Genomic DNA, 55,278 nt, shown 5'->3' with positions numbered 1-55,278 from the left:
TGCGCGCCAGGTCCGGGACCTCGCAGTCGGCTGCGGCGTAGCCGACGGGGAAGAGGATGTAGGGCCGTTCGTTGCCGGGCCGTTCGCAGATCTCGGTGAGGAAGCCCATCGGGTTGGGCGTGTGGGTCAGGGTGCACAGCCCCATCGCGTGCAACGCGGCGATGAAGAAGCCGCACGCGATGCCGACGCTCTCGTTCACGTAGTAGTTCTTGCGCAGCGAGCCGTCCGGCAGCGCGGTGCTCTTTTCGGCGAAGCAGACGACGATCCACGGCACGACGTCGAGACAGCCCTTGTCCGAGTCCGTTTCGAGGTGTGCCAGGGCAGCGCGCCACTCGGGTGGGATCCGGCCGCCCTCGTAGTTGGTCCGTTCCTCCTCCTCGGCGGCGACCCGGATGCGGTGCTTGGTCTCGGAGTCGCCGATCACGGCGAACTTCCACGGCTGCAGGTGGGCGCCGGAGGGAGCGGTGTTCGCCGCGGCGATGGCAAGGTCGATGCACGCGCGCGGCACCGGCTCGTCGCTGAAGTACCGCACGCTGCGCCGCCCGTCGAGGAACGACAGGAAGTCCTGCCCCCGACGGACCATCTCGGCCTCGCCGTACCGGTCGGGCCGGTAGGGGATGAACGGGTGGGTGTGCTGCCTCACGACGGCTCCTGGTCGACGGGGACCAACAGCGTCGGTCACCGGCAGCCGTATCTGCAACAGACTGACTATCTTCTTGTTAATCTGACAGAAAATGGGGCACAGGGGTGCCTCCGAGGTGGCAGATCGGCAGGTACGGTGGCACGCCAGGGACTGGACACGCTCGACGGCCGGATGCTGCGCCTGCTGCGGGAGCGCCCGCGTGAGGGCCTGTTGGAGATCGCCCGGCAACTCGGCGTCGCGCGCGGCACGTTGCAGGCGCGGCTCGACCGGCTGACCGGCGCCGGCGTGGTGACCGGCTACGGGCCGGACGTGGACGTCGCCGCGCTCGGTCACGTGGTCGAGGCGTTCACCACGTTCGAGGTGGACCAGCCGGCCCGCGAGGACATCACCGCCCGCCTTCGGGCCGTACCGCAGATCCTTGAGGCGCACATCGTGACCGGCCCCGGCGACATCTGGTGCCGTATCGCGGGCACCAGCAACCAGCACGTGCAGCAGGTGATCGACCACGTCCTGGAGGTGCCGGGCGTCCGCCGCAGTACGACGGTCATCGCGCTGAGCGCCGTCATCCCCTTCCGGGTCCAGCCCCTGGTCGACGAGGTGGCCGGGCCGGCGGGCCAGGCAGACGTACGCAGTGGATGAGCGCCGGAGAACTGCTTCGGATTCGGTGGCCGGCCTGCCGTACCCCCACCGGTACCCCCACCGGTACCCCCACCGGTACCCCCACCGGTACCCCCACCGGGCGTCCAGCCCGTAGTCCCGCGGGTGGGGCGGCGCAGTGCCTGGCAGGTCTCGGTCCTGGTTCAACCAACAAGGTGCATCGCGCCCGACCATAGGGCGTAAATTATGGTCAATTCGTGATGGCGTCGGGTATGCCGGGCACTTCTGGCTCGACACCCGAGCCTGCGGCGCCGCACCCACCCCTTCCGGCAGCCCGGACGCCCGCGGCGGGTACGACTTCAGAAGGAGTGACATGCTCACGCACAAGCCCGTTGCCCTGGCCCTCCAGGCACTCACCATGGGCGCCGCCGCCACGATCACCCCGATCGTGCTGGCTTCCCCCGCCTCGGCCGCGACGCTGCCTGTGGCATGCAACGAGACCGCCCTGCGGACCGCCATCAACACCGCCAACAGCACCCCCGGCAGCGACATGCTCAATGTGGCAGCGAACTGCACCTACCGGCTGACCAGCGAGTTGCCCGCCATCACCTCACCGATCGTCATCAACGCCAAGGGCAACACCTTCACCCGGGTGTCCGGCACCTTCCGCATCTTCACGGTCGACGGCGGCAGCCTGACCTTGCGAAACGCCACCCTCACCAACGGTGACGCCACGGGCAGCTCGGTGCAGAACGGCGCCGGCGGGGCCATCGTCGTCACGGGTAATGGCTCCCTGGACCTCAACAACGTCCAGATCCGCAACAACCACGCCAACTTCGGCGGCGGTATCAGCGTCTTCAACGGCTCCCAGGCGCGGGTGAACGCGTCCGTGTTCACCGGCAACACCGCCGCCAACAACGGCGGCGCCATCGTCAGCGACGGCACGACCTCCGTCAACGCCTCGCAGATCAGCGGGAACACGGCCGGCAACGTGGGCGGCGGCATCGCCAGCATCGGAACGCTGGGAGTCAACGCCACCGACATCGTCAACAACACCGCGCCGAACGGCGGTGGCGGCCTGGCCAACGGCGTACCCAGCGCCCCCGGCGGAACGTCCACGGTGAACGCCAGCAACATCAGCAACAACACGGCCAGCGGGGTGAACCCCGGCGGCATCTACAACAACGGCGGCACCGTGAACCTGACCGCCAGCCGGGTACGGGCCAACACCCCGAACAACTGCCTCAACAGCCCGAGTCCGGTTCCCGGCTGCGTCGGCTGATCTCCGGCAGCGCGGGGTTTCCCGGGCGTATGTGCCCGGGAAACCCCCGCAGGTGGGCGGGCGCCCTGTTCCCGCAGTGCCATGAGTTCAACCGGTCCTTCACCATGTCCCGGATCTCCTGCATGGCCCCCGACCCGGATGCGCGTCACGACGGCCGGATCGCGGGGCCACGTCACGTGCTTGGGTGCCGGGACACCGGCCGCTGACACCGTGCGACGGGCACTGGATCCGCCGGTACGGCCCCTCCGGTGCCTGTTCCGTCACGGGACGGCGGTCGGCGCGCTCAGGTTCAGCAGGAGAGGTTGCCTCCCGGATCGACCCCGAGGATCTGGCTGAAGCCCACGTAGGAATCCACCCGGCTCTGCACCTCGGCGGGGTACTTGCCGTCGCACTCCAGGTAGCCGTTGATGGAGCGGATGGTCTGGCCGAAGCCGGCGTCGTTGACCACGGCGTCGTGCGGTGTCATCGAGCCCGGGCCGGTCTGGGTGTTCCAGTACCACAGGCCGGTCTTCCAGGCGACGGAGGAGTCGCTCTCCACCAGACCCGGGTTGTTCAACAGGTCGATGCCGAGCGCGTCACCCGCGGCCTTGTAGTTGTAGTTCCAGCTGAGCTGCATGGGGCCGCGGCCGTAGTAGGCCGCCTGGCCTGCCGGACAACCGAAGGGCTTGCCGGCATCGCAGTAGGTCGGGTAGTTGGCCGTGTTCTGCTCGACGATGTGCGCCAGACCGCCGGTCTCGTGGTTCACGTTGGCGAGGAAGGCGGCGGCTTCCCGCTTCTTCAGCGTGTCGTCGCCGGTGTTGGCGAAGGCGGGGTAGGCGCTCAGTGCCGCCAGCAGCCCGTCATACGTATAGACGGGATTGCGGTTCGGGAACATCTGGTTGAACTGCGCTTCAGTGACGACGAATCCGGACGTGGGCCCATTGTCGACCGGCGGGGCGGGAGCGGGCTTCTGCGTGTCGGGGACTGACGAGGTGCCGCCCGCGGACACGTTCCACTTCTCGTTCGCGGCACCCTGGCAGGGCCAGATCTGGAGGGGGGTGCGGCTGGCGCTGTTGTAAGCGCGCACGTCCAGGCACTTGTTCGCGGCCGGGTTGACGATGTCCTTGGCCTCGGTGATCACCCACTGCTGGCCGGGGGTGCCGTTGCAGTCCCACAGTTGTACGTCCGCCGCGTCGGCGGTGCTGCCGTACCGGACGTCCAGGCACTTGCCGAACGCCCGCAGAGTTCCGTCACCGGGGTTGGACCACTGCTGGGCCGGTGTGCCGTTGCAGTCGTAGAGCTGGACCTGCGTGCCGCTCGTGCTGTTGCCGTCGGCCACGTCGATGCACTTGTCGGCGAAGCCGGTGATCTGACTGCCCACCGCTTCGCCCGCCAGGGACACCTCGGACGGCTGGGAGAGCACGATCCCGGCGCCGACCGTACCCAGCACGAGTCCTAGCGCCACGCCGACGCCGACGTTGCGTCGGGTCAGGTGCGCTCTCAAGCGGGGGATGGTGAACATCATGTATGTCACTCCTTGATGAGCTGTGCTGAGGAGGCGGCTGGAAACCACGGACGCGGGCTGCCGGGTCCCCGCCTCTCACCAACCGTCACGAAGCCCGTCCGCCAGACCTGCGGGCCGCCTCCCCCTGTCCTCTCCCAACGGCACCCCGTCCCGGCACGGCCTCGTACGCGCTTCCGCGAACATCGCAACGGGCTTGGGAGAGGAATGGTTCAAATGAAATGGTGCACATGAAGGGGCGAGGCGATCGGGTGCCCGACTCCGTCACCGGGTCCCGCCGTACCGACCGGACAGGCACCGAAGCCCATCGCCGCACAACAGCAACAGGCCGTCCCCGACGCGCACATCGAGAATGAACGACCCCCCGGTCCGCCAGGGCCGGACGGTCTACGGACGCGTCCCGGGGACGGGACGGTCTACGGACGCGTCCCGGGGACGACGACGGAGAAATCCGAGCAGATCCGGGCTCGGCGCCCCGCACCGTCGCTGTCGGCCCACCGCGGTCCGCACCCATTTCCCAGAGCGGCCGGTGCGCCTCACCGGGTACAGTCGCAACCTTCGGCCGACGGAAGCCGGCCGGAGTCCTCGAAGGCATGGCACCCATGAATCTCGCCGAGCATCCCGCGCGCCGCCGCCTCAGCGCCGCCCTTGACAGCCTCTCCGTCACCTTCGCCGGCATGACCGCGCATCCCGACGAAAGCAACTGCGACTGCCACTGGGGCAGTTCGGAGGAGCTCTCCCTTCTGAAGACGCCGGACGTGGAACTGGAGCCGGACCTCCTGCACCGGACCTGGCAGGCCATCGACTGGACCGATCACGCGGCCGTGCTCCGCCGCATCCTGCCCCAGTTCGCCACGGTCCTGGTCGCCGGTCGCGCGGAGCCTCTGTTCGAGCTGGAGGAGGCCGGGTTCTCCTTCGCCCGCGGCCACTGGCAGCAGTGGCCCGACGAGCACGCCGGTCCGGTACGCGAGTTCCTGCATGCCTGGTGGGTGCAGAGCCTCACCGATCCGGATGCGGCCGTCCCGGCACACCAGGTCTTCGCGATGTGTGCGGAGGCGTCCGGAACGGTCGGCCCCTGGCTCGCCGACTGGGAGAAGCAGACCGGGCACCTCAGCGACCGACGTCTCGCCGAGGCGGTCGCCGAGTGGGAGTACGACCTCCTCGGTGACCGACTGTCGTGGGACGTCAGGTGGTACGAGAACGACGAGGAGGAGATACGCGCCGACCTGGTCGCCTGGCTCCTCGACCACGCTGCGGTGCGGCTCCGCGAGTCGGGCGCACCGACGGATCTGCAGCACCGGATACGGCTGCTCGGACTCACCGACGAGGACCGCTGGACGGACCCGCACTGGCCCGGCCACCGCTACTGATGGCCGGCGCTACGGACAGCGCCGGCGCTATGGAGCGATGGCGACGGCGCAGTCCTGCTCGATCGTGTCCCCTTCGTCTTCGTCGCTGCCCTCGACGCCAGGGTGATCGACAGGAAGCACGGTCATCAAGGTGTGGGGTCGAGGCAGTCGGCCGGTGTCCGTCGGCAGGGGCGCAGTGAGCGACATCGAGGCCACCCGAATGGCGCAACGTGACGTGCCACCCACATGGGTGAGGATCAAGCTGGCTAGTGCCCCAACCGAGGAAATCCGTGAAAGGGGAACCGAATGCGCATTCGACGAATCCTCGCCGCCGTCATCGCCACGGCAGCCCTCGCCGGACTCGGCCTCACAGGAGCCGCCACCGCCACCGCACAGGGTGCCGCATCCTACGTCACCCCTTCTGAGTGCAAGCAGGGCGGCGGAACCCCCGATCTGACGGAAAACCGCTGCAAGGGCGGTACGCACGACGGGCAGCCGGTCGACTAGACCCCACAAGGCGCCCCGCAGCCACGCGCCGCGGGGCGCCACCGCCACCGCGTAGCCGGGAGAGTCGCAGGGACCGTGCCGACCCATCGGGCACCCTAGGTCTAGGTCTAGGTCTAGGTCTGGGTCCGGGTCGGCCCGGAAGCACGCGGCGGGCGGAAGCTCCCGAACACCGTCGCGCACGAGCCCGCGACTGCCAAGCCGCCGGGGACGCCGCCGTGACGGGCGGCGCGGACCGGACGGGCGAAGGCGGCGGGGTCGAAACCGGTCTGTCACGAATCAGTGAACACCGCAGATGATGTGCAGCTGTGGTCAGGCCGGGGACGGCGTTGAGCCGGGAGAGTGGTCTGCGTTCGCTGATGCATCGTCGTGGTGGGCCGGGCCGAACACCTCGTCGGCGCCATGCGGTTCTGTGCGCGGCTGCTGGTTGAGGGTGTGCCGCAGTATGGAGGAGTGCCGATAGACCTCTTTGCGGGCCCGCATGATGCTGCCCAAGGGGGTGTGCTCGGCGGTCACCCGCCACGGTGTGAAGGACAGCGCGTCCATCTTCTCCAGGTTCTCCGGGCCGGAGATGTCCTGTTGCGGCAAGTGCAGCGTGGCCACCGTGACGTACGGGGAGAGTTGCTCGGGCCACTCCATCGTGGTGTCCTCCACCGGCATCCGCTCCAGGTCGGTGCAGAGTTGCACCTGGATGTCGAAGGTGTAGGGCCGCTCCTGCAACTCGGCTTCCAGCGCCGGACGGAAGACCTCCGCTGCGGAGGCCGGGTCGATGGTGCGCCGGACCACCGCTGCGGCGGAGCGCGGGTCGGGCGCGATGCGCACTTTGGCGATGTAGTCCCCGTGCCTGACCGCGCCCATCGTCCAGTAGGTCGACAGCAGTACGTTGGCAGGGGGGATCCTGGACAGACGCAGGAAGGCCAGGAACTCGTCCCATGCCCAGTTGTCCTGGTCCAGGGTTCCTTTTCCGGTCACGAAGTCGGCGAAGAAGCGATGCGCGCCGGTTCGGCCTTGGGAGAAGTAGGCCGGCGCGTTCAGGAACAATTCCTGGATGAACAGGTAGTGCTCGACTGTGTTGCAGAAGAATACGGGTCCGTTGATGTTGGTGTAGTCGAATGTTCCTGTGTCCGGCTCGTCTTCCAACAGGGTCGGGCCGGGGATGCCGAAAATTTTCAGCGCCAGTCCGGTGGCGCTGCCCAGTCGTGCGTCGGCTCCGGCGTGAGGCGAGCCGTTGGAGAAGCGGATGAGCGCGTCGTGGGTTCCCGGAGTGGCGTAGATTCCTTGGGCGTACTCGGGGGGAATTCCGTTCAGGATCTCCACCTGCCCTCGGATCAGTCCGTAGCCCTTGGCATGGGCGTCTCGGAGGGCCCGACCTGCGCCGCCGGCCTTGACGGACTCGGTGATGTAACTCTCGGTCTTCTCGATCACGGTCCGCAGGTTCTGTTCGAAGGCCGGTTCATTGTCTTCGACGTCCGGTGTGTAGCGGACGAACTGTGCTGCCATGGCTTCGGCCTCTCCATGGAGAGCGGGTGGAGACTCAAGGGTGGTACTGCTTTCATCTCTCCAGTTCGGCGAGCCAGCGCAGGGCGCGCAGCCCCGGCAGAAAGCAGTACTCACCGCCGCGGGTGACCACGAAGCTGGGCAGATTCCGCAGGCGACGCCGAACCGGCTTCTCCGGGATGGTGACAGTGCCGGTTCCGCCGTGATGTCCGGCTACCGGGTCCTTTTCGCCGGGGTAGCCGATGAAGTTTCCGTCATTGACCCACTCGGCCTTAATGAATTCAAACTGTCGTTCCAGGTGGGCCCCGATGAAGACACCGACCAGACCCCGGTCCGTGCCGTCGTCCTCCAACATGCTCTCCGGAAGCGGCGGACCATAGGTGGTGCCGCGGCGGATGAGCCGGTGCATCCGCGCGTCACCGATGATGGTGGAATCGCGGGGGTTGGTGCGCCGGATGTGCGCACCTGCGGGGCACCGGAACCCTCGGTCGTCGTTCTCCCGGTACAGGAAGTTGTTGTTGCGCCGCGGATCGGCCGCCAGCTCTGGATCATCGTGCTCCGGCGACAGCGTCAACGGCGCCCCGCTCGGCCAGCGCCCGACCATCTTCGCCGCCAGGAGTGCCTCATCCTCGGCACTGGAGCTGTTCGCGCGCAGGTACCGGCGCCAGGCCGCAACGTTCGTGTGGATCTTGCGGACGGCCACGTAGGTCCCGTTACGCCCCAGCACATCGGGGCTGGGCATGGGCGGCAGGTTGCCCGTCTCGTCGGGGTAGCCAAGGATGAACTCGCCGGCCTTGATGGGGGGTTCCTGCGGGTTGGAGCCGGGCAGTCCAACGCCCTCGATGTTCGGATGGCTGATGCCGTCACGGAATCCGAAGGTGGTCCGCCCGGTCGGGAGCTGGCGGACGTCCTGCTGCCAGATCACCTGGACACCGGGCGTGTCCTGGTAAGCGACACGGGCTTGCTCCAGTTCCTTGTCCAGCTGCGCCGCATCGGAGGACAGGGCACTCAACGCGATATGAACGTCCCCCGTGCCGAATGGCTTCTCCCAATGGGCCGGCGCACTCTCACCGAGGTCACCGATCAGCTCCGCCCGAGCGGCCATGCCCTCGCGAAACGCCCGCGGAAAGCTGTCCAGTGACTCCTGCGGCACTCCCAGTGCCTCCAGCCCCTGATAGGTGAGCGCCACCGCCACCCAGGCATCCCGTCTCGGGTCCACCTCGGGCAGACCAGCCGCGGTCAGCGGGAGCAGCCGCCGCAGCAGGGCGCGTCCGGCGTGGCGGTCATCGACGCGCAGGAAGATGTACTTCCCCTGGTAGGGCGCGGGCCGTGGGCGCAGTGCTCCGCTCTGGATGTCGTCGATCTCGACGCGTACGACGCCCGCGCTGCTGCTTCCCGTCGTGTTCATAGTGGTTTGTGCTCCACATCGGTGTCAGCCTGAGCAGCCCCACATGGGCGGCCCCGCGCCCGCCGACGCGGTCCAGTGATGTCGGGTCGGCCGGGATTTGCGGTCATACGTTCCAGGCCGCCTAGCCTGCGGCTACCTCCAGCAGCTTCTGGAAAGCAGGCGTGGACACCAGCTCTGCATTGGCCGGGTTCTCCAGCGCCGCCCGGAACTCGGCGGTATCCAGCACCTCCTGGAACGCGTCGTCCACGCGCTGGTCCTTGAAGATCTGCTGAACGGTCAGATCGGGATAGGCACTGACGAAGACTCCCGCGGGCTCCTGGTGGGCCAGGAACCATTCCTTCACCCCTGGGTCGTGGATACCGGGGAACCCTTCGCTGTGCGAGAAGACCTTGTCGAAGCGGGCCCCGACCACCGTCTTGGCGAAGTCGTCGATGTAGGTGTCCCAGGAGCCGTCGAAGACACTGGCGAACATGAACCGGGTGTCGTTGTCGAAAATTACATGCCGTGCGTCATGCAGTGTGCCGATCTGGCGCACCGCTGCATGAACCCTCTCGTCATCCGCCGCGTCGGCGAGCGTGGCGAGATCCGCACGCAACGCATCGGCCTCGCCCGGTTTGATTTTCGTGAAAACGGTGAATTCGTTGCAGACGCCATCCGTCCTGCCGGGGTGTTCAGGATGGGCAGGACGGGCCGCGTCCGATGTCGGAGTCATGATCAGGTTCTCCTGCCACGGATCGGTTCGAGAGCCGTCAGGCGCCCCGGTACGAGGTCCCATAGCCCTCACCACCAATCCTGAGCCCGCCTGTGCCGCCTCGCATTCCGGCAACGGCTGGTGTGATGAGCCGATGGCGGATGCGAAACCCGGCCTGATCAGTTCGGGTTCCATCCCGGCACGATCCCGCTACGTACCGTTTACGTGGTGCGCCCGCAGGCAATCGTCAGGCCGAGATCGTCTCCAACCTGAGAAGCTCCTGAGGACAGATCCGTAAAGGCGCAGGAAAATGGAGTCAGACCTGCCGAGCAGGCCGTGTCACTCTCTCGGGCAACCGCCTCCCCCGCCACTCCGTCCAAGAGCCGCGTCGGCTGCCGTAAGCCGGACGGTGCGGCAGGACCCTCGGCTGCCGTCTGGAACTCGACCGGGCTCAAAGGAGACTGCCGAGCCGTTGCGGATAGGCCTCCGACAGGCTGCGACCCGGTCAGGGCTCCTGTTACGCACCCCAGGGCACGCGCACGACGATCCGCTGCTCCACGTCAGGCGGCCGGATCGCCCGCTCCCGCCGAACCTGCTCAACGCGATCGCCACCCTGACCCCACCTGGAGGCAATCATGGGCAAAGTTCTCGGTGACGTGCTGGGGTTTGCGGCCGGCGTCGCGATCAGCCCGCTCCCGATCATCGCAGTCATCCTCATCCTCGCCACGCCTCGGGGACGTCTCAACGGGGTCCTCTTCACCGTCGGCTGGCTACTGGGGCTCTCGGCGCTGGGGGCAGTGATGCTGGCGATCGCTTCCCCTGCAGGCGCCTCCGGCCATCATCACCCGGCCACCTGGGTGGGAGCTCTCAAAATCGCTCTGGGTGTGCTCCTCGTCGCCTTCGGCGCCCGGCAGTGGCATCGGCGCCCCAGGGACCCCTCGCAAGCGCAGCTGCCGAAATGGATGGGCGCGATGGACCGCCTCTCGCCGGGCAAGGTGCTCGGACTCGGAACGGCTCTGGCCGCGCTCAACGCCAAGAACGCACCGCTGACCATTGCCGCAGGCGCCGCTATCGGCTCAGCGGGACTGCCGGTCGGGCAGGAGATCGCGTCGCTGGTGATCTTCGTCGTGATCGCTGCCCTCGGCCTCCTGGCCCCCCTGGGGGTCTACCTGCTTGGAGGAGAGCGAGCCGAAACCACGCTCGGCAATTGGAAGGACTGGGCAGCTCAGCACCATGTCGCTGTGATGGCGGCCCTGTTCTTCGTCCTCGGGCTGAAGCTGCTCGGAGACGGCATCTCCATCCTCACCTCCTGACGGACCTTACCCACGTGCGGCGGTCTGGTCCGATCACAGACGGGCGACAGAGAGCTAGAAGGCGGCGAGGCCGTCGGGACGGCCGATGGGTGGCGGGGAAACTTCACCGAATTCTCCTACCGTATGAGCAGTGCGAAATTCCCACATCACTCACCAATGCATTCCTGGGATGTTCCCATCGAGCACACCAAGGACCCTCCGCGGCGTCAGTGGAGGGTCCATGGAGCCTCTGACCTGATGTTTCTCTGTGCCCCGGCAGGATTCGAACCTGCGACACCCGCTGTAGGAGTTCGATCAGCGGAGGGTGTGGGGCTGCTCGTAGTCGTGTTTGAGGGCGGTTGCTGATCCCTTCATGACTGCCCGGATTCATCGTTGCCCGACGACGTTGATGTCAGCTGCTGATGTCAATCTGTACTGGGAAGTGGCTGTTCACGAGGGGACCGGCAGGCCTCTTGCCCGGCGCGCGCAGGTGAATCTGTGAGCTGTGGGCGCCTGGCAGCCGTGGAACGGTTTGGTGTCCGCCTGCGTCGTCCCTCTCCGGGGCACGGTGGCCGTGTTCCGGAGAGGGGAGACCGGGTGCATACGGGCGGCTTCGCCAAGTGGACAAGGCGGTTCGAGGACGAGCGCGAGCGCAGGCGTGCCCAGGGTGATCCGGACTGGGGACAAAACGCGACGCTGCATCCGGCAGTGTGGGCCAGCATCCAGCGATTCCAGGTCGGCGAGGACGGTGACGGCGCCAACCTCGTCAGCAAGGCGGACCAGGCCGGCGACGCCGACTACGGGCTCGCTGTCCGTCTCTTCATTGCCGAGGAACAGAACCACGCCCGTCTGCTTGCGCGGCTGCTGGCTGCCGGAGGCGTGCCGACGTTGACTGCGCACTGGAGCGACACGGTCTTCGTACGGCTGCGGCGTCTCATGGGCCTGCGCATGGAACTGCTGGTGCTGATGATCGCGGAAGTAGTGGCACTGCGTTATTACCGGGCCCTGCGCGATGGCACCGGCGATGCGCTCACTTCGGATGTGGCGGGGCGGATCCTGTCCGACGAGGAGCGTCACGTGCCGTTCCACTGCGAGCGGCTGCACGCCTCCCTGGCGGAGCTGCCCCGCGCGGTGCGCCGCCCGGTGATGGCCCTGTGGCGACTTCTTCTGTTCGCGGTCTCGCTCGTCGTCGCCGCCGACCACGGTCCGGCATTGCGCCGACTCGACATCGGGCGCCTGCGATTCGTGGGCGATGTCATGGCCTCGTCCCACGCGGTGGTCTCCGCAGTGCTGGTGCCCCGCCCAGATGCATGGACAAGCGCGGGCTGAAAGAGACAACCCACCGCTTCCTACCACCTCTTCAGGAGCGAGATGAGGTGGTCACAAGCCTGACCTGCGGGTTCACTGCCTTGGGCAGATTCGGCGGCGCGTCCCCCTGCGCCCCCTGATTCCCTCTGATCCCCCGCCCGTTCTGGCACGAGAGTGGCACGGGGACCTGCGCTGGTGACCTCCTCGATGCGAACTATGGGCTGCTCGGTCGCTCAGGTTTGCCGGGCTGGTGGCGTCGTTTCTCCTCCCGTTGGGCGGCCACGTCGGGGATGACGGCAATGGCCTCGGTGAGGCGGCCCTGCCGGATCAGCAGTTCGGCCAGGTCGGTCGCGGCCCGTTCGCCGGGCAACGGGCGTAGGAGGGCGATGGCCTCCTCGACACGGCCGTCCTGGGCAAGCAGCCAGGCGATGGTCAGCTCGCGGTCCTCCACCTTGTCGGCCGGCAACGCCTGGATCTCCGCAATTGCCTCCCTGGCGCGTCCCGACTCTCCCATCAGCCACCACCGGTTGGACCGGAGCCAGAACTCATCGTTCTCCGCCAGGAATTCGGGGCTGCGCCCTTCCGTGAGTCCAAGGGCCCTGTCGTGCAGGCCCCGGTCGGCGAGCACGACCAGGGTCGCTTGGAGAAGGTTCCCGTCGTAGAGGTCGTCGAACGTGTGCTCCACCGCCTCGATCGCGTCGTCTACCCGGCCCTGACGGATGAGCAGTCCCATCAGTGTGCTCTCGTGCCAGCCCGGATGCTCGGCGGCGATGAGGTCGCGCAGGTACGCCTCCGCTTCCCCGACTCGGCCCAGGTTCTCCAGGGCCGTCACGTACGGGCTTACGGCGGCGTACCTCTGGGTGTCGGCAAGGTCGCGAAGTTCCTCGACCCGACCGTGTCGGGCCAGCAGCTCGGCATAGAACTTGACGTTGTTCTGCGGCCCGTACCGGCGTGCGGCCATGTCCGCGCCGAGCAGCCGGATTGCCTGGTCCGCCCGGCCGGACCGCTCCAAGACCCGGGCCTGTGCAGGGAGGGCACCCCACAGGTCGTCGCACTGCTTCGGGTCGTGCCGGACCTCCTCGGCGATCGGGGCCAGCAGCTCCAACACCCGCTCGTCGCATCCCTGGCCCTCGGTCATCTCCACCAGGGCCCCCAGCAGGCGCCCGCCGCGCAGGTGCGGGCCGAGTACGCCGATCGCGTCGTCCACCTGCCCGGCCCGGACCAGCGTCTCGGCGTAGTCCCGCCACGCGTCGACCGCGTTTTCCTGCGGCCTCTTGGGATGCGCCAGCTCCAGCGCCTGGTCGACGCGGCCCCACCGCAACAGGACGTCGGCGCCCGCCCGCACCGCCGGCTGCCAGCCGGTAGCCGCGAACGGCTCCACCACCGTCCAGGCCCGTCCGAACTCCTCCACCGCACACAACCCCCGCACCGCACCCGCAGCGCAGAACCAGTCCTCACGCTCCCGTGCCGCCTCCACTAGGGCCTCCAGGCCGCCGCGTTCGAGGATCTCGTCCACGATCCGCGGCAGGACGCCGCCGAGGTTGCTCAACTGCCACTGAAGATCATCCACATTCACGGGGGCACCCTAGGGCCAGCCGCCGACACACCCGCGACGCGGCTTGCCGGTTGGCCCGCCGAGCCTGTCAGTGGGCCACCCGCTTGCTGCTACGCGCGGTGTCGGGCATCTCGGTTAGCGCGTGCGGTCTTCCAATCCCGATCCCTTCGGAGCAGGGATCCGCAGGGTACCGATGAGGTCGGCGGAGCGGGTTTTGGGCGGGAACTGCTTTGGCGCGAGTGATCATGGCCCCGTAAGCTTCCGGCGCGTCGGGCAGTCTGTGGATCTGCCCGGTAAAGCACGGCGTTGGGGCCGTGATCTTCGAGGCTCGCGCCAAAGCGGCTGCCTGAAAGCCGTGGAGGCGACCGCCCCAGCCACGACGTGTTCTGACTTCATGCACTGTGTGCCCGCCCGGAGGAGCGAAGTGACGACGGGTGCTTGACGCGGACCGGTGCGCCGACGGTGGTCAAGGCGTACCAGATCCTGCGGGCGATCCTGAGCACGGCCGTTGATGACGAGTTGATCCGGCGCAACCCGTGCCGCATCAAGGGCGCCGACCGCTACGACGTGCCAGAGCGGCCCGTCCTCACGGTGGCCGAAGTCCTCGCCGTGGCCGACTCGATCGCCCCGCGCTATCGGCTCCTCGTCCTCCTGGCCGCCTTCACGGGCCTGCGGTTCGGGGAGCTGGCATCGCTCCGCCGCCGCGACGTCGACACGGACAATGCGGCGCTCATGGTCCGACGCTCACAGGCGGAAACGCAGACGGGAGCGCTTTTCGACAAGGCGCCGAAGTCAGATGCCGGGGTCCGGCCGGTGGCCTTCCCGACCGAACTCGCGCCGGACGTGAAGCGGCATCTCGACGCCTACGCCGGGCGTGGTCGTGACGGACATGTCTTCCTCGGGCCTCAGGGCGTCCTACTGCGGCGGAGCAACTTCCGAGACGACTGGATCAATGCCAGGAAGGATGCCGAGGTCACGACAGACGCACATTTCCACGATCTTCGGCATACGGGGAACACCCTCGCGGCGTCGGTGCGAGCCTGCGTGAGCTGATGACCCGGATGGGCCACAGCACGCCCCGAGCGGCGCTGATCTATCAGCACATGGTCAACGGCCGTGACCGTGAGATCGCCGATCGGCTCGGCTCGATGATCCGCAAGGAACGGGGTGATGTGGACTCCTAGCGAACCTTGTGGCACGTGTGTGGCACGGCCGTGATCACGCGAAAGGGCCAGTTCGAGAGGATCAAGCCTCTGAACTGGCCCTTGGCCGTGTGCCCCCGGCAGGATTCAAACCTGCGACACCCGCTTTAGGAGTTTTCCCTGGTCAGGTCCCTGACCTGCATGAAGGCTGACCGCAGGACGGCTGACCTGGTCAGATGCCCCTCCGTAGTTCTCGCTTGTTCGCGGGATTTCCCGTTCTCGTGTGTGCTGAATCCGTTCCGGCGGGACGCCACACAGGGCGGCCAGTCGTTCACCGTTACCCATGACGGACACCCGATCGGTCAGCTCGTCCCTCTGCGGCGACGTCGTCGGTTCGTCTCCCGTCAGGAGTTCGCCGCGATGTCGAGGACCGCTCCCGACATCGGCCTCGACACGTTCCATGCGGACCAGGACGCCACGGCCGACACCTACCTGGACGATCCCTGTGCCCGCTGACCGCTCGCCGTACGAGCAGGGGCTCCTCGACACCGACACCATGATTCTGCGCCGGTGGGTGGCTTCCGAGGAAACTGCCGGACGAAATGGCGATCACCGCCATCACCCTGGCCGAGTTGTCCGCCGGTCCGCACGAGGTCCGTCGCGACGAGCAGCACCGGGCGGAGAAATTCTTCGCGATCGCCCCGGGCAGCCAGAACCGCTGGTATCCGCCCAGGGCAGGGCTGGTGGGGATTTCAAAGACGGTGACGCTGGCCTGCTCACTCAGCCGCAGCCCGTGCACACCATGAGGTCGCTGAACGTCGCGTCGCGGGCCGCCCACCGGCCGCGGAACCGGTCCGCGGGCAGTCCGTCAGGGCCGTAGCCGCGAAGCCCCACATCCCGCCAGAGCCGGTAGGTCGCCGACGGCATCCACTCGATGCGCTTCCCGTTCTCGTCATGCGCGTAGGTCGCCGGAACCGTGGAGGGGCCGGTGGGCCGGACGACCGACCCCATCGGCGCGGGGTGGGCGGCGCGATGCGGGATCGGAACCGCCGCGACGTGTCCCTGCCGCACGGCCCACGCGTAGAACTGGTTGACCAGCGCCACTTCGCGATTCCAGGTACTGCCCCCGACGCAAGGTCCCGTCTCGTCCCGGCGGCGCCACTGATGGAACGCCAGATGATCTGCCTCAGTGGCAGCCCTCCACGATTTCCCACCGCGCGCGGTATGCAGAAACGTGAAGAACCGGGCCAGGGCTCTGGCCCGATTGGCGTTGCTGTTCCACGGAGCCGTCAGATTCGCCTGAAGGAAGTATGCGTTGAGCGCGACGTCGTACTCGAACCGCGGCGACAGCAGGAACGGCAAGCCGTCCGGGCGCAGTCGCGGGCACTGGTAAGTCGCGGCTCTCGCTCCTGCCACAGTACGGGCGGGGCGCTCAGCTCTGTCGACGTGCCGCGTCCCGCTGCGTGGGGCTGGCGGCAGGCGGCGCAGTCACGTCGAGCAGAAGCAGCGCATCGTGGTCGGGGCTACCGGGCTCGGCGGTATAGACGCCAATGCGCTGGCCGGGGGTGCCTTCCACGTGCAGGGACTGCGACGTGAGCGTGAGTGTTCCGACCTGGGGGTGGCGGAACGTCTTGGCAGCAGGTTTGCGTCCGGTCACTTCGTAGCGTTCCCACAGACGTGAGAAGTCGGGGCTTTTGAGGAGGAGCTCACCGACGAGGTTGCTCAGGTCGGGGGCGTCAGGTGCGGTGCCGGCCACGGCGCGCAGCCAGGCGACGCAGCCGGTGATCTGACGGTCCCAGTCGCTGAAGAGGTTGCGGGCCGCGGGGTGGAGGAAGAGGTAGCGGGCGAGGTTGCGGTGCTTGGCCGGCCAGTCGTCCAGGCCCGCGTACAGGGCGAGGCCGCCGGGGTTCCAGGCCAGCATGTCCATGCTGCGGCTGATGACGTAGGCCGGGTTCGGGCGCAGCGACTCGAGCAGCAGCTTCAGGTGGGGGCGCACGGTGCGGCTCGGGGCCGGGGGCGGCTCGGGCGCGTAGCGGGCGGCACGGGCGGCGAGCTCACGCAGGTGCTGGTGCTCCTGGTCGTCCATGTGCAGAGCGCGGGCGAGGGAGTCGAGGACGGCGGGGCTGGGGCGAGTCTCCTTGCCGCGTTCCAGGCGTACGTAGTAGTCGATGCTGATGCCTGCGAGGGTGGCCAGCTCCTCGCGGCGCAGGCCGGGGGTGCGGCGGATGCCGGCGCCGACGGTGAGGCCGGCGTGTTCGGGATTGGTCTGGGTGCGGCGGGCGCGCAGGAAGCGGCCCAGCTCGGCGCCCTCGCTGTGCGCGCTCTCGGATGCCATGACTCCAGTCTCACCCGCCGGGCACCCGCTACGCGGGCGGGAGGGGGGCCCTGCCATTACCCCCGAAGAGCCCGCCCTGCCACACCCGAGCGAATCCGGGCGAAGGCGAATGAGGAAGACGCCGGCCCCTCGCGCCGCCCGGGCTTCAACCGGCACGACCTGCCGGGCCGGGCGAAAGTGAGAGACCAGGCGACACCCATGATCGGAAGAGGGCGAGATGCGGTACATCAAGCTGCGTGACCTGGAGGTCTCCCGGATCGGGCTGGGCGCCATGGGCATGTCCCACGGCTACACCGGCTCGGGCACCGACGACGCGGAGTCGATCAGGACCGTGCACCGAGCGCTGGAGCTGGGCGTCACGCTCATCGACACCGCCGAGATCTACGGCCCCTACACCAACGAGGAACTGCTCGGCCGGGCGCTGAAGGGCCGACGGGACAAGGTGGTGCTGGCCACCAAGTTCGGCCTGGTCTCGCACGGCGGCGACGGCGCGTGGAACCTGGACTCCAGCCCGGCCAACATCCGCACCGCGATCGAGGGCTCCCTCAAGCGCCTCGGCACCGACCACATCGACCTGTGCTACCAGCACCGGGTGGACCCGAACACGCCGATCGAGGAGACCGCCGGCGCCGTGAAGGAGATGATCGACGAGGGCAAGGTCCGCGCCTTCGGCCTCTCCGAGGCCGGCCCGGAAACGATCCGCCGCGCCCACGCCGTCCAGCCCGTCACCGCGGTGCAGTCCGAGTACTCCCTGTTCAACCGCGGCATCGAGGACCGTGTCCTGCCCGTCCTGCGGGAGCTGAACATCGGTCTCGTGCCCTTCTCCCCGCTTGGCCGCGGCTTCCTGACCGGCACCGTCCGCTCCACCGACCAGTTCGACGAGAACGACTTCCGCCGCGACAACCCCCGCTTCACCGGTGAGAACTTTCGGCACAACCTGGCGCTCGTCGACGAGGTCAAGGCCCTGGCCGACGAGGCCGGTGCCACGCCCGGTCAGGTAGCGCTGGCCTGGCTGCTCGCTCAGGGCGACGACATCGCCCCCATCCCCGGCACCAAGCGCGTCAGCCGGGTCGAGGAGAACGCCGCCGCCGATGCCCTCGCGTTGACCGCCGAGCAGCTCGACAAGCTCTCCAGCCTGCCGCCCGCCGCCGGCGACACCCACACCGAGGCCCAGGCGCAGATGCTCGAACGCTGACCCCGCCCCGGCCCGCCGCGCTTCGCGTGGCGCCCCCGCCCCTCGTTTGGAGTAACACCTTTCATGCGTGCAGCAGTGATGTACGGAGCCGGCGACGTCCGCGTCGAGGACCGGCCCGACCCAAAGATCGTCCAGCCCGCCGACGCCGTGGTGCGGGTCGTCGCGTCCTGTGTCTGCGGCAGTGACCTGTGGCCTTACGCGTCGATGCCCGCCACCGGCACCGGCCGCCCCATGGGTCATGAGTTCCTCGGCGTCGTCGAGGAGACCGGCGCGGACGTGACCGGTTTGAAGGCCGGTGATCTGGTCGTCGCCTCGTTCACCTACAGCGACAACACCTGCGACTACTGCGCCAAGGGCCTGCACATCTCGTGCCGCAACGGCGGCCGGTACGGGCCGAGTTCATGCGCAACGTCACCCTGACCGGCGGCGCCAGCCCCGCCCGCGCCTACATCCCCGCACTGCTGCCCGACGTCCTGGACGGCACGATCGCCCCCGGCCGCGTCTTCGACCAGGAATTCGCCCTCGACCGGGCACCGGACGCCTACCGGGCCATGGCCGACCGCCAGGTCCTCAAGGCCCTCATCCGCCCCTGACCACCCGCCCTCACCCGCACAGCTAAGGAACATCCCGCTCATGCAGACTGTCACCCTCAATGACGGCGTTGAGATGCCGATCCTCGGCTTCGGCGTCTACCAGATCCCTGCCGAGGACACCGAGCGCGCCGTCGCCGAGGCACTGGCCGCCGGCTACCGACTGCTGGACACCGCCGCCGCCTACGGCAACGAGGAAGCCGTCGGCCGCGCGATCAAGTCCAGCGGCATTCCGCGCGAGGAGCTGTTCGTCACCACCAAGCTGTGGGTCCAGGATGCCCCCGCCGAGGACAACACCCGCCGCGCGTTCGAGACGTCCCTGACCAAGCTGGGCCTGGATCACCTTGACCTGTACCTGATGCACCAGCCCTTCGGCGACGTCTACGGTCAGTGGCGCGCCATGGAGGCCCTCAACCGCGAGGGGGCGGCGAAGGCGATCGGGGTCGCCAACTTCTATCCCGACCGGCTGATCGACCTGATCATCAACAACGACATCACCCCGCAGGTCAACCAGATCGAGACTCACCCCTTCTTCCAGCGCGCCGACTACCAGGACCTCATGCGCGAGCACGGGGTGCAGATCCAGTCCTGGGGCGGCTTCGCCGAAGGCAAGAACGACCTGTTCACCAACCCGCTGCTCGCCGAGATCGGGAAGGCATACGACAAGTCCGTCGCCCAGGTCGTCCTGCGCTGGCTCACCCAGCGCGGCGTCGTCGCCATCCCCAAGTCCGTACGCGCCGAGCGCATGGCCGAGAACATCGACGTCTTCGATTTCGAGCTCACCGACGAGCAGATGGCCCAGATCGCCACCCTCGACACCGGCCGCTCCTTGTTCTTCGACCACCACGACCCCGAGATGGTCGCCTGGCTCGCAGGGCGCCGCCTGGACAGCTGAACGCCTCACCCACTGCCCCTCGCCGGCCGCGGATGCCCTCAAGCGAATGCCCGGGGCACCCGCCCGGCTTCCACGGTTCACCGGGAGCCGCCCACCATGATCAAGCCACAGCAGCACGGCGCCCCGCCGGGCCGGTGCACCGTTCTGCGCGGCGCGCTGCTGACCGCAACCGCCGCTTTGAGCGCGACCTACCTGGCGGAGCTGCTCACCGTCCTCACCGCGGTCCGGCATCCCCACCTCCTCCCAGTCCGCCGCGACGACCGGAAGCAACGTGAAACGAGTCCTGCTGGCCTACTTCTCCCGCCCGGGCGAGAACTACTACTACGGCGGCCGTACCGACCTGAAGGTCGGCAACACCGAGGTGCTGGCCAACAAGATCGGCAGCCGCATCACATGCGACACCTATCGCATCCAGGCCGCCGACCCCTACCCGCACGACTACGACGCCACCGTCCAGCGCAACTTCCGTGAGCAGGACACCGACGCCCACCCTGCCGTCGAAGGCCGCCTGCCCTCCCTCGACGGCTACGACACCATCCTCCTGGCCAGCCCCATCTGGAACGTCCGAGCACCCATGATCATGACGACGTTCACCGAAGCCCTCGACTTCCGCGGCAAGACCATCCTCCCGGTCACCACCTACGCCGTGAGCGGCCTGGGCACCACCGAACGCGACTACGCCGCCTCCTGCCCCGGCGCAACCATCGCCGAGGGTCTCGCGGTACGCGGCGAAGAGGTCAAAGGCGCCGACACCGAAGTCGAGACCTGGCTGCGACGCATCAGGTTGCCCGTCCGGTGACCACCCCGCCGAGCACACCACGGCCCGACCGGATGGCAGGCACATTCGCCGCAGCCTCGGTGGATCTGCCACGTCGCTGGTGAGGTGACTCGGTACACCAACCCAGCCTCGATGTACTGCCCTTCTCGAAACCGGTCACTGACCGCTTATACACAAGGGTGCAAGTGCCTCACGAAGGCTGATGCCGGGGCACCGGGTCTGTGGGAGCGCAAGGACTTCGTGGTGCGAGCGTGGCATGGTCGCGATCACACAGCCGGTTCGGGGACTGGCCGGCTGCCCGGGAAAGGGCGGCTCTGGAAACATCGAGGCCCGTGGTACGAGAAGTAGTGTGGGAGCGGCGAGACGAGTCCCTGATCGCACCGATTCCCGAAGACGGGTGATCCTCATGACCGGCTCCGATGCGCGGCCTGTTTCCCGGCATCTGCCCAGTGGTGTTCACGAGGCCGTGCAGCCGGGGTGTGCGCTGCTTCGGCTGGAGACCACGGAGGCACGTGAGGGTGTCCTCGATGGTGCGTGGTGGCCGCGGTCGCGCGACATCGGTGCCGAGCTGCCCGCGCTGCTGAGCGCCCTCACCGGCCACCTCGGCCCCGTCACGCGCGTCGGGCTGGACGTCGCGGCCTGGGAAGGGCTCCCGACGCGGATCGTCGTCGAGGACCGGGTGGTGCGCATCGACTCTTTTCCGGTGGGCGACGACACCGTCCTGATCACTCGCGGCGATCAGGACATCTTCTCGTTGCTGGTGGTTCCGCCGGACGCGGCACCCGAGGCCGCCCGCGCCGCGATGGCTCAGGCCGTCCGGGCCGACAACGTCACCCGGGCGGAACAGATCCTCATCGACACCGGAAGCGCACAGGTGCCGCCGGACTGAGAGCGAGCCGTGGGCGGCGGAGCGACACCGGACGACACCGGTGAGGTCAGCCGCGCCACTCCACCAGGAGCAGCGTCGCGTCGTCCGTGGTGTGTCCGCCCCGCGCCCGCTTGAGCGCGTGGGACAAGGAGCGCGCCACCGTCCGGATCCCGCGGCCGGTTCTCTCCAACTGGTCCACCCAGCTGATCAGTTGGGTCTCTCCGAACTGATCTTCACCCGTCGCGTGTTCCTCGATCAATCCGTCGGTGAAGCAGAGGAGGCGGTCCCCTGGCTCGAGCTTCATCTCGCACATCTGCGGCTCGGGACCGCCGAAGCCGACAGGGAGGGTCGTCGGACCGGTCAGCCGGAGGGCGACACGATGATCACGGACGACCATCGGTGACGGGTGCCCGGCGTTGACCCACTGAAGATGTCCCGTCGTGGTGTCCAGTTGCAGCATCTGCGCGGTCACGAAGTGCTCGGGGCCGAACTGGTCCGCCACAGCGCGGTCCATGAAGTCGTAGATCTCCGGCAGTCCGGTGCCGGCGCGGCGGGCGTGGCGGTAGGCACCGATGGCCACGGTGGCCATCGTGGCCGCGTCCAGGCCGTGGCCCATCGCGTCGATCATGGCCACGTGCAGGACGTCTCCGTTTAGGGCGTAGTCGAAGCTGTCCCCCGCCACGTTATAGGCGGGTTCCAGGATCCCGGCCACGGCGACCCGAGGCATGATCATCGCCAGCGGTGGCAGCAGGGACCACTGGATCTCCGCGGCGATGCTCATCGGTTCACCGCGTCGGACACCGAAGAAGAGGTCGGAGTAGCCGTGCTTGGTCACCAGCAGGTCGGCCACCAGGCTGGCGAGCCTGCGCAGGATACGGCGGTCGTGGTCATCGACGCCGTCAAACGTCACTGCCATGACCCCGACCTGGTCTCCGCCGTCCAGCAGCGGCAGGTGGACCCGCACGCCGTCGTCTTCGGGCAGCTCGACGGGGTGAGAGTCGAGAAAACAGCGGCCCGCCTCGGAGTCGTCGATCACCTGCGGTTCGCCCTCCGTGAGGCCGTCGCCGGGCAGGGGTACCAGCAGCAGTTGTCCGTAGTCCTGCAGCAGCACCTGCGGTCGGCGGCCCCCGAGCCGCTCCATTACGTCGGCGACCAAAGGCCCGATGAGATGGGGCGGCAGTTCGTGCGCGCGATCGAGGACCTCGCCCAGCAGAGCTTCCCCGAAGCTCTCGGAGCGGTCCGGGCGCCGTCCGGTCGTCATCCACTCACCCGCCACGGGCCGGGCCGGCCAGGGGGCGGGCTGGGACGACGCAGGGTCTGCCGGTGTCATCGCTCCATCGAGGGGTCGTAGACGCCCGGATCGGCCGGGCATGTGGGCCCGACCGGATGGGGCTCCTCATCTGAGTCCGGCTCCTCCTTCCGACTCCCATGTGTCCTGGCCGTCGGGGCCGCACTCGGCGAGTGCGAGCAGGCGCGGAGCCGACAGCGAGTTCCCGGGGGCGGCGGCAGCGATCAGCAGCTTGGCAGCCGTTCCGGCCGGCTCGTCCGGTGGGATCACCAGCAGTTCCCAGCGCCCCACGGTGCCGCAGTCCACGGTGATGGCATGCGCCTCGGCGGCGAGGTCGGTCAGGACCACCTCGATCACATGCGCGGGCGCCATCACCTTCTGCGGGGCATCCGGCCAGGCGGCGGTCCCCACGGTGACATGGGTGACGGTGCCGACGCCCGGGTCCAAGGAGCCGACCAGCGCGGGCAGCTCCAGTTCCAGTTCGGCGCAGCGTGGCCACCACGCCCCGTCCAGAGGGCCGTGGCTGGCGTCCCGCGTGAGTCGCAGCCGGGGCAAGGGCATCCGGTAGGTGTGTCCGTCACCTGGTGCCGGACCTTCGGAGGGCTTGGTGATGGCGTCCATGGTGCGATCCCGTCCCAGGCGGCCTCCGGCTGCCGGTGTCTGTCACTCGCCGGGAACGGCGCCGCCGTGGTCGTGCGCCCGAAAAGCTCTCGGTACGTGCCAGGCTACTCCGGCCGTGGCGGACGGCGCGGCGCGCAGCGGTCGCGCGGAGATATACCCGTACGGCCGACGACGGGTGGTGTGACCGCCGCGGCCGGCACGAACGCCGGCTCATCGCCCCTCCGTCACATCATCGGCGTACCGGGGACAGCCCCTCGGCGGGCAGGCTCAACACGCAGGGGGCGACGGGGCCGGGCAGCCCGACGACCTCACCCAGGTTCTGCCAGCCCCAGGACGAGAAGGCGGCTTGTCCTGCCAGGTCAGCAGGGTGCAGCAGGGTGACCCCGAGGGAGGAGTGCAGTTCTGTGAGCAGACGCTGTTGCAAGCGGTGGGCGATATCGCGGTGCTGAGCGTGCGGATGGGCCACGACCAGGGTGAGGACAACGAACCGCGCGCGGGAGGTGAACCGCTGGATGGTCTCCTGGAGCGTTCCGTCGAACCCCCGCCGGCCGGGGCCGTCAGGGCCCACCGGAAAACCGAAGGCGCAACCGACCAGCACCGTAGTCTCGGCGACCAGCAGCGCGAAGCCGGGGCGGTGGGCCATGACCGCCAAGCGGCGCAGGAAGTCTCCACGGTCGTGGTAAGCGTCGCAGGGGGTGCCCGTGACGGACGCCGCAGCCAGGTCCGCGATGTCCTCGCGCATGCCTTCGACCTGCCAGCGGGTCAGCCGGCGAAGGCGGATCGCCTCCTTGAGGACCGGCTGGTCCGCCCGACGAACGGGGTCCTCGGGCATCCCCGTCACGGTACTCATGAGGTCGCCGGGTACGGCGGGCGGCACGGGGCTCACCGGAGCCGCAAGGAGCAGCGAAGCAGATCCGGTGACAGCGAGGAGCTGGGTGATCTGCGCGCACGGGTGGTGCAGCCGCAGGGAGGCATGAACCCGGCCGGCCCGCCGAGACGCCGACAGGAGGACGTCCAAGCCCCTGGCGTCGCAGGCACCGACCGTGGTCAGGTCGATGTCGATCACAGTGACACCGTCCAGCAGACACTGCTCCAGTGCGGCCCGCAGCAGTGGCGTCGTGGCCGGTCCGATGTCACCGGCAAGTGTGACGAGCGTCCGCTCCCCGCGGTTTCGCCGACGGATGTCCAGCCGGGAAAAGGCCATCACGCTTCCCCTCGGCCAGGGCGTGGACCAGCGCGGGTACTCAGCGTGGCCCCAGCCAGGGTGAGCCCCCGCGGAGTTGCTTCGACCACGGCGGACATGATGCCGACCCGTCTTCGCGCCGACCACTGGGACGGCCCGGGGTCCGTCTCTCACCGAGGACGACCCCGGCGTGGCGGCCGGAGCGCGTGATGCCCTCGGTACCTCAACCGTACGTCGCCCGCAGCCGGAGCGGCCGCGGGCGAGGGTGCCAGGAGTAGGGTGAAGAGAGTCGAGGGTACTTCGTACACCGGTGGCATGGCTGGTCTCGTCCTCGGCGCGCGGCACGGTTGGAGCCGCGTGACCATACGGGCTGTTTCCGGCCCGGGACAGGTTCCCCGATGACCACCGAATCCCTGCACTCACTGTACTCATCGCTGACCGTGGACGCTCCAGATGCCCCTCCCATCGAGGGCAGGGTCGAGGTCCGCATCGTCTCCATGGACGCCGAAGCGGCCCGGCACGTCGCGGACGCTCTCCGGCTGCTGTTCGCCGCGGGCGAGCAACGCAGTTACCCGGCGTTCTCGTCGGGGAGAGGGACGCGTCTGCACCTCACGCTCGACCCCGAGCGGGGCGCCGGCCCGCTCCGCTCCTGGCTGGAGGCCAGCAGGCCGCAGGTCGACCGGACGCATCCGGGCGAGACGGCACAATGCGTGTGACCGCCGCGCGGCCCGTCGCCCGCCGACCTCCGACCGCGGCGGGCCCCCGCCCCTGCCTCTCCAAGAGTCCTCATGACCACCGTGCGACCCCACCCTTTCGTTCACCCGCCTTCCGCCCGGCTCCGGGAGCAGCGGGGGGAGGTTGCGCATCGCAGAAACGATGCACTTCGGCAGGCGCCACCCTTCCGGCGACCAACTTGGCGACAGCGTCGTACCGTCATCAGCACATGGCCAGCGACCGTGACCGGGTCATCGCCGACCGGCTCGGGGCCATGATCGGGGGTACTGGGGGAGCGGCTTCGGACTCCTCCGGAGGGGGTGCTGAGCGGACGTAGCGGCACGCGTGTGGGCACGGCGCCTGGAACGGCGAAGGGCCCCGCGGCACGGTCTGTGGATAGCCGAACTGGCGGCGCTGTAAGGGCTTTGGACGCCCATGGGCTCGGCGAGCCGGTCCTCGACGTATCCGGCGAAAGCACCACCGACGGCGAACGTGGCCTGCTGGGCGTCGCGTTCGAGGAGCAGGGCCACGGTCGAGTGTCGGAGGTCGTGGAAGTGAATGCGGCGGGGGCTTTGCCCGGCTGAGGAGTCGGCCGAAGTGACGGGTGAGGCTGGCGGGGTCGAGAGGGCCGCCGTTCGGGGTGGTGAAGACGAACCCGCTGCCCCTCCAGCCCGTCCCGACGTTCGTCTTGCTGGCGTTCCCAGTGACTCTTGAGCGAGTAGACGCACTCGGTGGGCAGGGCGATGCGGCGCTGCCGATGTAGGCCGAGCGGATGCTGTCCTCGCAGTCGTCCCACGTACCGGGAGTTTGGAAGAGGCCGAGCCTGACATAGACCTTCCCAGCGACGATCAGGAGGCTCCCGACGTCTCCGGCGACGAGCCCGAGGCGTCCCGATGTTCCCGATGAGCGAGCTGCCTGACGGCGCGTTCCCAGAAGGTTCCCAGCACCCATGAGAAGGGCCCTCCGCGATCTCCGCGGAGGGCCCTTCTCGTGTCCACACAGGCTCTGAACTGGTGTTTCTCTGTGCCCCCGGCAGGATTCGAACCTGCGACACCCGCTTTAGGAGTTCGATCACTCCTCGGTACCACCAGGGAACCACTCGGTCACACTGGCCATGTCGGACTGCCTAAGAGTGCTGGCGTCCGGCGCCGTTGATGTCACTTATGGATGTCAGGGCGGCCTAACTGCGCACGCTCGCTGGCACGATGGTCCCGTGGTTGACCTGGAGCGCATCGCGGCAGAGATCATGGCGTACTACCGAGCACTCGACGAGAGCGCCACCCTGCGGCATCACTTCCGCCACGCTGACGAAGAAGGCGGCCTCTGGTACATCGAGGCCGTACCCGACCGCGGCGAGTTGATCGTCATCAAGCAGGCCGAGCTGACCTCGGCCGGCCAGCTCCACCGGTACAGCTGGGAGCACCTGGAGGACGAGCACGGCGGCCTGACAGACCAAGCGATCGATCCTGAGGCGGATCCGCTGGAACCCATCCCGGCCGGGGAGTTCCAGCGGATATGGAATCGCTGAGCGCGCTGGACAACCACCTTAGGAGAGAAGCGGGGGGAGTAAGGACGCTGACCTGGAGCTTCGATACCTGGTCAGGCCGCCGAGAACTCGACCGCGAGACACCCCCGTTGACCGTGGCTGACCCCTGCATCTGGCACGACAGTGGCACGAACCTCAGCCGACGACAGCCAGCCACGACGGTGGGTGCGTCGACCGACCACGACCGTCGCGCTGTCGGCGTAGGTTTACACCATGGAGTCCGGCGCAACCGCCTACGGCAGGTTCGATTTGGCGCGGGATCGTAGGCAACGCGTTGCCAAAGCTGGCGCAAGTGCCTGAGCTCGTAAGCGCGCCCGGCATCCGAATCCTCTGTTTGAGCCAGCCATCGTCTAGCCGGAACTGCATCGGCCACGGTCGGTTAGCCCCACGAGCACCTCATGCCCCATACGATTTCCCCTAGTATCTGTCAAATCAGATTAAAGGGGTGAAGGTAATAAACCGGATCTCCCATGCAGTCGACGATCTAGCGTGCTACCCATAGGAGCAAGGCCGCCGACTAACGTTTCGGAGAAAGCATGCTTCTCGACGATCTCTGCGAATTGCTGCCAACGTCGCCCAGCTGGTACGGCTTGGAAAGCAATGACTATGGGATGAGGGAAGGCATAGAGCCGAATTTAGATTATGAGGTTCCTGAAGTTCGAGAAAAGCAAAACCCTGCTCCACTGACTCCAGTTCTCATGTTGATCACGGCCCCTGCTGCCGTCGGGAAAAGCACAGCAGCGGAATATATGAGCAATAAACTCAAATGCCCCATCCTCGACCTGTCCCGTCTCCAAGTTGGAGATGGGACTGTGGACGGCATGCCAGCCAGATCTTTTGGTATCAGGAAGAATGCCCGGTACCAAGAGGCTTTACTGGAAAGCAAGGCTACTCTCATCGTAGACGCGTTGGATGAAGCGGAGGTGCGATCTGGGCAGGCGAATTTTCGGGCATTCGTGCGCGGGCTTGCTGGTGCAGCATCGCAGATTGTCGGCGGTCGGCCGTCCCTCGTGGTCCTTTCTAGAGCTGAAAGCTCACGTGTCATCCAGGAAATTTTTGATGAGCGGAAATTGCCATACTGCCATTTTGAAATCCGTCCTTTCGGCAAGGAGCAGTCTGAGCGGTACCTCGAAAGGAAGGTCACGGATGTTTATCAAAATCAAGAGAAGGAGCCGCTACATCTCAAGCATTCACGCCCATACGGCAAAGAGAGGGACAGTCTATTCACAGTTCTCGCGTCGGCTATCACGCCAAAGCGGGAAGGCTTTTGGGAAGAACCCGATGTGCGTGATTTCCTTGGATACGCCCCTGTTTTGGACGTTGCTGCTGAATACCTTGCTGTGGACAACTTCGCTAACCTCGGAAACTCGGCAATCGGTTCGACCAGCCGCGAGGGGTTCGTGCATTGGGACCTCGTCGCAAGCGTAATTGATCAGCTGCTTGCGCGAGAGCAATCAAAATTCGTCGCCCAGTTTCAAGAGGTTGAAGAGTTTCAGAGGCACGGAAGTTCAGCGCTCCTGTCTGTTCTCTATACCCCAGAGGAGCAGTGCGCTCGATTGCTGGACTACGTCGAAGGCATGCAACTCGATTTGAATCTACCCGCCAGCCTGCCTGTGAACCTGCGTGAAAGTTATGAAACTGCCGCTGATACGCAGTTGTCTAATCATCCATTTTTGAGGGGAGAGGGATGGTTCAACGTAATCTTCAGAGACTACGTGACTGCGCGAGCGCAACTGAGTCCCTCCACTTCGCTGGAGGCAGCCAAGAGAATCCGATCAAATATCCTATCTTCAGACTGGAAGCATTCCCCGATGTACGGGTTTTTTTCGCACAGTCTAGGTAAGTCAACTTCGAGCGAAAAGTCTGCGTGCCATTCGGAGGATCTAGGGGCACTCTATGAGTCCTTTAAATCTGCCTGTGAGGTTGGCGATAGACTGCTGACATCCATCGGTAGAGCAGGAAACAGGTTGGCTGCTTACTTCTCCATCGTGCGGGGAGGTAGTGCTAGCGCGGCTCCATTGCAGTTCCTCACGCACGAGGGGACAGTAAGTATCGCATTTCCGCGCGAGCTGAGTTATGCCAACATTTGGGATGTCCCTGAAGTGATTTTGGGAGGAGATCGGCCGTCATTCAAGTTCGGATCGAGTGTCTATATTTCCTGTGCAGACCTAATGGTTGCAGCCCGTGAGCTGCAAGCGTACGTCGACAGGGGAGAAACCCCTGTAGTTTTGAACGTTCGATCGCTGATTAGCGAGCATGTCAAGATTCAGGGAGAATCTTCCGATGTGATCCTGTTGTGCGACGATCACCTGTCTTTTCCGTGGTCTAAGTACCAGCGACGGCTCGATCTAGGCGGTTTAGCTGCCGACGCCCGGGAACAAGGTGCGCTTTACTTGGAATTTCGCCGGATTGTTCTCCGGTTTAAGGATGCGAAAGACGGAGAGGCTGCTGTCTATCAGCCGATGATGGATAATCTGGTTGTTGGTTCAAATAAGAGGGCCAGGACAGTCCTGGATTATCTCCAAGAAATCGGCTGCGTGAAACTGGCCAGGAGTATGTATTTGCTCGACTTGGCAAGCTTCGCAAAGCTTGGGGTTTCGCGGTCGCAGCTCCGCGACCTGGAGAATGCGGAAGCTATGGGAAGGATCTCTAAAGATATCCTCCGCTTCGCCAAGCGGAAATCCTGAAGTATTTTCTGTTGAGAGAGTACTGAGGTGGAAGTGGGTCCCCTTCCACCTCAGTTAAGCGGACGCGCAACGATTCAATCGTCGCCTAATTCCCCTTCTGGTTTTGGACTTTTTGGTGGGTCAGCATCTGCAGCTCACCGGGCACCTCAAACAGGTTCCTTAGGAGCTGTATCGTGAACCGGAGGACTCTCTCGGCAGCCTCTTGGCCGACGCGTTCATCGTTTGCGTGAGCACCAAGGTTACCGATTACACGAATGTGGTGCAGGGCGGGCGCGAAGCTCTTGGTTACGTGTCCATCAGAGATCAGTTTCTCGATACTTTTCACGAGAGCTTTTTCGCTAATCTGAAAATGCGCTGCTGCAGCTTCGAGTGTCCTCCTGAGTTGCACGGCTGCGGCATCGGGTTCCCCGATGCTAAGAACGCGAATTGCGCCCATGAGGTATTGCTCGACATCCTTAGGTAGGTGTTTAATCCCTACCGATTCCTCCAATCCTGTCGGCACGGACAGGAAGACTGTATCGCTTTCATCGTGCGGATTGCTGTGTTCGAGCAGGGTGGCACCCCCACAACTCGGGCACCCAAGAGTTGCCCAATAACGGGCGGCACCTGTTCTAGTTGAAAACTCCTGCTCGGTGTGGGCTACGGTAAGGCGCGTATTACGTAATCCGCACCAGGGGCAATCGCGAAAGGAGTGTTTATCATTCCAAGCCATGAGCTGATACTATCGGGATGGGCAGTTCGTGGTGCGTTTTCCTGCAAAGGGCTGTGGAGCCGGCCGGGCTGGAGCGGGGCGGAGACAGGAGCGCAGGCCCGGCCGGGGGCCGGGCCGCGCGCGGGGAGCGGAGCGAGCCGCCTTGAACCAGTAGAGAAAGTTGTAACTCAGTCGGTTGGCTGGGGCTTGAAGTCGTACGCGCACGCTGGGAGTTCAGCGCCCTGGCGGTGTGCGAGAGGTACGAAGCGCACGGGTCGGATCGTCCAGGTGATGCGGGTGCTGGCCTGGGTGACTGACACGGTGCAGGGCTTGGCACGCAGGAGGGCTCTCCTTGTCTCGATGCGGCCGTTGTACAGCCATTCCCAGGCTTCTTCGGATGCGTCGGGATCGAGCGCCGGTGAAATCGTGCGGAGCGTGACCGCGACCCATCTGTCCGCCTGGGATGCCGAGTAGGCGTCGAAGGATGCCCGGAGTGCCGGCGGCCTTCCCTCCGTGAGGCCTTCGGTCCAGCACTCGCACCAGTAGCCGCGCATGGTTCCCCTCACGATGCCGCTCCTCGGGGGTAGGCCACGAGCACGTAGCGCGTGTTCTCGTCGTGCAGGGTGAGTTGGTAGGCCGTTCCCAAGGCGAGATGCGCAAGGGCTCGTTCGTGCTCCGTCTCGTCGGTGAGCCAGTGGCGGCCTGGCTGTGCGTACGCCATGTCGAGCTGGTCCGTGATGCGCCTCGTGCGTTTCAGCAGCCAGCGCAGTGCCAGGCGGGGGGGGCTTGCGGCGTCGTGCTCTCCCAGCGTGATGGGACGGACCTCGTGCAGAGGGTAGGCGGCGGCCCAGCACTGGTATGGGGAGCGCTGTCCGTCTGCGGCCAACTCTTCAGCTGTGGTCGATGTCAGCACGTGCCTTCTCCCATGCTGGGTTGCGTGAAGAGTTCCGCGGTGACCGTGTAGCCGCCGTGGCTGTTGCGGACCACGACCCGGTGGGCGATGGCGCTGACCAGGCCCAGTCCCCGGCCGTGCTCGGCGTCGGCGTCTTCGGCCTGGTCCTCGACTTTTGGGGCCGTTGCGGTGCCTCCGTCGTCGGTGACGGAGAGGGCGATCACCTGTGGGGAGACGGCAAGGGCGAGGTGGAAGCGGCCGGATTCCAGACCGCTGGCCGTGTGGAGGATCGCGTTTGCGCTCAGTTCGCTCACGATCAGTTCGGCGTCTTCGGCTAAGGGTGATCCGCGCAGGATGTCCCGGGTCCAGCGGCGGGCCCGGCTGACCTCTTCCGGGAATCCTGGGCAAGTGAGCCCCCAGACCCGAGTCGTACTCGTATACTCGTGCATACAAGTTCCTTCGTGCTGGTAGGCCGCCATGTGCAGCGGGTTCGGGTTAGACGAGTTTCACGCCGTCGTGGGCGCGGATGGCCGGCGGAGTCGTTGCGTCGAGTGCGTCGATGACGCGGATCGCGTATGCCTCGTCGGCAAGCTCGGTGACCTCTTCGCGGGTGGCCCAGCGCAGGGCGCGGGTCTCGTCACCGGTGGTGGGCACGCCGTCGGCGGCCTGGCAGCGGAAGACCAGGGAGACGATCAGGCCCGTCATGTTCTTGTAGACGCCGGTCAGGGTCGCCGGAAGCGTGATCTTGATGCCGGTCTCTTCGAGGACTTCGCGCTGGAGGGCTTCGGGGATGGTCTCCTCGCGTTCGAGGACACCGCCCGGGGGTTCCCAGTGGCCGTTGTCGCGGCGCTGGATCAGGAGGGCCCGGCCCTGGCCGTCGACGACGACCCCGGCGACGCTCACGGAGTGCGGGCGTTCTGTACTCACGTTCCTCGGCCCTCTCGGATGGCTAGTCTTTCCACCGTAGCAACAACACTCGCCCACTCGTCTAGATACCTAAAGGAGTACACACTGTGAGCCCTCTTTCCTCCGGCCTCCTCGGCGCTCTCGACCCCACGAGCGATCGTGCGGTTTTCCGGCAGATCGCCGACCAGTTGCGCGAGGCCATCGACCGCGGGCGGTTCAGGGAGGGCGAGAAGCTGCCTTCCGAGGCTGATCTTGTCGAGCACTACGGGGTTTCCCGGATGACGGTCCGCAACTCCTTTTCCATCCTCCAGGGTGAGGGCTTGGTGCACGCCGAGCACGGCAAGGGCGTGTTCGTGCGGCCACGTCCCCCGGTGCGGCGGCTTGCCTCGGACCGGTTCGCCCGGCGGCACCGGGAGCAGGGGAAGTCCGCGTTCATTGTGGAGGCAGACGCGGCCGGCAGTCACCCGCAGGTCGACAGCCTGGAGGTCAAGGAGGAGAAGGCGAGTCAGGACGTCTCCGCCCGGCTCGGTTCCGTGCGGCGGGTGCTGGCCCGTCGGCGGCGGTATCTGCTGGACGGGCGGCCGGTGGAGTTCGCCACGTCGTATCTGCCGCTCGATATTGCACGGGGCACGCCGATCGCTGAGCCCAACCCCGGTCCCGGCGGTATCTACGGCCGGCTTGAGGAGCTGGGGCACCGGCTCGACCACTTCGAGGAGGAGATCCGGGCCCGGATGCCCTCGCCCGCTGAGGTCAAGACGCTTCGGCTGGCTTCCGGCGTGCCCGTGATCCATCTGATCCGGACCGCCTTCGATGCCGAGGGGCGGGCTGTGGAGGTCTGCGACACGGTGATGGCGGCGGACGCGTACGTGCTGTCGTACCAGCTTCCGGCGACCTGATCGTCCTGGTTTGCGGTGGTGCGCGGGGACGTCTTTCCGAACTCGTACACGCCGACATGCATACTCGTATAGACGAGTGGGCAACCCGTGTGGCAAGGTGGTCCACGCGAACCCGGGAGATCGGGTTCGCAGGACGACTCTTGTATAGACGAGTAGATGGGAAAGTGCTTTGCGTACCATCCGTGTTGAGACCTCCGCCGCGACGATCCTGCTCACCGAGGCTCCCGAGCCGAAGGTCCGCGACCGTCAGACCGGCGAGATCGCCAAGGATGCGAACAGCGGTGAGGCCCTGATGACGATCGGCGTCGTCTACATCGAGGACGGCGAATCGTCGCTGGTCAAGGTCACGGTCCCGGAGGGCGGTATCTCGGAGGGGCTGGCCCTCGGGGCGCCGGTCTCGCTGCCGGGGCTGGTGGCCCGGCCGTGGGAGTCCGTGTTCAACGGGCAGCAGCGGCACGGCATCGCCTACCGGGCTGCCGCCGTGACTCCGGCCGCGTTCCCGGCCGCCTCGGGGGCCGCTGCCTGATGGCCGACCTGACAACGCTTCTGGAGGTGGGTGGTCCCCTCGTCGCGCTCGGTGGCGGGGCCGCCTACACCCGGGCCCAGCACCCGGGCGTCTACTGGTCCACCATCGGTTTGCCGATATCCACGGTCCGGCTGCTCGGCTCGTACACCTCGGCCATGGAGGCATGCGGGCTGACCGTGGCGCCGTCCCGGCTGCGGGCGTGGGCGGTCAAGGCCACCACCCGGCGTGAGGTCCGTCCCGTTCCGCCCCGCCGGGGGATCATCCGGCCCACGTCGCCCGGGCTGCGGCTTCGTCTCCGGCTCACTCCCGGACAGGAACCGGCAGACGTCGCCGCCTCGGCTGAGCGGCTGCGGCACGCCTGGGGAGTGCACGCCGTCTACGTCACGACCATCAAGCCGGGCGTGGTCGAACTGCGGCTCGTCGGCTTCGACGTCCTGCGCAAGGTCCGGATGCCACGCAAGGTCGAGGCCGGGTTTCTCAAGGTGCCGGTGGCACTGCGGGAAGACGCCACCCCCTTCCTACGCGACTACCGGACCGTCCCTCACCAACTGACCCTCGGCGCCACGCTCTCCGGCAAGTCCATGTACCTGCGCCATCTGATCGCAGAACTTGCCCGGCAACCGGTCGCCCTGGTCGGCATCGACTGCAAGCGGGGCGTGGAACTGGCCCCGTTCGCCGCCCGGCTGTCTGCCCTGGCCACCGACCCTAATCAGGCGGCGGACCTGCTGCCCGTGCTCGTGAGGGAAATGGAGGACCGATACGACCTGATCAAGGCCCGGCAGGGCATCGCCCCGGACACCCCGGAAGAAGAGATCACCTCCGATATCTGGGGCCTGCCCGAGAACGAACGCCCGGTTCCCGTCGTGCTGTTCGTCGACGAGGTGGCCGAACTCTTCCTCGTCGCCACGCGCAAGGACGAGGAACGGCGGGACGAGATGGTCACCCAGCTCATCCGCCTCGCCCAGCTCGGCCGCGCCGCCGGCATCTACCTGGAGGTCTGCGGGCAGCGCTTCGGCGCCGAACTGGGCAAGGGCGCAACCATGCTCCGGGCCCAGCTCACCGGCCGGGTCTGCCACCGCGTCAACGACGAAGCATCCGCCAAGATGGCGCTCGGCGACATCGCACCCGAAGCCGTCTACGCCGCCTGCGCCATCGCCCCCGAACGGCCCGGCCTCGCCGTCGCCGGTGACACCTCCGGCGGCTGGTCCCGCATCCGCACGCCGTACCTGTCCCTCGGCGACGCCGCCGAGATCTGCCGCGCATCGGCGCACCTGGTGCCCGACCTACCCGCGCTCAAGCCCTTCCGGCCCGACGTGCCCGAACGGCCGGTCGAGACACCGGCCCCGGTCGTCAAGCCGCGACCGGTAACCGACTGACCATCGCTCCCTCACCTCGGTCGGCGTGACCGTCTCACGCCACGTCCCTACCCCTCCCATGCCTGAACCCGGAAGGAGTCGCATCGTGCGCGCCCAACTGGCCCGTGTGGACGCGGTGCTCGTCCAGGCGGTCATTGCCGCAGCGCTGTCCTTCGCCCATCTGCACGACATCGCCTCGGCGGCCGGGCAGGACGGATGGAAAGCGTGGGCCTACCCGATCAGCGTTGACCTGCTGCTGGTCGCCGCCTGGCGTCGGCTGCGGTCCGGTGACGCGAAAGCGGCCGGGTGGTCATGGTTCGTCATCGCGCTCACTGCCTCTCTCGGCGCGAACGTCGCCACGGCCGGACTGCTCGACATGCACCAGGCGCCGGCATGGCTACGAATCCTCGTCGCGGGCTGGCCCGCGGTCGCCTTCCTCGGCGGAACCCTCCTCGCCCACTCCGCGCCGACGGCCATCGCCGGTTCCGAGGAAGTTGAGGACCAGGAGGAGGCGCCTGAACCTTCGCCCGAGCCTCCGCCACACCCCGCGGCCATAGAGACACCACCCGAGCGTCCCGCCGTCCCCGTCCCGGCCGCCCTCGTCGAGCACGCCCGCAAGGTCGCCAACCAACACCAGGCCCGTACCGGAACCCCCATCGACACCCCGACCCTCCGCGCCCGGCTCGGCGTACCTGAGCCTCTGGCCGAAGCCATCGCCGCCCAACTCGCCTGAAGAAGGGGAACATGCCGCACTTCAACTTCGACACGGCCGCCGACTACCTCGACGCCGCCCGTCAGATGGCTGCCACCGGCCGCCCGGCGCTGGCGCGACTGCTGGCCGAAGAAGCTGCCGACCGCGCCTCGGACCCCGCCGAAGCCGCCCGTATCCTGCACGACTTCCCTGGCTCCAGCCTGCGACAGGAGTACTGACCATGACTGCCAACCGCCGCTTCCGCCACGTCACCCGCATCGGCCCCGTCCAGGTCGGCACCGCCTACGACAACCGAGGACGCGAGAAGCACACCGCCGCCTGCACCGCCCCGCGCTGCGGCTTCTCCGCCGACTACGACAGCCGCGCCGCCGCCGAACTCGCCGCCCGCACCCACCGTTGCCCCGTCCGCTGAAAGGACCTGCCCCACTGTGACCGTCAGCCTGCCGCTCGTCTTCGTCCTCGGCCTCTTCGCCTGGGGAGCGGTCAAGTTCCTCGGCGTCCGCGTCTGGGTCGTCGTCCTGATCGCCCTCTTCGGCTTCTGGCTCTCGCGCACCTTCCTGGCCCCGGCCATCGAGTCCGGCACGCGTTCCGGCGTGACCGTCATAAACGGCACACATAACTAGACGAGTAGATGAGAGAAGGTTCGCCGTGTTCCTGCCCAAGTACCCAGACAGCCCCGTGCCGCCGCCCATGCACACCCACACCCCGGCCGATCCGACGCCCGTACGCCGTGCGCTCCCGTCGGTTTCCGTCAGCACCGGCGCCGTTGCGGCCGTGATCACGGGTGGCGTGGTCCTCACCGCGCTCCTGGCCGCCGTCGCCGTCACGGCCATCTCCGTGGCGGTAGCCGCGGTGGTCCTGCGCTCCCTGCTCCGCGAGCACCACCGGCGCTGAACGGCGCCTGAGGCCCGGGGCGGCTCGATACCGCCAAGCATCCACTGCCCCGGGCCCATCCCTCTCGACCGAGCCAGTCAGAAGGAGAACGCCATCTTCACCCGCACCACCCCGGCCCCACTGCCGGACATTGCGAACCTGGCCTCACAGGGCACGCTCCCGGGTCTCCTCCAGCAGCTCTCCGGCCTCGGCGGCTGCACCCACCCGATCCGCCTCGACGGCCACCGCACCGAATACGACGTCGACACCCGGACCGGCGAGATCGGCCGCACCCTCCAGCACCTCGACTCGTCGGCTCTCCCGGCCGGACAGCTCCTCGTCCGCTGCAACAACCGCCGTACGACCCGTTGCCCGGCCTGTGCCGAGGTCTACCGTCGCGACACCTTCCACCTGATCACCTCCGGCCTGCGTGGCGGCAAGGGCATCCCGGAACACGTCGCCGCACACCCACGCGTCTTCGCCACCTTCACCGCGCCCAGTTTCGGCCCGGTGCACAACCGCCCGACCGGCCCGGCCGGGACTGTCCGCCCCTGCCGCTGCGGCGTTCCGCACGACCAGGAGGACGCCGCCCTTGGCACTCCGCTGGACCCTGACACGTACGACTACCGAAGCGGCTGTGCTCTGGAACGCGCACGCCGGGGCCCTGTGGCGGCGTTTCTCGACGTACCTCCGCCGAGAGGTCGCCAAGCGCGCGGGCCTCTCTCAACGCCGTTTCCGCGACCACGCGCGCGTGTCCTTCGCCAAGGTGGCCGAGTACCAGAAGAGGGGCGCTGTCCACTTCCATGCGGTCATCCGCCTGGACGGCCCCGGCGGGGGAGGCACTACGCCCCCGGTCTGGGCTACGGCTGAACTCCTCACCGACGCCATCCACGCCGCAGCAACCAAGGTCCACGTGGACGGCCCCGCCGTCGACGGCCGCACCCACACCTTCACCTTCGGCCGCCAACTCGACGTCCGCACCATCCGATCCGCCGACTTCAACGACGGCCAGGAGCTGACCGAACGAGCGGTGGCCGCGTACATCGCCAAGTACGCCACCAAGGGCGCGGAAACCGCGACAGGCGCCCTCGACCGCCCGCTCAAGTTCCTCGCCGAACTGGCCCAGCTCGATATCAGCGACCACGCCCGCCAACTGGTCCGAACCGCATGGACCCTCGGCGCCCGCAAGGACCTGGAAGATCTACGCCTCCGCGCCTGGGCGCACATGCTCGGTTTCCGCGGCCACTTCTCCACCAAGTCCCGCCGCTACTCCACCACCCTCGGCGCCCTCCGCGACGCCCGCGCCGACTGGCGCCGCGCCCAAGCCACGCCCGCACCCGAGGCCGACCCGGACACGACCCTCGTCCTCGCCCACTGGGTCTTCGCCGGAACCGGCCTCTCCGACGCCGAGGCCTGGCTTGCCGCGTCCCTCGAACCTGCCCCCGGAACGGAAGGAGAGCCGACCCGTGCATGACGACGAGCTGTTGACGGTGGCCGATGTGATGACCCGGCTGAAGCTCGGCCGCTCCACGGTCTACGACCTGATCCGCTCGCGCCGTCTGCCCTCGATCACCATCGGCCGGTGCCGTCGTATCCCGGCGCGGGCCGTCCACGACTACATCACCAACGAACTGGAGGCGGCTGCCTGATGGCCCAGCAACGCAAGCGGAACCCCAACGGGGCGGGGACCATCACCAAGCGCAAAGACGGCCGCTTCCAGTGCGCGGTCTACGTCCTCCAGCCGGACGGCACCCGCGCCCGCAAGTTCGCCTACGGCAAGACCTGGGCCGAATGCGACGCCAAGCGCCGCGAACTCCTCGACAAGGTCGACCAGGGCGTGCCCGTACCCACCAAGTCGGCCAAGCTCTCCGAGTGGCTGCCGTACTGGCTCGACAACGTGATCAAGCCGCGGCGCAAGCTCAGCACGTTCGACAAGTACGAGGCGCACGTCCGGCTCTACCTGGTGCTGCTCCTCGGCGTCAAACGGCTCGAATCCCTCGGCGTCGCCGACGTGCGCCGCTTCCTCGTCCGCTTGGAGAAGGAGACGACCGCAGCGACGGCCAAGGAGTCGCACCGAGTACTGCGGTCGGCGCTGTCCTCCGCCTGCCGCGAGGAACTGATCACGCGCAACGTCGCGAAGCTCGTCGAGCCGCCCCAGATCAAGGCACGGGAGCTGAGCCCGTGGACGCTGGACGAAACCCTCGACTTCCTTACCGCCGCTCGCAAAGATCCGCTCTACGCGGCCTTCGTGCTCGCCATCGCGATGGGCCTCCGCAGAGGAGAGATCATCGGTCTGCGGTGGTCGGACCTCGACCTCGAAAACCGCGTGCTCTACGTCCGTCAGCAGGTGCAGCGCCGCCGTGGCGTCTTGTACGACGACGACCCCAAGAGCCGCCGTCGCCGCGCCGTTCCGCTCCCCGCCCTCTGCATTGCGCCCCTCCGCTGGCACCGCATGCGGCAGGCGGCTGCCCGCGCGAAGGCGGGGGAGAAGTGGCAGGAGTCCGCTTACGTCTTCACCACCCGCACCGGCCGCCCGGTCGAGCCGCGCAACCTGTACCGCTCCTTCACTCGCATCGCCCAGTCCGCCGGCCTCCGTGTCATCCGCCTGCACGACGCTCGCCACGGCACGGCCACGCTCCTCAACGGCGGCCGGAGTCGCGCCCCGCGTCGTGATGGAGATCCTGGGTCACTCCCAGATCAGCATCACCATGGACGTGTACACGCACGTCGTCCAGGACACCCAGCGTGAGGCCATGAGCCACATGGACCGGCTGCTCAGGAAGAGGCGCCCCGGTCGTCAGTGATCGCCCGTGATCACCCGCGTTGATGTCAAAACTGGATGTCAAAGGCCCCGGACCAAGATCGGTCCGGGGCCTTTTGGCTGGTGCCCCCGGCAGGATTCGAACCTGCGACACCCGCTTTAGGAGAGCGGTGCTCTATCCCCTGAGCTACGAAGGCGGGGATCTGTCGGAAATTGTGTCTGGAATTCGCCCGAAGCTGGACGAACCTCATTCGCTTGCATCCCGACAGGTCTGCGGTAGCGCGGCCTGCGAGGGCTACGCCATCGCCGTCAGTGTAGCGGGTGGCCTGGTGGTGGCAGGTGACTCTTGGGCGGTGAAGCCGGCTGGGCTGGTCGGGCAGGTAGGTGCAGGTGGGCGGGCGGGGTGCGGCGGCGGCAAGTTGGTGGCGGGTTGCACTGAGCCACTTGACGGCGGTCGTGCGCTTGCGGGAGCGCGCAGCTCGATGCCGGTGCCCTGGGCCGCCTCGGCGAACTCGGCGTCGAACCGCTCGTTGCCGGGCGGCGGCCGAATCCGCCGGTCCGCGCGTGACGATGTCAGCCATGGGGCCCGAGGGTGGTGTTCCTCTCGGCGACGCCGCTCCGCGCGCTCGTCAGCTTGCCAGAATCGCACTCGCGACGACGTCGAGAAGGTGATCGGCACGTGGTGCGAACGAGGGCTGATCACCGAGCCACGCGAGCGCCGCTACCAGCGCAAACAGATCGGTGCCGTCGATGTCGGTCCGCGCTGTGCCCGCGGCCTGAGCACGGGCGAGGAGCCCCGTGCCGGCTGCGCGCATGGCGACGCACGAAGCATGGAGTGCGGACTCGGGTTCTTCGATGGCGGCCGCCATCAGCTCCGTGACGCCCCGGTACTCGTGTGCGACGGCGACGCAGTCGCGCAGCCATGAAACGAGAGCGTCTTCGGGCGAACTCGACGTTTCGAGTTCGCCTGCCCGTACCGTCAGCTCATCGAAGCTCGTGCGGAGCAGGGCGTCGAGCAGCGCCTCGCGGGTGGGGAAGTGGCGGAGCAGGGTGGCGAGTCCCATGTCGGCCCTGCGCGCGATGTCGCGCAGCGACGCCTCGGTGCCCTGCTCGGTGATGACGCTGCCCGCGACTGCGAGCAGGTGGTCACGGTTCTTCCTGGCGTCGGCCCGCATCTACCCCTCCTGTCTATCCGGATCGGTGGTCCACTTGACGATCCGGATCGGTGGTCCATATATTCGGATCAGCGGTCCGGATAAACGGATCACTGATCCAGTCAGCGTACCCCCAGGCAGGGGCAGGAGAAAACGATGCCAGCACGCACAATGAAGGCGATCCGGCTGCATGAGCACGGCGGCCCTGAGGTTCTGAGCTACGACGAGGTGCAGATTCCCGTGCCGGGGCCGGGTGAGGTGCTCGTCCGCGTTCACGCGGTCGGCATCAATCCTCCGGACTGGTACCTGCGCGACGGGCTGAGCAACATCCCCCCGGAGGTGCGGCCGAAGTTCGACCTGCCGGTGATCCCGGGGACGGACGTGTCGGGCGTCGTCGAGGCCGTCGCCGCGGACGTCGAGGACTTCTCCGTCGGTGACGAGGTCTACGGGCTCCTCCGTTTTCCCAGCTTCGACGGCCGGGCGTACGCCGAATACGTGGCCGCGCCCGCGTCGGACCTCGCGCGCAAGCCGGCCGGCATCGATCACGTCCACGCGGCCGGGGCGCCCATGTCCCTGCTGACGGCGTGGCAGTTCATGATCGAGCTCGGACACGATCACCCCTCGCCCTTCCAGGAAGCACGGCACATCCCGGTGGCCCTCGACGGGGCGACGGTGCTCGTCAACGGGGCTGCGGGCGGCGTGGGGCACTTCGGTCTGCAGCTGGCGAAGTGGAGGGGTGCACGGGTCATCGCGGTGGCGTCGGGCGCGCACGAAGCGTTCCTGCGCGAGCTGGGCGCCGACGAGTTCATCGACTACACCAAGAGCCGTCCCGAGGAACTCGTGAACGACGCCGACCTTGTTCTCGACGCCGTCGGCGGCAGTGAGAGCAGTCGCTTCCTGCGCGCGCTCAAGCGCGGAGGCGCCCTGTTCCCCGTGTTCTTCGGGGAGTACGACGAGGAAGAGGTCGCGAAGCTGGGCGTCACGGTCTCGGGCACCCAGGTCCGCTCGCACGGCCCGCAACTCGCCGAAGTGGGCCGCCTGCTCGACGCGGGCACGATCCGCGTGGCGATAGACAGCACGTTTGCGCTCGCGGACGCCCGGGCGGCGCACGAACGCGCCGCCCGGGGCCACATCCAGGGCAAGATCGTGCTCACGGCCGCTCAGTAACGAGCGGGCCGTTCCACAGGCGCGTCCGACGGTCACCCCGGGGCGCCGGCGGCCATCGGTTCGCCGCAGGAGATCACCGAGACGGTCGTATTCCTGATGCCCGACGACGCCGCGTACACCACGGTCCGGCACATCACCGCCACCGAAGACGGCGAGCCGGCGGCCTGACGGCAGAACGGTCGGTCGCGGGCCGGTGCGTGCCGCTGACGTCACGCACCGGCCCTCCCACCGCACGCTTCGCGGCCGCGTTCGCCGACCACGCCCCGTCTTTCACCCGAATCTCTCACCCGACAACCGAGCACGAGCGAGGTCTGACATGACGACAACCGCGGCTTTCGGCTGGGGAAGCAGCCACCTCAACGCAACGCCTGCGGGAGAGGTGAATCTCAACCCCGCAGAGCAACTCGCCGTCCAGCAGACGCTGGCGCGCTACGTCTTCGCCCTGGATCACGGGGATCTGGTGGCGTTGGAGGGCGTCCTGACCGAGGACGCCACCTGGACCGCCGTGATCGCCGACGAGGTCGAACAAGGCCCGTTCATCGGACGCGCGGCGATTCTCGACCTGGTGCGGGGTGCGACGGAAGCACAGACCGATCAGCGAAGGCACCACCTGACCAACATCTTCTTCCGCAGTGGGGACGCCGGCACCGCAGCGGTGTGGGCCTACCTGATGCTGACGACGAACGCAGGGGAGATCCCGGCCCTGGCCTCGACCGGCTTCTACACGTTCACGCTGCAGCACGCCGAAGGCGAGTGGCGTATCGCGAAGCTGCTCGTCGGTCTGGACAGCGCCGTGTGAAGCGCAGCGACCACCGAGACACCAAGGACGACACAAGGAGAGCGATATGACACGTCTCGGGGTAGTGGCGGAACCCGCCGGGGAGACCCGGGTGGCGGCGACGCCGAGCACAGTGAAGCAGCTGGCAGCACTCGGGTACGAGGTCGTGGTGGAGAAGGGCGCGGGCAGCGCCGCATCGTTCGCGGACGAGGCGTACGGCGAGGCCGGTGCCCGCATCATCGGTGCCGGCGAGGCATGGGCGAGCGATGTGGTGATCAAGGTCAACGCGCCCACCCAGGAGGAGATCTCGCGGCTGGCCGACGGAGCGACGGTGATCGGCATGCTCAGTCCGGCCCTGCGGCCCGACCTCGTCGAGTCGCTCGCCACGCGCCGCATCACGGCGCTGGCCGTGGACGCCGTACCGCGCATCTCCCGCGCCCAGTCGATGGACGTGCTCAGCTCGATGGCGAACATCGCCGGCTACCGGGCCGTCATCGAGGCGGCCGCCCAGTTCGGCCGGTTCTTCACCGGACAGGTGACCGCGGCCGGCAAGGTGCCCCCGGCCAAGGTGCTCGTGGCGGGCGCCGGCGTGGCGGGCCTGGCGGCGATCGGCGCGGCGAGCAGCCTCGGCGCGATCGTCCGCGCGACCGACCCCCGGCCCGAGGTGGCCGACCAGGTGAAGTCCATCGGCGGCGAGTACCTCAAGGTCGAGGTCGAGGAGGTGATGGAGTCCTCCGACGGCTACGCGAAGGCCACGAGCGAGGCGTACGACCGCCGGGCCACGGAGATCTACTCCGAGCAGGCCCGCGAGGCCGACATCATCATCACCACCGCCCTCATCCCGGGCCGCCCGGCACCGAGGCTGATCACGGCCGCGGACGTGGCGAGCATGAAATCGGGCAGCGTCATCGTCGACATGGCAGCCGCCCAGGGCGGCAACGTGGCGGGATCGGTCTCCGGCGAGCGAGTCGTCACCGACAACGGCCTGGTCATCCTCGGGTACACCGACCTGCCCGGACGCCTGCCCGCGCAGGCGTCCCAGCTCTACGGCACCAACCTGGTCAACCTGCTGAAGCTGCTGACGCCCGGCAAGGACGGCGAGCTGACCATCGACTTCGACGACGTGGTCCAGCGGTCCGTCACCGTCGTACGCGACGGTGACAAGACGTGGCCGCCGCCACCCGTACAGGTCTCCGCGGCTCCCCAGCCGACATCGACCGAACCGGCAGTGGGGCAGAAGACCACACACCGGGCCGTGAACAGCGGGCCGCGCCGCGGACGCAGAGCAGCCCTCCTCGCTGCCGGTTTCGCCGTGCTGTTCGGCGTCACCGCCACCGCCCCGGCCCCGCTGCCCCAGCACTTCACGGTCCTGGCCCTGTCGGTCGTGATCGGCTTCTACGTCATCGGAAAGGTGCAGCACGCCTTGCACACACCGTTGATGTCGGTGACGAACGCGATCTCCGGCGTCGTCTTCGTGGGCGCCGCGCTCCAGATCACCCAGGACGATCCGCCCGTCCAACTGCTCGCCTGCGCCGCGGTCCTGCTGGCCGGCGTCAACATCTTCGGCGGCTTCGCCGTCACACGCCGCACGCTCGCGATGTTCTCCACGGCCGAGCGGACCGCCCGCTGACCGCGACGCGGCAGGCACACACCACGCAATTCAAGGAAATCGAGCTGTGTCCGACACTGTTCCCGGTCTGCTGACCGCAGCATCCGCCGCAGGCGCGGCCTACCTGGTCGCTGCCCTGCTGTTCATCCTGAGCCTCGCCGGCCTCAGCAACCACGAGACCTCCCGCTCCGGTGTCACCTACGGCATCTCGGGCATGGCCACCGCGCTCGCCGCCACAGTCTGGCTCTCCTACGACCAAGGCTCCGCACCAGCCCGGACGCCGGGCATCGTGCTGCTGACGACCGCGGTGCTCATCGGCGCGGGCATCGGAATCTGGCGTGCCCGCGTGGTGGAGATGACGGGGATGCCCCAACTCATCGCGCTGCTGCACAGCTTCGTCGCGCCACCGCCGTCCTGGTCGGCTGGGACGGCCACCTGGCCGAACCACAGCTGACCGGATCGCTGCTGAGGATCCACCACGCCGAGGTGTTCGTCGGGGTGTTCATCGGGGCGGTGACCTTCACCGGTTCGATCGTGGCGTTTCTCAAGCTGTCCGCGAGGATCAAGTCCGCCCCGCTGATGCCGCCCGGAAAGAACCTCCTCAACGTCGGTGCGCCGGCGGCTTTCGCGGCGCTGACGGCCTGGTACGTCACCGAGCCGCGGCTGTGGCTGCTGGTGACCGTCACCGCGCTCGCACTGGCACTGGGCTGGCACCTGGTCGCCTCCATCGGCGGCGGTGACATGCCGGTGGTCGTCTCGATGCTGAACAGCTACTCGGGCTGGGCCGCCGCGGCGGCCGGCTTCCTGCTCGACAACGACCTGCTCATCGTCACCGGCGCGCTGGTCGGCTCCTCCGGCGCCTACCTGTCGTACGTCATGTGCCGGGCCATGAACCGGTCCTTCCTCTCCGTCATCACAGGCGGCTTCGGCCTCGAAGCCCCCGCCGCCGGCAGCGGTGCCGAAGACGGGGAGAACCGTGAGACCACCGCCGCGGAGACGGCCGGCCTGCTCAGGAACGCCGCCAGTGTCGCCATCGTTCCGGGCTACGGCATGGCCGTCGCCCAGGCCCAGTACCCGGTCGCGGACCTCACGGCCAAGCTTCGCGACCGAGGCGTCGACGTCACCTTCGGCATCCACCCCGTCGCAGGCCGGCTCCCCGGACACATGAACGTGCTGCTGGCCGAGGCGAAGGTGCCCTACGACATCGTCCTGGAGATGGACGAGATCAACGACGATCTCGCCGGCACCTCGGTCGTCCTCGTCATAGGAGCCAACGACACCGTCAACCCCGCCGCCGCCGAGGACCCGGGAAGCCCGATCGCCGGAATGCCGGTACTGCGCGTGTGGGAGGCCGACAACGTCGTGGTCCTCAAGCGGTCCATGGCCACCGGATACGCCGGAGTGCAGAACCCGCTCCTCTTCCGCGAGAACACCGCCATGCTCTTCGGCGACGCCAAGGAGCGCGTCGAGGACATCCTCCGGCACCTGTGACGCGGCGAGGCTCCCGGGAAACGTCCCCGGTCGAGCCGCCCGGCCCGAGGGCCGAACACAAGGGCGCCGCGGTGAAGCGGGTACGTCTCGACCGTGGCTGGGTTCGCCCTCGGTCGCCGTTTCGGGGTGGACTCCGACGGATGGATGTACGCGGTCGGGCGCGGTCGAGGGGCAGCGGCGGCCCGAGGAGGCCGGCGTCGGCTACTTCCGTTGCACCCGCACCTTGACGTCCCCGTCGTGCTCCGCGGCCATCACCTCGATGGTGATGCCGTGGTGCGGGTCCTTGAAGGTTTCCCCCGGGGCGAAGGGGGCGTCGGAGAGTTCGGCGTGGACGTTGGGGCTGCGGGTGCAGCCGCCGCTGTCGCGGTGGGCGTCGTACACCGTGACGGGCCCGCGTCCGGTGTCGACGTTCGCGTCGACCTTGTAGATCAGGACGCCGGGGTGGCAGACGTCCTCGTCGTTGCCGCCGTGGCTGCGCAGTTCGAGGGCGTAGCCGGTGTGCGCGGTGAGCGGGACGAAGGCGAGTTTCTGGCCGCCGGTCCGGAACAGCGGGGTCAGCGTGTACTCCTTGGGGCCCCGGGCGGCCGCGCAGCTCACCTGGTCGGCGTCGAGCCAGCCCAGCTTCCACTTGTGCCAGCCGAGCAGGTCGTTGTTGGCGCCCCAGTCCTCGCTCATGATGTCCCAGTGGCCGACCGCGCCGCCGCCGTCCTGGGTGTAGAGGTCGGGCAGGCCGAAGACATGGCCGTTCTCGTGGGGGAGTACGCGAAAGCCGGTGTGCGCGTAGGAGCCGGAGCCGTCGTCCTGGCGGGAGTAGACGAAGGAGGCGTTGGCGACGGGAACTCCGTCGGCGACGGGCGCCTCACCGTTGCCGGCGAAGGTCACGGACAGCACCGTGTCCAGAGCGGAGGGGCCGGCGTCGGGACTGACGAGCACGTTCAGAAGGTCGTACGACTTGAAGTCCACGGCGGGGTCGGCGGCGGCCACGATGTCCTGGACCAGTTGACGGTAGCCGGGGTCGAAGGGGGCGCCGCGCTCTATGCCGTAGTCCGCGAACGCCTTCGGCATCCGCAGCCAGGTCGGTATCGGGGTCTCGGGGCGGTAGTCGAGACGGCCGTAGGATGCCGTGCGGAACCACTCCTGCGTCTGCGGGAAGAACTCGCGGAAGCGGTCGAGGGCGTCGCCCTCGCCGGGCGCGTCGGGGAAGTCGACCATCAGGGTCAGTGCGCGGACGGTGCCGGTGGACGGGGAGTAGCCGCCGGAGGTGGGGACGCCTTCCGTCATCTGTACTTCGTGGGCGCCGTTGATCAGGCAGGGGGCGAGGGCGGTCTTGCGGGCGAGGGCAGCGGCCGAGCCGGCACCCGTGGCGGAGGCGCCGGAGCTGAGGTGACCGGTTCCGGCGGAGGTGCTGACCGCCAGCGTCAGGACGGTCACGGACGCGAGTGCGGCTACACGCCGCGGGCGTATCCGACGGGCGATCGGCTGCGGCTGCATCATGGGCCTTTCGCTCCACGGCAGCCACCGGTCACCGGCTGCACCCTTGCGATCACCCTGTGCCGACCTGTCGCTCGGCGCGCGCTGGAGGAGACCGATCGTGGGTTTCTCGACCGTATGAATGTGAGTCAGGTCACAGGGATTCGTCGCCGGGGCGGGAAATAACCGGGGATCGTTTCCCCGTTTAGATCTGCGTCGGAGCGAAGGGGGCTGTTTCTGATCTCCGGACCGACCAGAATGACCGGCTCAAGACCACCGAGGAGTACGCCGTGCAGACCGCGACCGCCGTGCAGCGCAAGGCATCCAGGCCCCGTGCCGACGCCCTGCGCAACCGGGAGCGGATCGTCGGCGCCGCCCGGGAGATGTTCGTCGAGTACGGGCCGGACGTGCCGCTCGACGAGATCGCCCGCCGGGCCGGCGTCGGCAACGCCACGGTGTACCGCAACTTCCCCGACCGTGACGCCCTCGTGTGCGAGGTCGTCTGCTCCGTGATGGACCGTACGGCGCTGGCGGCCGAGGAGGCGCTCGCGGAGACGGGGGACGCCTTCGCGGCGCTGGAACGGTTCGTGCACACCGCTGCCGACGAGCGGATCAGCGCGCTGTGTCCGATGGTCTCCAGCACCTTCGACCGGGACCACCCCGATCTGGAGGCCGCGCGGGAGCGTACCGAGCGCCTCATCAACGAGGTCATGGACCGTGCCAAGGCGGCCGGCCAGCTCCGGCCGGACGTGGGCGTCGGTGATGTGACGGTCGCCGTGGCCCAGCTGTCCCGGCCGCCGGCCGGGGTCGGCTGCTTCGGCGTGGACCGCTTCGTCCACCGTCACCTGCAGCTGTTCCTGGACGGGCTGCGGGCTCCGGCCCGTTCCGTCCTGCCGGGTACGGCGGCGACCCTGGAGGACCTGCGCCGGGTCTGACGCTCAGTTCCGGGCCGTGGCCCGGTCCTCAGGCACATGCCCTTCGGCCGTCACTGGCGACGTGCCGTTCACCATCGATCGCTTCACCCTGCCTTCCCACATGATCGAACATATGTTCACCCATTCTTCGGCAAACTCACGTTCAATCACCTCTTCTTCGACCACTCCACCATCGATGACCTCTTCTTGAACCACATCGCCTTCGATCGCCTTCTCTTGGGTCACACCGCCTTCGATCGCCTCTTCTTAGGCCACGTCGCCTTCGATCGCAGCGCCGTCGATCGCATCGCTTTCGATCACGTCGCCTTCGGCCGCGCCTCCTTCAAGCGCATCTCCTTCGACCACTTCGCCATGGCCCACCTCGTCACCGCTTCTCGATCGCTTCCTCCAACACGACGTCCCGGCCTTCCCCGCTGAAGGTCTTGAAGTCCCGAAGTCCCGAAATGGGTACCTCCATGTCTGAAACAGCCTCCAAGGCTCTCGGCGTCCCCGATGCCAACCGCTGGAAAGCGCTCGTCTTCATCGCGCTCGCCCAGCTGATGGTCGTCCTCGACGCCACCATCGTGAACATCGCCCTGCCCTCCGCCCAGACCGACCTGGGCATCTCCGACGCCAACCGGCAGTGGGTCGTCACGGCCTACGCGCTCGCCTTCGGCGGACTGCTCCTGTTCGGCGGCCGGATAGCCGACCTGTGGGGCCGCAAGCGCGCCTTCGTCCTGGGTCTGGCCGGTTTCGCCGTCGCGTCCGCGCTCGGCGGTGTGGCGACCAACGGTTCGACGATGTTCGGCGCCCGCGCCCTCCAGGGTGTCTTCGGCGCCCTGCTCGCCCCTGCCGCGCTGTCCCTGCTCGCCGTGATGTTCACGGATGCCCGGGAGCGCGCCAAGGCGTTCGGCATCTACGGCGCGATCGCCGGTGGCGGCGGCGCCGTCGGCCTGATCCTCGGCGGTGTGCTCACCGAGTACCTCGACTGGCGCTGGACCTTCTTCGTCAACATCCCGTTCGCGATCGTCGCGGCGGCCGGCGCCTACTTCGTCATCCGTGAGCCGGAGGGCAGCCGCAACCGCTCCCCGCTCGACATCCCCGGCGTCATCCTGTCCACCCTGGGCCTGGTCTCGCTGGTCTACGGCTTCACCCGCGCCGAGTCCGACGGCTGGAGCGACGCGATGACCATCGGGCTGCTCGTCGCGTCGGTGGTGCTGCTGGTGGCCTTCGTCGTCACCGAGGCCAGGGTCAAGGCCCCGCTGCTGCCCCTGCGCGTGGTCACCGACCGCAACCGCGGCGGCGTCTACCTCTCGCTGGGTCTCGCGATCATCGCCATGTTCGGCACCTTCCTGTTCCTGACGTACTACCTCCAGGTAGTCAAGGGCTACTCGCCGATCCAGACCGGCTTCGCCTTCATGCCGATGGTCGCGTGCATGATCACCGGCTCGACGCAGATCGGTGCCCGCCTGATGACCCGGGTCGCGCCCCGGCTGCTGATGGGCCCCGGCTTCCTGCTCGCCGCGGTGGGCATGCTGCTGCTGGCCCAGCTGGAGATCGGCTCGTCCTACGCCTCGGTGGTGCTGCCCGCGATGATGCTGCTCGGCCTCGGCATGGGTACGGCGTTCATGCCCGCCATGGCGCTGGCCACGCAGGGGGTCCAGCCGCGGGACGCCGGTGTCGCCTCCGCGATGGTCAACACCTCGCAGCAGGTGGGCGGCGCGGTCGGTACGGCCCTGCTGAACACGATCGCCGCCTCCGCGACCACCGCGTACATCAAGGACCACATCGCCACCGCGGCGACCGGGCCGCAGCGGCAGCTGGTCCAGCTCCAGGGCATTGTGCACGGCTACAGCAGCGCGATCTGGTGCGCGGTCGGCATCCTCGTGGTCGCGGCGGCCATCGCCCTGACCCTCGTCAACGCCGGCCGGCCGGGCGGCGGCGCGGTGGTCGCCGGTGCGGGCGCCGACGACGAGGTGGCGGTGCCGGTGGTCGCCCACTGAGGCACCGCGGCGCCCGCTCGGCTCAGCGGAGCCAGGGCAGGTCCGCGCCCGCATCGTTCGGCTGAAGGCCCTCGGCGACGATCTCCATGATCTCGCCGAGGGCCTTCTGCTGCTGCGGGGTCAGCCGCTCGAACAGCGCCTGCCGTACGGCGGCCACATGGCCCGGCGCGACGCGTCGCAGCACCTCGTGGCCCTTCTCGGTCAGCACCGCGAACTGGCCGCGCTTGTCGGAGTCGCAGTCGTCGCGGCGTACCCAGCCGTTCTTCTCCAGGCGCGCGACGGCGTGCGAGAGCCGGGAGCGGGTGATCTTCACCTTCATGGCCAGCTCGGTCATCCGCAGCCGGTGCGCCGGGGCCTCGGCGAGCTGGACGAGCAGGCCGTAGTAGATGTGCGGCATGCCCGCATCGCGCTGCAACTGGCGGTCGAGGTGGTCCTCCAGCAACGTCGTGGCGTGCAGGTACGAGCGCCAGACGCACTGCTCCTCGTCGGTGAGCCAGCCGTGGTGCGAGGCGGAGCCGGGTGCCGTGTTCATGAAGTCACTGTACGAGAAATTTTTTTGAATGTTGAACAAGTTTGGCGTACGGTTTCGAGAACGCAGAACGCTTGAGTTTTAAAGTATGTGTACGTCCACGGAATCGGCCGCCCGGTACCGCCCGGGCCGCCGGAGGGAGCCGCCGCCATGTCCGCAGCCGCACCGGAGCGCATGCCCGCCCTCTATCTGAGCCACGGCGCCCCGCCGCTCGCCGACGACCCGATCTGGCCCGGCCAGCTGGCCGCCTGGTCCGCCGACCTGCCGCGGCCCAAAGCCGTCCTCGTGGTCTCCGCCCACTGGGAGGAGGCGCCGCTCGCCCTCGGCGCCGTCCGGACCGTCCCCCTCGTCTATGACTTCTGGGGCTTCCCGGAGCACTACTACCAGGTCACCTACGCGGCCCCCGGCGCCCCGGAACTGGCCGAGTCGGTGCGCAAGCTGCTGCACGCCCCCGGCACCCCGGTCCAGGACATCCCGGACCGCGGCCTCGACCACGGGGCGTACGTCCCCTTGGTCGAGATGTTCCCCGCGGCCGACCTCCCCGTCCTGCAGATCTCCATGCCGACCCTCGATCCGGTGCGCCTGATGGAGATCGGCCGGAGGCTGGCACCGCTGCGCGACGAGGGCGTACTGATCATCGGCTCCGGTTTCTTCACCCACAACCTGGCCGCGCTGCGCCACACGGGAGGCGGCGTGCCCACCTGGTCGTCCGAGTTCGACGACTGGGGCCGCCGCGCCCTGGAAACCCGCGACTGGGACGCCCTGCTCGACTTCCTCGACAAGGCCCCGGCCGGCCGGTACGCCCATCCGCGCACCGAGCACTTCGCCCCGCTGTTCGTCACCATGGGCGCGGCGGCCGGCGACAGCGGGCCGGCCGCTCCGAAATCGGTGATCGACGGGTTCTGGATGGGGATGGCGAAGCGGTCGGTGCAGTTCGGCTGACCACCGCGGGGTGCGGGGTGAGCGGGCGGCGAGTTCTACGGTGCGCGGGCCGCGAGGTGTGAGGCGCGGGTGCGTCGGGTCGAGGGAGCTGCGGGGTGAGGAGCGCAGCGGGGTGCGGGGCGAGGAGTGCAGCGGGGGTGCGGGGCGAAAGGCGTGCGAGGCGCGGGGTGCGTCGGGCTGAGAGGCCCGTGCGTGCAGTGGTGGCGCCTCGGGTCACAGGTCCTTCTCGTACCAGGCCACATCCCAGTACTGCCCGAACTTGCGGCCCACCTCGCGGTACGTGCCGACGTACCGGAAACCGAACCGCTCGTGCAGTCGGGTCGACGCCGCGTTGGGCTGGGTGATGCCCGCATAGGCGCGGTGCAGGTCCTCGCCGGGCAGGGCCGCGAAGAGGGCCGTGTAGAGCAGCGTCCCGATGCCCCGGCGGACCGCGTGCGGTGCGACATACACCGTGGTCTCCACCGAGGTGCCGTACGCGGGCTTCGGACGATGAGGGCTCGACGTGACGTAGCCGAGAATCTCCTCACACTCCGGCTCCACGGCAACCAACAGGCGGTGCGGACCGTCTTCCGGGTGGGAGAGCAGCCAAGGGCGGCGCTCCTGCGGAGTGAAGACCCTGGTGTCGAAGGTGATGGGCGTCTTGCGTACGTAGTGGTTGTAGAGATCGGTAAGGGCTTCGAGATCGCTCTCGTTCCCCGGCCTGACCTGGACCTCTGTACGTTCCGACGGCATCACGCCTCCCCCGTGGCGGCACAGGGTACTGCATGATCAGAAAAACTGGTGGGCGGGTTGGGAATTCTGTCCGGATTACAGTCGTTGTTTCCTTCGGATGCCGGGCACTCGACGAGAGTCTCAGGAGTTCTCGAAGTGCTGAGTGTCCGCAAGGAACACCCGCCAGCCCTCCCCTGAGGCCCGGCTCCGGCCGGACAGGGGGACCCCGATTCGAAAGGGAGCACGCATGGCAACCCGTGCCGTCGCCCGTCGTCAGTCCGCCCGTGGGGGTACCTCCCAGGCAATCGGCTCTGGGGGAGAGACGGCAGACTCGGCGACCAGCGCCCGCGCCCGTGGCGGCGAGATCGCGGACCGCGATCTGGTCGGCATGTATCTCGACGAGATCGCGCGTACACCACTGCTCGACGCCGCCAAGGAAGTCGAACTGTCCCAGACCATAGAAGCGGGTGTGTTCGCGCAGCAAGTCCTCGACGGCGAGGAGCAGTCCCGTTCGGACCCCACCCGTGAGGAACTGGAGGCCCTGGTCGCCGACGGGGAGCGGGCCAAGGACATCTTCATCCGCTCCAACCTCCGCCTGGTCGTGGCCGTCGCCCGGCGCTATCCGCGCAGCGGCCTGCCCCTGCTGGACCTGGTCCAGGAGGGCAACGCCGGCCTGGTGCGCGCGGTCGAGAAGTTCGACTACCGCAAGGGCTTCAAGTTCTCGACCTACGCCACGTGGTGGATCCGCCAGGCGATCACCCGGTCGATCGCGGACCAGTCCCGCACCATCCGGCTGCCCGTCCACCTGGTCGAGGAACTGGGCCGGATCCGACGCGTGCAGCGCGAGTTCAACCGGGAGAACGGCCGCGACCCCGAGCCCGCGGAGATCGCCACGGAACTGGGCTCCACGCCGGAACGCGTCATCGACGTGCTCGACTGGGCCCGTGACCCGGTCTCGCTGAACATGGCGGTGGACGACGAGGGCGAGACCCAGTTCGGCGACCTGCTGGAGGACACCTCGGCGGTCTCGCCCGAGCAGTCCGTGCTCACACTGCTGCGCAGCGAGGGCCTGGACGAACTGATCGGCCGCCTGGACGAGCGCACGGCATCCATCATCAAGATGCGGTACGGCATCGAGGACGGCCGGGAGCGCACGCTCACCGAGGTCGGCAAGGAGCACGGACTGACGCGTGAACGCATCCGCCAGATCGAGAAGCACGCGCTCCTCGAACTGAAGAAGCTGGCCCGCCAGACCGGTTTCGACGCCGCCGCGTGAGCGACGGGAGCGGGCCGCACCTGACGGGTGCGAAGCTCCTTCGCGACAGGTGTGGTGCGAGTGCCGCCTCCCGCGTACGCCGGGTGGCGGAAGACCGCGCAAACATGGCTGTGTACCGTCGCTTCAACTCCCCGGCCCCCGGGAACAAACCCTCAGGGCCCAGGAGTTGGGGTTCGCAGGCCAGGGACCGCGGTCCCACGGCCGCACACGTTCCCCAGAGCCACGTCCCGACGCACTCCCCCCCGGCGCCGGGACCTTCCCAGAGCCGGGCTTCGGCGCCTACCCCCCCCGGGCGCCGGAGCCCGGCTTCTCTTTTCGTTCCTCGGCCGGTGCGGGTTCTTGTACGGGCGTGTGTACGGCGTGTCTCGTTTGCGATCTCCGGTGGGCCGTACGGCCTTGTCCGGTTCGCCGGCGTGTTCACCGGCAGCCCGGTCTGTCGTTTCGCCGGCCGTTCGGCCGTTCGGCTGGGCGCGGGGTCGGCCGGGCGCTTCGCCGGCCGTTCCCCGGGCGTTCCCCGTCCCCGGTCGTTCGCTGGTCGTCCGTGGTTCTCGGCGGAAACGGTGGGTCACCCCGTACCTGAACCCCGGGGTGGCCCACCGGATGGCAGATTCTGCCACAGGGGCATAACCTGCCGACGTGACCACCCCTAGTCCCCTCGGTTGCGGCTTTGACCAGCTCTTTTCCGTCCTGCCGTGCGCTTCCACGGCCTCCCTGACCGAGCGGCGCAAGGCAGAGACCCGTCGGGAGATCGCCCGCACGGCGGCCCGCCTCTTCGTGAGCCGGGGTCTGCGTGCCACCCGCGCCGAGGACATCGCCCAGGCTGCCGGCATCGCCCCGCGCACCTTCTACCGGTACTTCGCCACCAAGGAGGAGGCCGTCGCCCCGCTCTATGCCGAGGGCGGCCGGCGCTGGGCGGACGCGGTACGCGACGCACCAGCCGACCTCTCCCTGCCCGCGGCACTGGAACACGCCACCCGATACATCCTCACCCCCGACACCGGGATCTCCGTCGCATCCTGGGAGTGGGTCCGCACCCTCGTCCGCCTCGCCCACACCAGTCCCGGGCTGCGCCGGGTGTGGGCCGAGGTGTGCCAGGCGGCGGAGTGGATGCTGGCGGAGAACCTGGCGGCGCGGCTGGGCGGGCCGGGCGCCGGTGCCAGGGTCCCAGGGCGGGAAGGCGCCGGTGACGGCGCCTCGCTGACGCCGGAGATCCGGTTCGCCGCGGCGGTGGCGAGCGCGGCGGTGCGGGTGGCCGTGGAAGCATGGGCGGCGGGTTCGGCGGCGGCCTCGGGGGAGGAGGGCCCCGCGTCGCTCGCGCTGCGCAACCTGAGCGCGCTGCGCGGCTTCCCCTGGGAGAGCGGGACGACCTGAGCCGCCTGAGCCGCTTCAACTGCCGGGGCCGCCCCCGCCCGCACATGATCCGGCCCGCCACCGCCACCGCCATCGGCCCGGTATCGCCCTGGCAGTGGCAGTGGCAGTGGCAGTGGCAGTGGCAGTGGCAGTGGCACGGTCGGCGTCCCCACGCCCCCTCGTCCCCACGCCCCTGATCAGGCGTGACGTGCCCGTTCCGGGCGTGTCCTTTTAGGGTGTTGTGAGTGATTCACGGCACCTGCGAGATAGGTCACGGTCCGGGGTGTAAGTTCCGGCCCGTGGTGTCTACTGGGCGCATGCCTGACTACCTCTCCATCCTCGCCACGCTGGGTGCGAGCCTGCTGGTCCTGGTGGCGGTTGCCTGGGCGGGCGTGCTGACGCTTCTGCTGCGCGGGCGCCGCTCCGGGGGTACCGCCGGTCGATCGGGTCGCATCCTGTCCGGCGTCCCGCACCAACGTCAGGCGGCTCCCCACGTGGAGGCCGTCGAACTGACCCCGGCGGAACAGGACGCGTTCGCCGGCCTGGTGCGGCAACTCGGCCGGTATTAGCGGCCGCGCCGGGTCCGGACATCAGCCGCCGCGCCGGGTCCGGACACCGATCGGCGCGCGTGCACGGACATCACCCGCCGCCGGGTGCGGACAGCAACTGCCGCCGGGTGCGGATGTCGGCAGTCGGTTGTGGTTGACGGCCGCCGGTGGTGGCTGGCGGCGGTGGTGGCTGGCGGCGGTCGCCGGGCACGGATGTCCGCAGGCGTTGGTGGCCGACGGCGGTCGCCGGGCGCG

53 protein-coding genes, 1 tRNA gene and 7 pseudogenes (1 of these 61 cut by a window edge) are annotated in these 55,278 nt (G+C 68.1%); 39 read left to right on the top strand and 22 right to left on the bottom strand.

The window, feature by feature from the left end; all coding sequences use genetic code 11:
* Window positions 1-643, bottom strand: partial view of a nitroreductase family protein gene (locus ACFYPJ_RS27160; protein WP_389022296.1) — the 5' portion only. Its footprint begins 44 nt before the window's first position; the window shows 643 of its 687 coding nt (coding positions 1-643); its start codon is at window positions 641-643; the stop codon falls past the left edge of the window.
* 135 nt (window positions 644-778) lie between these two features.
* Here ACFYPJ_RS27160 and ACFYPJ_RS27155 point away from each other — a divergent pair, with 135 nt between their 5' ends.
* The gene (locus ACFYPJ_RS27155) at window positions 779-1,282 is read left to right on the top strand and encodes an Lrp/AsnC family transcriptional regulator (RefSeq protein ID WP_389022293.1); all 504 of its coding nucleotides are present in this window, start codon (window positions 779-781) and stop codon (window positions 1,280-1,282) included.
* A gap of 331 nt (window positions 1,283-1,613) precedes the next feature.
* The gene (locus ACFYPJ_RS27150) at window positions 1,614-2,522 is read left to right on the top strand and encodes a hypothetical protein (RefSeq protein WP_389022291.1); all 909 of its coding nucleotides are present in this window, start codon (window positions 1,614-1,616) and stop codon (window positions 2,520-2,522) included.
* A 289-nt stretch (window positions 2,523-2,811) separates the two neighbouring features.
* On the opposite strand, the gene ACFYPJ_RS27145 is transcribed toward ACFYPJ_RS27150, so the two are convergent.
* A complete protein-coding gene (locus ACFYPJ_RS27145) occupies window positions 2,812-4,026 on the bottom strand; it encodes a glycoside hydrolase family 19 protein (protein ID WP_389022288.1) in 1,215 nt (404 codons plus the stop codon).
* Window positions 4,027-4,625: 599 nt separating this feature from the next.
* Between ACFYPJ_RS27145 and ACFYPJ_RS27140 the strand changes: the two genes are divergently transcribed.
* Window positions 4,626-5,393 carry a hypothetical protein gene (locus tag ACFYPJ_RS27140; protein ID WP_389022339.1) on the top strand — a complete coding sequence of 256 codons (768 nt, stop codon included), beginning with the start codon at window positions 4,626-4,628 and terminating at the stop codon, window positions 5,391-5,393.
* Window positions 5,394-5,678: 285 nt separating this feature from the next.
* The gene (locus ACFYPJ_RS27135; protein WP_389022286.1) at window positions 5,679-5,879 is read left to right on the top strand and encodes a hypothetical protein; all 201 of its coding nucleotides are present in this window, start codon (window positions 5,679-5,681) and stop codon (window positions 5,877-5,879) included.
* 309 nt (window positions 5,880-6,188) lie between these two features.
* Here ACFYPJ_RS27135 and ACFYPJ_RS27130 read toward each other — a convergent pair whose 3' ends face one another.
* From ACFYPJ_RS27130 to ACFYPJ_RS27120, 3 genes are all read right to left on the bottom strand, one after another.
* The gene (locus ACFYPJ_RS27130; protein ID WP_389022283.1) at window positions 6,189-7,301 is read right to left on the bottom strand and encodes a catalase family protein; all 1,113 of its coding nucleotides are present in this window, start codon (window positions 7,299-7,301) and stop codon (window positions 6,189-6,191) included.
* A 127-nt stretch (window positions 7,302-7,428) separates the two neighbouring features.
* Window positions 7,429-8,781, bottom strand: a complete 1,353-nt coding sequence (locus ACFYPJ_RS27125; protein ID WP_389022280.1) for a Dyp-type peroxidase — start codon at window positions 8,779-8,781, stop codon at window positions 7,429-7,431.
* 121 nt (window positions 8,782-8,902) lie between these two features.
* On the bottom strand, window positions 8,903-9,667 hold the full coding sequence (locus ACFYPJ_RS27120; RefSeq protein WP_389022277.1) for a hypothetical protein: 765 nt from the start codon (window positions 9,665-9,667) through the stop codon (window positions 8,903-8,905).
* A gap of 440 nt (window positions 9,668-10,107) precedes the next feature.
* On the opposite strand from ACFYPJ_RS27120, the gene ACFYPJ_RS27115 reads away from it, so the two are divergent.
* Both ACFYPJ_RS27115 and ACFYPJ_RS27110 read left to right on the top strand, forming a co-directional pair.
* Complete coding sequence (locus tag ACFYPJ_RS27115) at window positions 10,108-10,785, top strand: GAP family protein (RefSeq protein WP_389022275.1); 678 nt, start codon at window positions 10,108-10,110, stop codon at window positions 10,783-10,785.
* Between the two features lie 576 nt (window positions 10,786-11,361).
* Window positions 11,362-12,093, top strand: a complete 732-nt coding sequence (locus ACFYPJ_RS27110) for a ferritin-like domain-containing protein (protein ID WP_389022273.1) — start codon at window positions 11,362-11,364, stop codon at window positions 12,091-12,093.
* A gap of 193 nt (window positions 12,094-12,286) precedes the next feature.
* Here ACFYPJ_RS27110 and ACFYPJ_RS27105 read toward each other — a convergent pair whose 3' ends face one another.
* Window positions 12,287-13,648 carry a hypothetical protein gene (locus ACFYPJ_RS27105; RefSeq protein WP_389022270.1) on the bottom strand — a complete coding sequence of 454 codons (1,362 nt, stop codon included), beginning with the start codon at window positions 13,646-13,648 and terminating at the stop codon, window positions 12,287-12,289.
* A gap of 429 nt (window positions 13,649-14,077) precedes the next feature.
* On the opposite strand from ACFYPJ_RS27105, the pseudogene ACFYPJ_RS27100 reads away from it, so the two are divergent.
* The 3 genes and pseudogenes from ACFYPJ_RS27100 to ACFYPJ_RS27090 form a co-directional block, all read left to right on the top strand.
* Window positions 14,078-14,811: pseudogene (locus tag ACFYPJ_RS27100) on the top strand (tyrosine-type recombinase/integrase); the annotation flags it as partial.
* A 243-nt stretch (window positions 14,812-15,054) separates the two neighbouring features.
* The gene (locus tag ACFYPJ_RS27095; protein WP_389022267.1) at window positions 15,055-15,285 is read left to right on the top strand and encodes a prevent-host-death protein; all 231 of its coding nucleotides are present in this window, start codon (window positions 15,055-15,057) and stop codon (window positions 15,283-15,285) included.
* Window positions 15,275-15,440: pseudogene (locus ACFYPJ_RS27090) on the top strand (VapC toxin family PIN domain ribonuclease); the annotation flags it as partial. The gene ACFYPJ_RS27095 and the pseudogene ACFYPJ_RS27090, both read left to right, overlap by 11 nt.
* A gap of 109 nt (window positions 15,441-15,549) precedes the next feature.
* Here ACFYPJ_RS27090 and ACFYPJ_RS27085 read toward each other — a convergent pair.
* Window positions 15,550-16,131, bottom strand: a complete 582-nt coding sequence (locus ACFYPJ_RS27085) for a site-specific integrase (protein ID WP_389022265.1) — start codon at window positions 16,129-16,131, stop codon at window positions 15,550-15,552.
* Window positions 16,132-16,201: 70 nt separating this feature from the next.
* Window positions 16,202-17,104 carry a helix-turn-helix transcriptional regulator gene (locus ACFYPJ_RS27080; protein ID WP_389022262.1) on the bottom strand — a complete coding sequence of 301 codons (903 nt, stop codon included), beginning with the start codon at window positions 17,102-17,104 and terminating at the stop codon, window positions 16,202-16,204.
* A gap of 217 nt (window positions 17,105-17,321) precedes the next feature.
* On the opposite strand from ACFYPJ_RS27080, the gene ACFYPJ_RS27075 reads away from it, so the two are divergent.
* From ACFYPJ_RS27075 to ACFYPJ_RS27055, 5 genes and pseudogenes are all read left to right on the top strand, one after another.
* Entirely contained in the window at window positions 17,322-18,299 is a 978-nt protein-coding gene (locus ACFYPJ_RS27075; RefSeq protein ID WP_389022259.1) for an aldo/keto reductase, read from the top strand.
* Window positions 18,300-18,362: 63 nt separating this feature from the next.
* Window positions 18,363-18,892, top strand: a pseudogene (locus tag ACFYPJ_RS27070) (alcohol dehydrogenase catalytic domain-containing protein).
* 40 nt (window positions 18,893-18,932) lie between these two features.
* On the top strand, window positions 18,933-19,784 hold the full coding sequence (locus ACFYPJ_RS27065; protein WP_389022257.1) for an aldo/keto reductase: 852 nt from the start codon (window positions 18,933-18,935) through the stop codon (window positions 19,782-19,784).
* A 271-nt stretch (window positions 19,785-20,055) separates the two neighbouring features.
* A complete protein-coding gene (locus ACFYPJ_RS27060) occupies window positions 20,056-20,583 on the top strand; it encodes a flavodoxin (protein ID WP_389022254.1) in 528 nt (175 codons plus the stop codon).
* A gap of 385 nt (window positions 20,584-20,968) precedes the next feature.
* Window positions 20,969-21,451, top strand: a complete 483-nt coding sequence (locus ACFYPJ_RS27055; protein ID WP_389022251.1) for a DUF5994 family protein — start codon at window positions 20,969-20,971, stop codon at window positions 21,449-21,451.
* Window positions 21,452-21,497: 46 nt separating this feature from the next.
* Here ACFYPJ_RS27055 and ACFYPJ_RS27050 read toward each other — a convergent pair whose 3' ends face one another.
* The 3 genes from ACFYPJ_RS27050 to ACFYPJ_RS27040 form a co-directional block, all read right to left on the bottom strand.
* The gene (locus ACFYPJ_RS27050; RefSeq protein WP_389022248.1) at window positions 21,498-22,691 is read right to left on the bottom strand and encodes a PP2C family protein-serine/threonine phosphatase; all 1,194 of its coding nucleotides are present in this window, start codon (window positions 22,689-22,691) and stop codon (window positions 21,498-21,500) included.
* Between the two features lie 135 nt (window positions 22,692-22,826).
* Entirely contained in the window at window positions 22,827-23,339 is a 513-nt protein-coding gene (locus ACFYPJ_RS27045; RefSeq protein WP_389022245.1) for a DUF5994 family protein, read from the bottom strand.
* Window positions 23,340-23,568: 229 nt separating this feature from the next.
* The gene (locus ACFYPJ_RS27040) at window positions 23,569-24,543 is read right to left on the bottom strand and encodes an STAS domain-containing protein (RefSeq protein WP_389022243.1); all 975 of its coding nucleotides are present in this window, start codon (window positions 24,541-24,543) and stop codon (window positions 23,569-23,571) included.
* A gap of 377 nt (window positions 24,544-24,920) precedes the next feature.
* Between ACFYPJ_RS27040 and ACFYPJ_RS27035 the strand changes: the two genes are divergently transcribed.
* The 4 genes and pseudogenes from ACFYPJ_RS27035 (at window position 24,921) to ACFYPJ_RS27020 (ending at window position 29,469) form a co-directional block, all read left to right on the top strand.
* A complete protein-coding gene (locus ACFYPJ_RS27035) occupies window positions 24,921-25,238 on the top strand; it encodes a hypothetical protein (RefSeq protein ID WP_389022240.1) in 318 nt (105 codons plus the stop codon).
* A gap of 376 nt (window positions 25,239-25,614) precedes the next feature.
* Window positions 25,615-25,757 (top strand): annotated as a pseudogene (locus ACFYPJ_RS27030) (sugar dehydrogenase); the annotation flags it as partial.
* A 692-nt stretch (window positions 25,758-26,449) separates the two neighbouring features.
* Complete coding sequence (locus ACFYPJ_RS27025) at window positions 26,450-26,764, top strand: hypothetical protein (protein ID WP_389022238.1); 315 nt, start codon at window positions 26,450-26,452, stop codon at window positions 26,762-26,764.
* Between the two features lie 554 nt (window positions 26,765-27,318).
* Complete coding sequence (locus tag ACFYPJ_RS27020; RefSeq protein ID WP_389022235.1) at window positions 27,319-29,469, top strand: hypothetical protein; 2,151 nt, start codon at window positions 27,319-27,321, stop codon at window positions 29,467-29,469.
* A gap of 85 nt (window positions 29,470-29,554) precedes the next feature.
* Here ACFYPJ_RS27020 and ACFYPJ_RS27015 read toward each other — a convergent pair whose 3' ends face one another.
* The 5 genes from ACFYPJ_RS27015 to ACFYPJ_RS26995 form a co-directional block, all read right to left on the bottom strand.
* On the bottom strand, window positions 29,555-30,181 hold the full coding sequence (locus tag ACFYPJ_RS27015) for a DUF4145 domain-containing protein (protein WP_389022232.1): 627 nt from the start codon (window positions 30,179-30,181) through the stop codon (window positions 29,555-29,557).
* 167 nt (window positions 30,182-30,348) lie between these two features.
* Window positions 30,349-30,714, bottom strand: a complete 366-nt coding sequence (locus ACFYPJ_RS27010) for a hypothetical protein (RefSeq protein ID WP_389022336.1) — start codon at window positions 30,712-30,714, stop codon at window positions 30,349-30,351.
* 8 nt (window positions 30,715-30,722) lie between these two features.
* A complete protein-coding gene (locus ACFYPJ_RS27005; RefSeq protein ID WP_389022230.1) occupies window positions 30,723-31,046 on the bottom strand; it encodes a hypothetical protein in 324 nt (107 codons plus the stop codon).
* Window positions 31,047-31,066: 20 nt separating this feature from the next.
* Entirely contained in the window at window positions 31,067-31,501 is a 435-nt protein-coding gene (locus tag ACFYPJ_RS27000; protein ID WP_389022228.1) for an ATP-binding protein, read from the bottom strand.
* 46 nt (window positions 31,502-31,547) lie between these two features.
* Window positions 31,548-31,955 (bottom strand): NUDIX hydrolase, encoded by a 408-nt coding sequence (locus ACFYPJ_RS26995; RefSeq protein ID WP_389022333.1) that lies wholly within the window; start codon window positions 31,953-31,955, stop codon window positions 31,548-31,550.
* 110 nt (window positions 31,956-32,065) lie between these two features.
* Here ACFYPJ_RS26995 and ACFYPJ_RS26990 point away from each other — a divergent pair, with 110 nt between their 5' ends.
* The 11 genes and pseudogenes from ACFYPJ_RS26990 to ACFYPJ_RS26940 all read left to right on the top strand — a co-directional run bounded on the left by ACFYPJ_RS26990 (window position 32,066) and on the right by ACFYPJ_RS26940 (window position 39,124).
* A complete protein-coding gene (locus tag ACFYPJ_RS26990) occupies window positions 32,066-32,854 on the top strand; it encodes a GntR family transcriptional regulator (RefSeq protein ID WP_389022225.1) in 789 nt (262 codons plus the stop codon).
* A 169-nt stretch (window positions 32,855-33,023) separates the two neighbouring features.
* Entirely contained in the window at window positions 33,024-33,380 is a 357-nt protein-coding gene (locus ACFYPJ_RS26985) for a hypothetical protein (protein WP_389022224.1), read from the top strand.
* A complete protein-coding gene (locus ACFYPJ_RS26980; RefSeq protein ID WP_389022221.1) occupies window positions 33,380-34,756 on the top strand; it encodes an FtsK/SpoIIIE domain-containing protein in 1,377 nt (458 codons plus the stop codon). Before ACFYPJ_RS26985 ends, ACFYPJ_RS26980 begins: the two co-directional genes overlap by 1 nt.
* 85 nt (window positions 34,757-34,841) lie before the next feature.
* Window positions 34,842-35,468 carry a DUF2637 domain-containing protein gene (locus tag ACFYPJ_RS26975; protein ID WP_389022218.1) on the top strand — a complete coding sequence of 209 codons (627 nt, stop codon included), beginning with the start codon at window positions 34,842-34,844 and terminating at the stop codon, window positions 35,466-35,468.
* A gap of 11 nt (window positions 35,469-35,479) precedes the next feature.
* Window positions 35,480-35,665: a hypothetical protein gene (locus ACFYPJ_RS26970; RefSeq protein ID WP_389022215.1), complete on the top strand. Its 186-nt coding sequence runs from the start codon at window positions 35,480-35,482 to the stop codon at window positions 35,663-35,665.
* A gap of 2 nt (window positions 35,666-35,667) precedes the next feature.
* Window positions 35,668-35,859, top strand: coding sequence for a mobile element transfer protein (locus ACFYPJ_RS26965; protein ID WP_389022213.1), 192 nt, complete (start codon window positions 35,668-35,670; stop codon window positions 35,857-35,859).
* 16 nt (window positions 35,860-35,875) lie between these two features.
* On the top strand, window positions 35,876-36,070 hold the full coding sequence (locus tag ACFYPJ_RS26960; RefSeq protein ID WP_389022210.1) for a hypothetical protein: 195 nt from the start codon (window positions 35,876-35,878) through the stop codon (window positions 36,068-36,070).
* 25 nt (window positions 36,071-36,095) lie between these two features.
* Window positions 36,096-36,341: a SpdD protein gene (locus ACFYPJ_RS26955; protein WP_389022207.1), complete on the top strand. Its 246-nt coding sequence runs from the start codon at window positions 36,096-36,098 to the stop codon at window positions 36,339-36,341.
* Between the two features lie 138 nt (window positions 36,342-36,479).
* Window positions 36,480-37,794 (top strand): annotated as a pseudogene (locus ACFYPJ_RS26950) (replication initiator).
* Window positions 37,787-37,969: a helix-turn-helix domain-containing protein gene (locus ACFYPJ_RS26945; RefSeq protein WP_389022204.1), complete on the top strand. Its 183-nt coding sequence runs from the start codon at window positions 37,787-37,789 to the stop codon at window positions 37,967-37,969. The pseudogene ACFYPJ_RS26950 and the gene ACFYPJ_RS26945 overlap by 8 nt, the downstream one beginning before the upstream one ends.
* Window positions 37,969-39,124: pseudogene (locus ACFYPJ_RS26940) on the top strand (tyrosine-type recombinase/integrase). Before ACFYPJ_RS26945 ends, ACFYPJ_RS26940 begins: the two are co-directional and overlap by 1 nt.
* Window positions 39,125-39,202: 78 nt before the next feature.
* Here the strand turns inward: ACFYPJ_RS26940 and ACFYPJ_RS26935 are convergent.
* Window positions 39,203-39,278: transfer RNA gene (locus ACFYPJ_RS26935), tRNA-Arg, on the bottom strand.
* A 432-nt stretch (window positions 39,279-39,710) separates the two neighbouring features.
* A complete protein-coding gene (locus ACFYPJ_RS26930) occupies window positions 39,711-40,256 on the bottom strand; it encodes a TetR/AcrR family transcriptional regulator (protein WP_389022203.1) in 546 nt (181 codons plus the stop codon).
* A 135-nt stretch (window positions 40,257-40,391) separates the two neighbouring features.
* Between ACFYPJ_RS26930 and ACFYPJ_RS26925 the strand changes: the two genes are divergently transcribed.
* The 4 genes and pseudogenes from ACFYPJ_RS26925 (at window position 40,392) to pntB (ending at window position 45,280) form a co-directional block, all read left to right on the top strand.
* Window positions 40,392-41,402 (top strand): NADP-dependent oxidoreductase, encoded by a 1,011-nt coding sequence (locus ACFYPJ_RS26925; RefSeq protein WP_389022200.1) that lies wholly within the window; start codon window positions 40,392-40,394, stop codon window positions 41,400-41,402.
* A gap of 316 nt (window positions 41,403-41,718) precedes the next feature.
* Window positions 41,719-42,201: a nuclear transport factor 2 family protein gene (locus ACFYPJ_RS26920; RefSeq protein WP_389022198.1), complete on the top strand. Its 483-nt coding sequence runs from the start codon at window positions 41,719-41,721 to the stop codon at window positions 42,199-42,201.
* 46 nt (window positions 42,202-42,247) lie between these two features.
* Window positions 42,248-43,810, top strand: coding sequence for a Re/Si-specific NAD(P)(+) transhydrogenase subunit alpha (locus tag ACFYPJ_RS26915; RefSeq protein ID WP_389022195.1), 1,563 nt, complete (start codon window positions 42,248-42,250; stop codon window positions 43,808-43,810).
* A gap of 70 nt (window positions 43,811-43,880) precedes the next feature.
* Window positions 43,881-45,280 (top strand): annotated as a pseudogene (gene pntB, locus ACFYPJ_RS26910) (Re/Si-specific NAD(P)(+) transhydrogenase subunit beta).
* Between the two features lie 201 nt (window positions 45,281-45,481).
* On the opposite strand, the gene ACFYPJ_RS26905 reads toward pntB, so the two are convergent.
* Window positions 45,482-46,771 (bottom strand): M6 family metalloprotease domain-containing protein, encoded by a 1,290-nt coding sequence (locus tag ACFYPJ_RS26905; protein WP_389022330.1) that lies wholly within the window; start codon window positions 46,769-46,771, stop codon window positions 45,482-45,484.
* 269 nt (window positions 46,772-47,040) lie between these two features.
* Between ACFYPJ_RS26905 and ACFYPJ_RS26900 the strand changes: the two genes are divergently transcribed.
* Entirely contained in the window at window positions 47,041-47,685 is a 645-nt protein-coding gene (locus tag ACFYPJ_RS26900; RefSeq protein ID WP_389022192.1) for a TetR/AcrR family transcriptional regulator, read from the top strand.
* A 3-nt stretch (window positions 47,686-47,688) separates the two neighbouring features.
* On the opposite strand, the gene ACFYPJ_RS26895 is transcribed toward ACFYPJ_RS26900, so the two are convergent.
* Window positions 47,689-47,910 carry a hypothetical protein gene (locus tag ACFYPJ_RS26895; protein WP_389022189.1) on the bottom strand — a complete coding sequence of 74 codons (222 nt, stop codon included), beginning with the start codon at window positions 47,908-47,910 and terminating at the stop codon, window positions 47,689-47,691.
* Between the two features lie 230 nt (window positions 47,911-48,140).
* On the opposite strand from ACFYPJ_RS26895, the gene ACFYPJ_RS26890 reads away from it, so the two are divergent.
* Window positions 48,141-49,667, top strand: coding sequence for an MFS transporter (locus ACFYPJ_RS26890; RefSeq protein ID WP_389022186.1), 1,527 nt, complete (start codon window positions 48,141-48,143; stop codon window positions 49,665-49,667).
* A gap of 22 nt (window positions 49,668-49,689) precedes the next feature.
* Here ACFYPJ_RS26890 and ACFYPJ_RS26885 read toward each other — a convergent pair whose 3' ends face one another.
* Window positions 49,690-50,199 carry a MarR family winged helix-turn-helix transcriptional regulator gene (locus ACFYPJ_RS26885; RefSeq protein WP_389022183.1) on the bottom strand — a complete coding sequence of 170 codons (510 nt, stop codon included), beginning with the start codon at window positions 50,197-50,199 and terminating at the stop codon, window positions 49,690-49,692.
* Window positions 50,200-50,346: 147 nt separating this feature from the next.
* Here ACFYPJ_RS26885 and ACFYPJ_RS26880 point away from each other — a divergent pair, with 147 nt between their 5' ends.
* Window positions 50,347-51,138 carry a dioxygenase gene (locus ACFYPJ_RS26880; protein ID WP_389022180.1) on the top strand — a complete coding sequence of 264 codons (792 nt, stop codon included), beginning with the start codon at window positions 50,347-50,349 and terminating at the stop codon, window positions 51,136-51,138.
* Between the two features lie 213 nt (window positions 51,139-51,351).
* Here the strand turns inward: ACFYPJ_RS26880 and ACFYPJ_RS26875 are convergent, their stop codons facing one another.
* Window positions 51,352-51,870: a GNAT family N-acetyltransferase gene (locus tag ACFYPJ_RS26875; protein WP_389022177.1), complete on the bottom strand. Its 519-nt coding sequence runs from the start codon at window positions 51,868-51,870 to the stop codon at window positions 51,352-51,354.
* Window positions 51,871-52,096: 226 nt separating this feature from the next.
* On the opposite strand from ACFYPJ_RS26875, the gene ACFYPJ_RS26870 reads away from it, so the two are divergent.
* The 3 genes from ACFYPJ_RS26870 to ACFYPJ_RS26860 all read left to right on the top strand — a co-directional run bounded on the left by ACFYPJ_RS26870 (window position 52,097) and on the right by ACFYPJ_RS26860 (window position 55,044).
* Entirely contained in the window at window positions 52,097-53,125 is a 1,029-nt protein-coding gene (locus tag ACFYPJ_RS26870; protein WP_389022174.1) for an RNA polymerase sigma factor RpoD/SigA, read from the top strand.
* Window positions 53,126-53,836: 711 nt separating this feature from the next.
* On the top strand, window positions 53,837-54,496 hold the full coding sequence (locus tag ACFYPJ_RS26865) for a TetR/AcrR family transcriptional regulator (RefSeq protein ID WP_389022328.1): 660 nt from the start codon (window positions 53,837-53,839) through the stop codon (window positions 54,494-54,496).
* A gap of 296 nt (window positions 54,497-54,792) precedes the next feature.
* Window positions 54,793-55,044 carry a hypothetical protein gene (locus ACFYPJ_RS26860; protein WP_389022171.1) on the top strand — a complete coding sequence of 84 codons (252 nt, stop codon included), beginning with the start codon at window positions 54,793-54,795 and terminating at the stop codon, window positions 55,042-55,044.
* Window positions 55,045-55,278 lie beyond the last annotated feature (234 nt).

This window comes from Streptomyces sp. NPDC006012 (assembly GCF_042871185.1).
Taxonomy (GTDB): Bacteria; Actinomycetota; Actinomycetes; order Streptomycetales; family Streptomycetaceae; genus Streptomyces.
The sequence above is the reverse complement of the archived record's forward strand: the minus strand, read 5'-3'. Positions and strand labels throughout refer to the sequence as shown.

Excerpts from the sequence above, each read along its gene's own strand:
- ACFYPJ_RS27150 (WP_389022291.1), top strand. The coding sequence starts at position 1,614 with ATGCTCACGCACAAGCCCGTTGCCCTGGCCCTCCAGGCACTCACCATG.
- ACFYPJ_RS27145 (WP_389022288.1), bottom strand. The coding sequence starts at position 4,026 with ATGATGTTCACCATCCCCCGCTTGAGAGCGCACCTGACCCGACGCAAC.
- ACFYPJ_RS27140 (WP_389022339.1), top strand. The coding sequence starts at position 4,626 with ATGAATCTCGCCGAGCATCCCGCGCGCCGCCGCCTCAGCGCCGCCCTT.
- ACFYPJ_RS27135 (WP_389022286.1), top strand. The coding sequence starts at position 5,679 with ATGCGCATTCGACGAATCCTCGCCGCCGTCATCGCCACGGCAGCCCTC.
- ACFYPJ_RS27125 (WP_389022280.1), bottom strand. The coding sequence starts at position 8,781 with ATGAACACGACGGGAAGCAGCAGCGCGGGCGTCGTACGCGTCGAGATC.
- ACFYPJ_RS27120 (WP_389022277.1), bottom strand. The coding sequence starts at position 9,667 with ATGGAACCCGAACTGATCAGGCCGGGTTTCGCATCCGCCATCGGCTCA.
- ACFYPJ_RS27115 (WP_389022275.1), top strand. The coding sequence starts at position 10,108 with ATGGGCAAAGTTCTCGGTGACGTGCTGGGGTTTGCGGCCGGCGTCGCG.
- ACFYPJ_RS27080 (WP_389022262.1), bottom strand. The coding sequence starts at position 17,104 with ATGGCATCCGAGAGCGCGCACAGCGAGGGCGCCGAGCTGGGCCGCTTC.
- ACFYPJ_RS27075 (WP_389022259.1), top strand. The coding sequence starts at position 17,322 with ATGCGGTACATCAAGCTGCGTGACCTGGAGGTCTCCCGGATCGGGCTG.
- ACFYPJ_RS27065 (WP_389022257.1), top strand. The coding sequence starts at position 18,933 with ATGCAGACTGTCACCCTCAATGACGGCGTTGAGATGCCGATCCTCGGC.
- ACFYPJ_RS27055 (WP_389022251.1), top strand. The coding sequence starts at position 20,969 with ATGACCGGCTCCGATGCGCGGCCTGTTTCCCGGCATCTGCCCAGTGGT.
- ACFYPJ_RS27050 (WP_389022248.1), bottom strand. The coding sequence starts at position 22,691 with ATGACGACCGGACGGCGCCCGGACCGCTCCGAGAGCTTCGGGGAAGCT.
- ACFYPJ_RS27045 (WP_389022245.1), bottom strand. The coding sequence starts at position 23,339 with ATGGACGCCATCACCAAGCCCTCCGAAGGTCCGGCACCAGGTGACGGA.
- ACFYPJ_RS27040 (WP_389022243.1), bottom strand. The coding sequence starts at position 24,543 with ATGGCCTTTTCCCGGCTGGACATCCGTCGGCGAAACCGCGGGGAGCGG.
- ACFYPJ_RS27035 (WP_389022240.1), top strand. The coding sequence starts at position 24,921 with ATGACCACCGAATCCCTGCACTCACTGTACTCATCGCTGACCGTGGAC.
- ACFYPJ_RS27020 (WP_389022235.1), top strand. The coding sequence starts at position 27,319 with ATGCTTCTCGACGATCTCTGCGAATTGCTGCCAACGTCGCCCAGCTGG.
- ACFYPJ_RS27015 (WP_389022232.1), bottom strand. The coding sequence starts at position 30,181 with ATGGCTTGGAATGATAAACACTCCTTTCGCGATTGCCCCTGGTGCGGA.
- ACFYPJ_RS27010 (WP_389022336.1), bottom strand. The coding sequence starts at position 30,714 with ATGCGCGGCTACTGGTGCGAGTGCTGGACCGAAGGCCTCACGGAGGGA.
- ACFYPJ_RS27000 (WP_389022228.1), bottom strand. The coding sequence starts at position 31,501 with ATGCACGAGTATACGAGTACGACTCGGGTCTGGGGGCTCACTTGCCCA.
- ACFYPJ_RS26980 (WP_389022221.1), top strand. The coding sequence starts at position 33,380 with ATGGCCGACCTGACAACGCTTCTGGAGGTGGGTGGTCCCCTCGTCGCG.
- ACFYPJ_RS26970 (WP_389022215.1), top strand. The coding sequence starts at position 35,480 with ATGCCGCACTTCAACTTCGACACGGCCGCCGACTACCTCGACGCCGCC.
- ACFYPJ_RS26965 (WP_389022213.1), top strand. The coding sequence starts at position 35,668 with ATGACTGCCAACCGCCGCTTCCGCCACGTCACCCGCATCGGCCCCGTC.
- ACFYPJ_RS26930 (WP_389022203.1), bottom strand. The coding sequence starts at position 40,256 with ATGCGGGCCGACGCCAGGAAGAACCGTGACCACCTGCTCGCAGTCGCG.
- ACFYPJ_RS26925 (WP_389022200.1), top strand. The coding sequence starts at position 40,392 with ATGCCAGCACGCACAATGAAGGCGATCCGGCTGCATGAGCACGGCGGC.
- ACFYPJ_RS26920 (WP_389022198.1), top strand. The coding sequence starts at position 41,719 with ATGACGACAACCGCGGCTTTCGGCTGGGGAAGCAGCCACCTCAACGCA.
- ACFYPJ_RS26915 (WP_389022195.1), top strand. The coding sequence starts at position 42,248 with ATGACACGTCTCGGGGTAGTGGCGGAACCCGCCGGGGAGACCCGGGTG.
- ACFYPJ_RS26905 (WP_389022330.1), bottom strand. The coding sequence starts at position 46,771 with ATGCAGCCGCAGCCGATCGCCCGTCGGATACGCCCGCGGCGTGTAGCC.
- ACFYPJ_RS26890 (WP_389022186.1), top strand. The coding sequence starts at position 48,141 with ATGTCTGAAACAGCCTCCAAGGCTCTCGGCGTCCCCGATGCCAACCGC.
- ACFYPJ_RS26885 (WP_389022183.1), bottom strand. The coding sequence starts at position 50,199 with ATGAACACGGCACCCGGCTCCGCCTCGCACCACGGCTGGCTCACCGAC.
- ACFYPJ_RS26880 (WP_389022180.1), top strand. The coding sequence starts at position 50,347 with ATGTCCGCAGCCGCACCGGAGCGCATGCCCGCCCTCTATCTGAGCCAC.
- ACFYPJ_RS26875 (WP_389022177.1), bottom strand. The coding sequence starts at position 51,870 with ATGCCGTCGGAACGTACAGAGGTCCAGGTCAGGCCGGGGAACGAGAGC.
- ACFYPJ_RS26870 (WP_389022174.1), top strand. The coding sequence starts at position 52,097 with ATGGCAACCCGTGCCGTCGCCCGTCGTCAGTCCGCCCGTGGGGGTACC.
- ACFYPJ_RS26860 (WP_389022171.1), top strand. The coding sequence starts at position 54,793 with ATGCCTGACTACCTCTCCATCCTCGCCACGCTGGGTGCGAGCCTGCTG.